Annotated in this window: 49 protein-coding genes (1 of these 49 running past the window's edge); 13 read left to right on the top strand and 36 right to left on the bottom strand. The window is 57.8% G+C overall.

Annotation, left to right across the window (positions count from 1 at the left end):
* Window positions 1-2,389 carry the 3' portion of a TonB-dependent receptor gene (locus IEN85_RS16650; protein ID WP_224772688.1) on the top strand. Its footprint begins 440 nt before the window's first position, so the window shows 2,389 of its 2,829 coding nt (coding positions 441-2,829); the start codon falls outside the window, past its left edge; the stop codon is at window positions 2,387-2,389.
* A gap of 320 nt (window positions 2,390-2,709) precedes the next feature.
* Here IEN85_RS16650 and IEN85_RS16645 read toward each other — a convergent pair whose 3' ends face one another.
* From IEN85_RS16645 to IEN85_RS16635, 3 genes are all read right to left on the bottom strand, one after another.
* The gene (locus IEN85_RS16645; protein ID WP_318186629.1) at window positions 2,710-3,552 is read right to left on the bottom strand and encodes an AraC family transcriptional regulator; all 843 of its coding nucleotides are present in this window, start codon (window positions 3,550-3,552) and stop codon (window positions 2,710-2,712) included.
* Between the two features lie 89 nt (window positions 3,553-3,641).
* Window positions 3,642-4,892 carry a glycoside hydrolase family 27 protein gene (locus IEN85_RS16640; RefSeq protein WP_191618234.1) on the bottom strand — a complete coding sequence of 417 codons (1,251 nt, stop codon included), beginning with the start codon at window positions 4,890-4,892 and terminating at the stop codon, window positions 3,642-3,644.
* Between the two features lie 167 nt (window positions 4,893-5,059).
* Window positions 5,060-6,310: a glycoside hydrolase family 27 protein gene (locus IEN85_RS16635; RefSeq protein WP_191618233.1), complete on the bottom strand. Its 1,251-nt coding sequence runs from the start codon at window positions 6,308-6,310 to the stop codon at window positions 5,060-5,062.
* A 299-nt stretch (window positions 6,311-6,609) separates the two neighbouring features.
* Here IEN85_RS16635 and IEN85_RS16630 point away from each other — a divergent pair, with 299 nt between their 5' ends.
* A complete protein-coding gene (locus IEN85_RS16630; RefSeq protein ID WP_191618232.1) occupies window positions 6,610-7,119 on the top strand; it encodes a hypothetical protein in 510 nt (169 codons plus the stop codon).
* A gap of 149 nt (window positions 7,120-7,268) precedes the next feature.
* Here IEN85_RS16630 and IEN85_RS16625 read toward each other — a convergent pair whose 3' ends face one another.
* The 4 genes from IEN85_RS16625 to IEN85_RS16610 all read right to left on the bottom strand — a co-directional run bounded on the left by IEN85_RS16625 (window position 7,269) and on the right by IEN85_RS16610 (window position 10,188).
* On the bottom strand, window positions 7,269-7,907 hold the full coding sequence (locus IEN85_RS16625) for an NHL repeat-containing protein (protein ID WP_191618231.1): 639 nt from the start codon (window positions 7,905-7,907) through the stop codon (window positions 7,269-7,271).
* Between the two features lie 40 nt (window positions 7,908-7,947).
* Window positions 7,948-8,838 carry a LysR family transcriptional regulator gene (locus IEN85_RS16620; RefSeq protein WP_191618230.1) on the bottom strand — a complete coding sequence of 297 codons (891 nt, stop codon included), beginning with the start codon at window positions 8,836-8,838 and terminating at the stop codon, window positions 7,948-7,950.
* Between the two features lie 17 nt (window positions 8,839-8,855).
* A complete protein-coding gene (locus tag IEN85_RS16615; protein WP_191618229.1) occupies window positions 8,856-9,047 on the bottom strand; it encodes a hypothetical protein in 192 nt (63 codons plus the stop codon).
* Between the two features lie 181 nt (window positions 9,048-9,228).
* Window positions 9,229-10,188 carry a paraquat-inducible protein A gene (locus IEN85_RS16610; RefSeq protein ID WP_191618228.1) on the bottom strand — a complete coding sequence of 320 codons (960 nt, stop codon included), beginning with the start codon at window positions 10,186-10,188 and terminating at the stop codon, window positions 9,229-9,231.
* 127 nt (window positions 10,189-10,315) lie between these two features.
* On the opposite strand from IEN85_RS16610, the gene IEN85_RS16605 reads away from it, so the two are divergent.
* Window positions 10,316-11,659 (top strand): GDSL-type esterase/lipase family protein, encoded by a 1,344-nt coding sequence (locus tag IEN85_RS16605; protein WP_191618227.1) that lies wholly within the window; start codon window positions 10,316-10,318, stop codon window positions 11,657-11,659.
* Between the two features lie 51 nt (window positions 11,660-11,710).
* Here IEN85_RS16605 and IEN85_RS16600 read toward each other — a convergent pair whose 3' ends face one another.
* The 4 genes from IEN85_RS16600 to IEN85_RS16585 all read right to left on the bottom strand — a co-directional run bounded on the left by IEN85_RS16600 (window position 11,711) and on the right by IEN85_RS16585 (window position 16,545).
* Window positions 11,711-12,001, bottom strand: a complete 291-nt coding sequence (locus tag IEN85_RS16600) for a hypothetical protein (RefSeq protein WP_191618226.1) — start codon at window positions 11,999-12,001, stop codon at window positions 11,711-11,713.
* 388 nt (window positions 12,002-12,389) lie between these two features.
* Window positions 12,390-13,340, bottom strand: a complete 951-nt coding sequence (locus IEN85_RS16595) for a polysaccharide deacetylase family protein (protein ID WP_191618225.1) — start codon at window positions 13,338-13,340, stop codon at window positions 12,390-12,392.
* Window positions 13,341-13,440: 100 nt separating this feature from the next.
* On the bottom strand, window positions 13,441-14,415 hold the full coding sequence (locus IEN85_RS16590; protein ID WP_191618224.1) for a nucleoside hydrolase: 975 nt from the start codon (window positions 14,413-14,415) through the stop codon (window positions 13,441-13,443).
* Window positions 14,416-14,433: 18 nt separating this feature from the next.
* Window positions 14,434-16,545: an apiosidase-like domain-containing protein gene (locus IEN85_RS16585; protein ID WP_191618223.1), complete on the bottom strand. Its 2,112-nt coding sequence runs from the start codon at window positions 16,543-16,545 to the stop codon at window positions 14,434-14,436.
* 167 nt (window positions 16,546-16,712) lie between these two features.
* On the opposite strand from IEN85_RS16585, the gene rbsK reads away from it, so the two are divergent.
* Window positions 16,713-17,633: a ribokinase gene (rbsK, locus tag IEN85_RS16580; protein WP_191618222.1), complete on the top strand. Its 921-nt coding sequence runs from the start codon at window positions 16,713-16,715 to the stop codon at window positions 17,631-17,633.
* Window positions 17,634-17,756: 123 nt separating this feature from the next.
* The gene (locus tag IEN85_RS16575) at window positions 17,757-18,824 is read left to right on the top strand and encodes a glycoside hydrolase family 5 protein (protein WP_191618221.1); all 1,068 of its coding nucleotides are present in this window, start codon (window positions 17,757-17,759) and stop codon (window positions 18,822-18,824) included.
* A gap of 86 nt (window positions 18,825-18,910) precedes the next feature.
* Here IEN85_RS16575 and IEN85_RS16570 read toward each other — a convergent pair whose 3' ends face one another.
* The 14 genes from IEN85_RS16570 to rodA all read right to left on the bottom strand — a co-directional run bounded on the left by IEN85_RS16570 (window position 18,911) and on the right by rodA (window position 36,707).
* A complete protein-coding gene (locus IEN85_RS16570; protein ID WP_191618220.1) occupies window positions 18,911-19,519 on the bottom strand; it encodes a TetR/AcrR family transcriptional regulator in 609 nt (202 codons plus the stop codon).
* A complete protein-coding gene (locus IEN85_RS16565; protein ID WP_191618219.1) occupies window positions 19,516-20,937 on the bottom strand; it encodes an efflux transporter outer membrane subunit in 1,422 nt (473 codons plus the stop codon). The genes IEN85_RS16570 and IEN85_RS16565 overlap by 4 nt, the downstream gene beginning before the upstream one ends.
* Window positions 20,930-24,052: an efflux RND transporter permease subunit gene (locus IEN85_RS16560; protein ID WP_191618218.1), complete on the bottom strand. Its 3,123-nt coding sequence runs from the start codon at window positions 24,050-24,052 to the stop codon at window positions 20,930-20,932. The genes IEN85_RS16565 and IEN85_RS16560 overlap by 8 nt, the downstream gene beginning before the upstream one ends.
* 39 nt (window positions 24,053-24,091) lie before the next feature.
* Window positions 24,092-25,225 (bottom strand): efflux RND transporter periplasmic adaptor subunit, encoded by a 1,134-nt coding sequence (locus IEN85_RS16555; protein ID WP_191618217.1) that lies wholly within the window; start codon window positions 25,223-25,225, stop codon window positions 24,092-24,094.
* Between the two features lie 193 nt (window positions 25,226-25,418).
* Window positions 25,419-26,723: an MFS transporter gene (locus tag IEN85_RS16550; protein WP_191618216.1), complete on the bottom strand. Its 1,305-nt coding sequence runs from the start codon at window positions 26,721-26,723 to the stop codon at window positions 25,419-25,421.
* A 25-nt stretch (window positions 26,724-26,748) separates the two neighbouring features.
* Window positions 26,749-27,549 carry a thioredoxin-like domain-containing protein gene (locus IEN85_RS16545; RefSeq protein WP_191618215.1) on the bottom strand — a complete coding sequence of 267 codons (801 nt, stop codon included), beginning with the start codon at window positions 27,547-27,549 and terminating at the stop codon, window positions 26,749-26,751.
* 38 nt (window positions 27,550-27,587) lie between these two features.
* Window positions 27,588-28,115 carry an NADPH-dependent FMN reductase gene (locus IEN85_RS16540; protein ID WP_191618214.1) on the bottom strand — a complete coding sequence of 176 codons (528 nt, stop codon included), beginning with the start codon at window positions 28,113-28,115 and terminating at the stop codon, window positions 27,588-27,590.
* Between the two features lie 65 nt (window positions 28,116-28,180).
* Window positions 28,181-29,224 (bottom strand): LLM class flavin-dependent oxidoreductase, encoded by a 1,044-nt coding sequence (locus IEN85_RS16535; protein WP_191618213.1) that lies wholly within the window; start codon window positions 29,222-29,224, stop codon window positions 28,181-28,183.
* A 182-nt stretch (window positions 29,225-29,406) separates the two neighbouring features.
* Complete coding sequence (gene sigJ / locus IEN85_RS16530; RefSeq protein WP_191618212.1) at window positions 29,407-30,306, bottom strand: RNA polymerase sigma factor SigJ; 900 nt, start codon at window positions 30,304-30,306, stop codon at window positions 29,407-29,409.
* Window positions 30,307-30,308: 2 nt separating this feature from the next.
* Window positions 30,309-30,848, bottom strand: a complete 540-nt coding sequence (locus tag IEN85_RS16525) for a hypothetical protein (protein WP_191618211.1) — start codon at window positions 30,846-30,848, stop codon at window positions 30,309-30,311.
* A gap of 408 nt (window positions 30,849-31,256) precedes the next feature.
* Entirely contained in the window at window positions 31,257-32,681 is a 1,425-nt protein-coding gene (locus IEN85_RS16520; RefSeq protein ID WP_191618210.1) for a PQQ-dependent sugar dehydrogenase, read from the bottom strand.
* Window positions 32,682-32,845: 164 nt separating this feature from the next.
* On the bottom strand, window positions 32,846-33,277 hold the full coding sequence (locus IEN85_RS16515) for a bacteriohemerythrin (RefSeq protein WP_191618209.1): 432 nt from the start codon (window positions 33,275-33,277) through the stop codon (window positions 32,846-32,848).
* A 358-nt stretch (window positions 33,278-33,635) separates the two neighbouring features.
* On the bottom strand, window positions 33,636-35,384 hold the full coding sequence (locus tag IEN85_RS16510; protein WP_191618208.1) for an Rne/Rng family ribonuclease: 1,749 nt from the start codon (window positions 35,382-35,384) through the stop codon (window positions 33,636-33,638).
* Between the two features lie 120 nt (window positions 35,385-35,504).
* Window positions 35,505-36,707, bottom strand: a complete 1,203-nt coding sequence (gene rodA, locus IEN85_RS16505; RefSeq protein ID WP_224772687.1) for a rod shape-determining protein RodA — start codon at window positions 36,705-36,707, stop codon at window positions 35,505-35,507.
* A 154-nt stretch (window positions 36,708-36,861) separates the two neighbouring features.
* Here rodA and IEN85_RS16500 point away from each other — a divergent pair, with 154 nt between their 5' ends.
* The 5 genes from IEN85_RS16500 (at window position 36,862) to IEN85_RS16480 (ending at window position 42,182) form a co-directional block, all read left to right on the top strand.
* Window positions 36,862-37,251 carry an RNA-binding S4 domain-containing protein gene (locus IEN85_RS16500; protein WP_224772686.1) on the top strand — a complete coding sequence of 130 codons (390 nt, stop codon included), beginning with the start codon at window positions 36,862-36,864 and terminating at the stop codon, window positions 37,249-37,251.
* A 174-nt stretch (window positions 37,252-37,425) separates the two neighbouring features.
* Window positions 37,426-37,605: a hypothetical protein gene (locus tag IEN85_RS16495; protein ID WP_191618207.1), complete on the top strand. Its 180-nt coding sequence runs from the start codon at window positions 37,426-37,428 to the stop codon at window positions 37,603-37,605.
* A complete protein-coding gene (locus IEN85_RS16490) occupies window positions 37,584-39,122 on the top strand; it encodes a pyridoxal-phosphate dependent enzyme (RefSeq protein ID WP_191618206.1) in 1,539 nt (512 codons plus the stop codon). The genes IEN85_RS16495 and IEN85_RS16490 overlap by 22 nt, the downstream gene beginning before the upstream one ends.
* A gap of 438 nt (window positions 39,123-39,560) precedes the next feature.
* Window positions 39,561-40,217, top strand: coding sequence for a VPDSG-CTERM sorting domain-containing protein (locus IEN85_RS16485; protein ID WP_191618205.1), 657 nt, complete (start codon window positions 39,561-39,563; stop codon window positions 40,215-40,217).
* Between the two features lie 87 nt (window positions 40,218-40,304).
* Window positions 40,305-42,182, top strand: coding sequence for an asparagine synthase-related protein (locus tag IEN85_RS16480; protein WP_318186628.1), 1,878 nt, complete (start codon window positions 40,305-40,307; stop codon window positions 42,180-42,182).
* A 1-nt stretch (window position 42,183) separates the two neighbouring features.
* Here IEN85_RS16480 and IEN85_RS16475 read toward each other — a convergent pair whose 3' ends face one another.
* The 4 genes from IEN85_RS16475 to IEN85_RS16460 are packed head-to-tail and all read right to left on the bottom strand — an operon-like array spanning window position 42,184 to window position 44,412.
* Window positions 42,184-42,336 carry a hypothetical protein gene (locus IEN85_RS16475; RefSeq protein WP_191618203.1) on the bottom strand — a complete coding sequence of 51 codons (153 nt, stop codon included), beginning with the start codon at window positions 42,334-42,336 and terminating at the stop codon, window positions 42,184-42,186.
* 11 nt (window positions 42,337-42,347) lie between these two features.
* Window positions 42,348-42,620, bottom strand: coding sequence for a PqqD family protein (locus tag IEN85_RS16470; RefSeq protein WP_191618202.1), 273 nt, complete (start codon window positions 42,618-42,620; stop codon window positions 42,348-42,350).
* Window positions 42,621-42,655: 35 nt separating this feature from the next.
* A complete protein-coding gene (locus IEN85_RS16465; protein ID WP_191618201.1) occupies window positions 42,656-43,510 on the bottom strand; it encodes a sulfotransferase domain-containing protein in 855 nt (284 codons plus the stop codon).
* Window positions 43,498-44,412, bottom strand: a complete 915-nt coding sequence (locus tag IEN85_RS16460) for a hypothetical protein (RefSeq protein WP_191618200.1) — start codon at window positions 44,410-44,412, stop codon at window positions 43,498-43,500. Before IEN85_RS16460 ends, IEN85_RS16465 begins: the two co-directional genes overlap by 13 nt.
* Window positions 44,413-44,547: 135 nt before the next feature.
* On the opposite strand from IEN85_RS16460, the gene IEN85_RS25015 reads away from it, so the two are divergent.
* The 3 genes from IEN85_RS25015 (at window position 44,548) to IEN85_RS16445 (ending at window position 48,826) form a co-directional block, all read left to right on the top strand.
* Window positions 44,548-45,072, top strand: a complete 525-nt coding sequence (locus IEN85_RS25015; protein ID WP_425503174.1) for a lasso peptide biosynthesis B2 protein — start codon at window positions 44,548-44,550, stop codon at window positions 45,070-45,072.
* 466 nt (window positions 45,073-45,538) lie between these two features.
* Complete coding sequence (locus tag IEN85_RS16450; protein ID WP_191618197.1) at window positions 45,539-47,515, top strand: nucleoside-diphosphate sugar epimerase/dehydratase; 1,977 nt, start codon at window positions 45,539-45,541, stop codon at window positions 47,513-47,515.
* A 15-nt stretch (window positions 47,516-47,530) separates the two neighbouring features.
* Window positions 47,531-48,826, top strand: a complete 1,296-nt coding sequence (locus IEN85_RS16445; protein ID WP_191618196.1) for a nucleotidyltransferase family protein — start codon at window positions 47,531-47,533, stop codon at window positions 48,824-48,826.
* 204 nt (window positions 48,827-49,030) lie between these two features.
* On the opposite strand, the gene IEN85_RS16440 is transcribed toward IEN85_RS16445, so the two are convergent.
* From IEN85_RS16440 to IEN85_RS16410, 7 genes are all read right to left on the bottom strand, one after another.
* Window positions 49,031-49,969 carry a Wzz/FepE/Etk N-terminal domain-containing protein gene (locus tag IEN85_RS16440; RefSeq protein WP_191618195.1) on the bottom strand — a complete coding sequence of 313 codons (939 nt, stop codon included), beginning with the start codon at window positions 49,967-49,969 and terminating at the stop codon, window positions 49,031-49,033.
* 43 nt (window positions 49,970-50,012) lie between these two features.
* Window positions 50,013-50,384: a four helix bundle protein gene (locus IEN85_RS16435; RefSeq protein WP_191618194.1), complete on the bottom strand. Its 372-nt coding sequence runs from the start codon at window positions 50,382-50,384 to the stop codon at window positions 50,013-50,015.
* A 47-nt stretch (window positions 50,385-50,431) separates the two neighbouring features.
* Window positions 50,432-52,912: an SLBB domain-containing protein gene (locus tag IEN85_RS16430; protein ID WP_191618193.1), complete on the bottom strand. Its 2,481-nt coding sequence runs from the start codon at window positions 52,910-52,912 to the stop codon at window positions 50,432-50,434.
* 308 nt (window positions 52,913-53,220) lie between these two features.
* Window positions 53,221-53,649, bottom strand: a complete 429-nt coding sequence (locus IEN85_RS16425; protein WP_191618192.1) for a TA system VapC family ribonuclease toxin — start codon at window positions 53,647-53,649, stop codon at window positions 53,221-53,223.
* Window positions 53,650-53,655: 6 nt separating this feature from the next.
* Window positions 53,656-53,898: a hypothetical protein gene (locus IEN85_RS16420; protein ID WP_191618191.1), complete on the bottom strand. Its 243-nt coding sequence runs from the start codon at window positions 53,896-53,898 to the stop codon at window positions 53,656-53,658.
* Between the two features lie 188 nt (window positions 53,899-54,086).
* On the bottom strand, window positions 54,087-55,607 hold the full coding sequence (locus tag IEN85_RS16415) for a capsule assembly Wzi family protein (protein ID WP_191618190.1): 1,521 nt from the start codon (window positions 55,605-55,607) through the stop codon (window positions 54,087-54,089).
* Between the two features lie 68 nt (window positions 55,608-55,675).
* The gene (locus IEN85_RS16410; RefSeq protein ID WP_224772532.1) at window positions 55,676-56,818 is read right to left on the bottom strand and encodes an IS110 family RNA-guided transposase; all 1,143 of its coding nucleotides are present in this window, start codon (window positions 56,816-56,818) and stop codon (window positions 55,676-55,678) included.
* Window positions 56,819-56,915 lie beyond the last annotated feature (97 nt).

Here is a 56,915-nt window from a genome sequence, read left to right as displayed (position 1 = left end):
CATTCCCGCTTCCTTGGTGAACCGAGTGAACGTTTATAAAACGCGTTCAGCATCCCAGATCGAACACGGGATCGCGGGTGTGATCGACGTGCGCACGCAGCGCCCCTTCAATTTCGATGGTCAGAAGACGGTGATAGCCGCTCGCGGAATTTACTCCGAGCTCGCGGACGAATTTGACCCCAATGTAAGCGCCCTGTTTTCCAACGTGTGGGAAACGGACGGAGGCAAGTTTGGCGCTTTGTTCAACGTGTCCTTCGCGGAGTCGAATTGGACGGACAAGAGCATAACGTCGGGCGCCATGGTTCCTTTCGTGACTGAAAACCCTCCTGCGGACTTCACCTTCGCACCTCTCGAGCGCCTGTTCACCACGCACCCGTCAGCGGTCGAAAATCCGCTGTGGCAGCCTGGACTCGAGGCGGGCTTGCCCTTCAACGAAGGCGCGACCTTGCCCTTGACCCCTGTGAGCGGAGGGGCTACTCAACAAGTTCCCTATTATCTCACGCGTGATGCGGTCTTCTCGGCTGACTTTTACGGCAAGCGAGAGCGCCCTGCTGCCAATCTCTCCCTGCAGTTCGCTCCGGACGACAATTCGACTTACACATTCGAAGCGTTCTATAACGGTTATCGCGAAAGCTTTAACAACAACCTGATGTTCTCCCTTGCGGACTGGTGGGGTAATCCAGGCGATTTCGAGCTGATTCCCGGAACCAATATCATCAAGGAACGTACGGTTGGAAATCCTTTCGCCTTCATGAGTGGAGACCGTACTGAACAGAAGACCGACAGCTACCTCTACGCTCTCTCCGGCGAGTGGCAGGTAGGAAGCAACCTTTCCCTGACGGCGGACCTTTCGCACCAGAAGAGTGATTTTTCGGTAGACTTCCTTGCTATCCAAACGAACCGTATCCCTCCCAGCATTACAGTAGATTTCAATGCGGGTGGCGGCGTTCCTGCCTTCAGCTTCGGCGACAATCCAGACACTCCTATCGACGAGAGCGACCTCACCGTGGCTGAGCTTTGGAACATCGGTCCCTTCTTCGACAACGCGGACCGTGACGAAGGCGACGCTACCGAATTCAAGATCGACGGCGTTTACGAACTCAACGATGGATTCTTCGAGAATATCGCTTTCGGGCTTCGTTATGACATGCGTGGTGCATCCGAAGCGGACTACCGTGGTGCCGTTTCGGATCTGAACCAGCCGTTGGCTAACTATCCGGAAATGCAGTATATTAATTCCGGATACTATGACGGGCGTACCGATATTCCTGCCTCTGCAATGGTTATCAATGCTGATTACCTGAGCGCCGAAAGAGATACGGTTCGCGGCTTGTACGGTTACCCGACATCTTCCGACATCACAATCGCCAAAAACTTCGAAATTGATGAGAAAACGCTTTCCGCCTACCTCCAGACCGACTTCATGGTCGACTTTGGCGACCAGGCTCTCAGCGGCCAATTTGGAGTTCGCTACGTAGAGGTGGATCGTGATCTCGACTTCATCACCTCGACCGCTTCTACCAGTGGTGATTCATTGCTGCCGAACGCAGTTGTTCTCTACGATATCACTCCGGACCTCCGCCTCAGAGCGAGCTACGGGGAAACGGTACGTTACCCAGGGTTTGGCGCGTTGAATCCAAACATCACCTACGTTGAAGACGTAACGAATATTGGATACGGAACTGCATCCGGCGGTAATCCCAACCTGGCCCCGACCGAGTCGAAAAATTATGACCTCTCGCTCGAGCGCTACTTCGGCGACAAGGGCGCGAACATGGTATACGCCACTGCTTTCAAGCGCGAGATTGATGGCCTTGTAATTGACTTCGTGAATCGCGTCACCTTCGAAGGGTACGACTACATCCTCTCGCAGCCAGACAATGCCTCCAACGGTGAGCTGGATGGGATGGAGTTCGGTTTGGTTTGGTTTCCCGAAAACCTTCCCGATTGGGCTGAAGGATTCGGTATCCAGGCTAGCTATACAACACTGGACTCCATTCAGGATATCCCCATCACCAACGATGCAGGCGAGATTGTTGGTACCGATACGACTCCGTTCTTCGCTGTATCCGATTCCTCTTACAGTGTAGTGCTCGCTTATGAAAAGGAGCGTTTCAGCTCTCGTCTGTCCTATGTTTGGAGAGATGATTTCCTACACCACTACGAGGCTCGTCTGTTCGCAAATCCTCTGGGCGTCTACAACACCGCTCAGCAGAGCTTGGACCTGCAGTTCTCCTACAATGTCTCGGATAACATGGTCTTGACGCTCGACGCGACGAACCTCACGGACGAAGAGTTCCACAGTTACTACGAGTATCCAGATACCCACAACTTCGGGAACTGGCTGATCAGCCGCACCATCTCAGTGGGTGCACGTTACTCTTTCTAGTTTGTATTTTGATCGATACAACACTGTGGCAGGACGCTCGGGGGGGCGTCCTGCCTTTTTTTTGTTCGTCAGCAAAAGCAGTGGAATTGCGTCGGACGGATGGTGGAACGTCCGCTCCGCGGCGGCCCCACCTTGGGATGCCTTTACAGGGCCCGAGGCGACACCCGCTGCGTTTGGCGATTTTTGTCGTAGCGAATTATCGAAGGTAGGGCGGACTGGCCCAGTCCGCCGTGGAGAGCGGATCTTGCGTTGCGGCGGTCTGGGCCAGACCGCCCTACCAGTTGCGACTTGCTTACCGAGCGATCCTCTAAGTTCGTGGTCTAGCGTTTCGCGCTGAGGTTTGCGGCTTCCCGGTGCTTGCTGGGCGTGGTGCCGAATGCTTGCCGGAAGGCGCGGCAGAACACGTTGGAGGAGGAGAAGCCGCTGGCCCTGGCGATGCGCTCCAGGGTGAGGTGGGTTGTCTCCAAGAGGCCCCGGGCGTGTTGTAAGCGAAGCTGCCGCAGCACGGCTCCGGGAGCTTGCTGGTAGCGTTGGGAAAAGGAGCGAATGAAGTGTTCGCGGGAGATGCCGCAGGTGGCGGCCACTTCCTTGAGAGTGATGGGGCTGGTGAAGCGGTTGCGCAGCAGGTGGTAGCCGTACTCTACCGGATCGCTGTGCTGGGTGTCGCTTACCTGCTGGCGGTAGATGGCGGTGAGCAAGCGCGTTACCAGTTCCGATTCGTGGTAGCGGTCGAGGAAGTTGCGGGCGTGGAAGCGGTGGAACAGGTCGTCGAAGAGGGTGCAGGACTCGGTGCCTTCCGGCATGGAGAGCACGGAACCGAAGTCGCGCCGGATACGGTTGAACAGCGGGGTGGCGGTGGCGCTGGGATCGATGGAGAGGTAGCGAAGTCGGTAGGGCCGGCTGGCGGTGGCGGGGTAGCCGTAGCGGGAGTTCTCCCTTTGGGTGAAGGCGATGAGGGTTCCGACCGGGAGGGAGTAGCGACCGGTCTCGTTTTCGAAGAATCCCTCTCCGGAGAGGGTGCGCTGCAGGTTGATGCGGTTAGACTCGGAGCGCTTGGAGTTGTCCCAGTAGTAGCTCGTGTCGTGGCGCGTCTCGTCGGCGCCCCCGTCTACTCTAGCAAAAACGTCTTCCCACATTTGGGGATGACGTATCAAGTTTTGCACCGTTGGCGATGTTTTTGGCAGCCGCCCGCGGCACCGAGGCTTGCCGACAAAGCGAAGTGCCCACGGCCGTCCCACCCGTTGAGTTGTCGCTACTTCTTGCTTAGTCGGAGGGCGACGACGTCGTGACTGCCGATCTTTGCTTTGAGGTTTGTGTCCGTATCGCCGAGGTCCTTGCCGGCCCAGAGATCGCGGATTTCGTAGCGCCCGCTGAAGGCGCGATCCATACGGTGCCATTCAACCTCGACTTCCTGCGTTTCGTCCGAGGTGTTGAGAACCACCACTGCCCAGTCCCCCCCTACGAGCGGTTTGACGAAGGTTTCGTATTTTCCTGGTTCGATGCGGTAGCGCCAGCCGGAGACGCCATCGGGGTCTTGATTGAGGGCGATGATGTCCTTGTTGGTAAGGATTTCCACGATCTCAGGGGTGACGCTGCGCATGTCGTTGCCCGCCATGAGAGGGGAGCAGAGAATGGACCAGAGGGTGAAGTGCGAACGGGCTTCGGCGAGGGTGAGGCCGGGATTGCCGACCTCCAGCATGTCGAGATCGTTCCAGCCGCCGGGACCGGCGAATTGGCCGAGTCCGTCGTATCCAGCCCGGGCTGGATCGAGATTGTGGAAACGGTCGAGGATGACCTTGACGCCGCGGGACCATTCTTGTTCGCAGTCCCAGCAGTCGTAAATGTCGCCGGACATTCTCCAGAGGTGACCGACGTCTTGGGCCCATAGCCAGGGCTTGTTTTGGCCCCATTCGCAGATGGAGAAGACAACGGGCCGTCCGGCGGCGTAAAGAGCGTCGCGCATGGTAGTGTAGGCCTCTTGGGCGTCGCGGGTGCCGGTGGCGCACCAGTCGTACTTGAGGTAGTCGACGCCCCAGGAGGCAAAGGTGCGGGCGTCCTGGTACTCGTGCCCTTGGCTGCCGGGGTAGCCGGCGCAGGTGGTCTTGCCGGCGTCGCCGTAGATGCCGAACTTGAAGCCCATGGCGTGCAGCTTGTCGGCGAGGGCCTTGATGCCGGAAGGAAATTTCTCCGGGTCGGCCACGAGGTTGCCGTCGGCGTCGCGTTCGCGCATCGACCAGCAGTCGTCGATGACGATGTACTCGTAGCCGGCGTCGAGCAAGCCGTTGGCCTTCATGGCCTCGGCGGTGTCGAGCACGAGCTGCTCGTTGATGTTGGACTCGAAGGTGTTCCATGAATTCCAGCCCATGGGCGGGGTGAGGGCGAGACCTTCGAACTTTTGGGCCGTAGCAGTTGTGGCCAAGGCTATGGCGGCGGCGAAGCCGATGAGAAGGGAGCGGAGCGAAGCGAACTTCGGTTTTGTTTTTTGATTGGGCGTATCTTTCATAACTTTGAAGCGGGCTTTTATCATCTTGCAGTTATCTTGGCCTTACTCGTCAGAATTGGGGCTCTGTTTGTAATACGAATTGTAGGATGACGAATCGGGGCCCACAAAAAAACGCCCTCCTTCGTTCGAAGAGGGCGTTGCTTAAAGTTGGGTCGCAGGTCCCCAGCCTACTTCTTGCTGAGGCGCAGGGCGAGCACGTCGTGGCTGGCGATGGTGGCCTTGAGCGGCTGGTGGGTGTCGCCGAGATCCTTGCCGGCCCAGAGGTCGCGGATGCTGTACTCGTCGGGGAAGGTTTGCTCCATGCGGTGCCACTCGACGGTGACGTCTTGGGTTTCCTCGGAGGAGTTGAGCACGGTAACGGCCCAGTCTCCGTCGCTTAGCGGCTTGACCCAGATCTCGTACTTGTCGGGGGCGGTGAAGATGCGCCAGCCGGCCACGCCGTCGGGGTCTTGGTTGAGGGCGATGATTTCCTTGTTGGTGAGGATTTCGATGATCTCTGGAGTAGCGACGCGCATGTCGTTGCCGGCCATCAGCGGCGAAGAGATCATGGCCCAGAGGGTGAAGTGCGAACGGGATTCGGCGAGGGTGAGGCCGGGATTGCCGACTTCGAGCATGTCGGCGTCGTTCCAGCCGCCGGGGCCGGCGTACTGGCCGAGTCCGTCGCGTCCTACGACGGAGGGCTTGGCGTCGTGATAGCCGTCGAGTATGGCCTTGAAGCCGCGGGACCACTTGAATTCGCAGTCCCAGCAGTCGTAGATGTCGCCGGAGATGCGCCAGAGGTGGCCGATATCCTGGGCCCATTCCCAGGGCTTGTTGTCGCCCCATTCGCAGATGGAGAAGACGATGGGACGGCCGGCGGCGTGGAGGGCGTCGCGCATGGTGGTGTAGGCTTCCTTGGCGTCGCGAGTGCCGGTGGCGCACCAGTCGTACTTGAGGTAGTCGACGCCCCAGGCGGCGAAGGTGCGTGCGTCTTGGTACTCGTGGCCTTGGCTGCCCGGGTAGCCGGCGCAGGTGGTCTTGCCAGCGTCGCCGTAGATGCCGAACTTGAAGCCCATGGCGTGGAGCTTGTCGGCGAGGGCTTTGATGCCGGAAGGAAATTTCTCGGGGTCGGCTACGAGGTTTCCGTCGGCGTCGCGCTCGCGCAGGGACCAAGTGTCGTCGATGACGATGTACTGGTAGCCGGCGTCCAGCATGCCGTTGGCCTTCATTTCTTCGGCGGTGTCGATAACGAGCTGCTCGTTGATGTTGGACTCGAAGGTGTTCCAGGAATTCCAGCCCATGGGCGGAGTGAGGGCGAGACCTTCGAACTTTTGCGCTTGGGATGTCGCCGCGAGGGCGGCAGCGGCGGCAATGCCGGTCAAGGCGGAACGGAGCAGCTTGCCGCTGCGGGTGAGCGAATGTTTTAGCGTGTTTTGCATGTCTTGGGTTTTGGGGTTCGCTCAACAGCCATGCAGACTTGGGAACGAGTCAAACGATGGAGGTATAAATGTCACATTATGCACATCGCTTCTCACCTTTTATGCAAATTGCGGCGTTGCAGGGGCCATGGCGTGCGCAATGCAGGAAGACGCTCGGTTGCGCCCTATGGCTGGAATCTTTGGAAAAATTTGCGAGGGCGTTAAGGGGCGATGGGCAAGGGCTTTGGCGGCTTTCACGCTTTTCGAAGAGGCGTCGCTGGCACGCCTTAAGCAACCGTTCCGCCCGGAGGTATCAGATTATGAAAACGAATTGGACACGGAGCGTTTTAAGTTTGGGCACGGCTTTCGCAGCGATGGCGAGCATGGCGTGGGGAGCCGGAAACGACAGGAATTCGATCATCGGGGCCGAAGTGGTGGGGGCGGGCGGATACTCTAAACTGGGCACGATCGTAGGGGTGGCTCGCAGCGATCCAGGCGGTCCCGCCCAACTTTACGTAGTGAAGCGGACCGGATTCTTCGGAGGTCGGGGCGTGATTCCTCTCTCTCACGTGGAGGATGAGATGCCGGTGCCGCGTAAAGATGGTAGCACTGGGTATCGCGTAGAAGTGTCGATCAACAAGGCCACCTTCAACAACATCGCCAACTGGGACAAGGAGGAGGCGCTCTCTTCCTACCTTGAGCGCTTGGATTCGATCCTTGGCACGGTCTACGGGCTGCAGCCTGCGACGCTCGACGGATTTGCCCGAAACCTGGTGGTCGACTACGGTAGCGCGGACCGCGAGTCGCAATCGTCTGTCGCGGGGCTTTGAATACGTTTTTGGTGAGGAGTGGTCTGTGGGAGGCGGCTCGACGCAATTGTTGAGCTTGCTGTGCGGCTCACTCGGAGATTGAGACCTACCTTTGCGGACTACTCCACACGGATCGCGGCTCAAGGCCGCTTCCCGCGTTGGAGGCTGGCTTACACCGTGAAGCGGACGGTTTCGCCAGCGGCTCGGTGGTTCGAGTAGAAGTCGGTGCCGTCGTGCGCGAGGGCGCGGGCAGGGAAGGGTATGAGGGCGACGTCTTCGTAGGTTCCGCTCTCGCGATGGATGCGGCCGAGGAAGTAGTCGCCGTTTTCTTCTTCGGCGGTGTTGGCGACGTAGATGTAGTCGCCGACGATGACTTGGCCGCAGATCCCGCGTGGCGCTTCGTAGATTTTGGTGACGCCGCCGTTGGGGGAGAGGGCGAGGACCTTTTGATTGTACCACTGGCTGACGTGCAGGATCTTGCCGTCCCAGCTCAGCTGCGAGCCAGTGTCGTCGGGGCAGGGTAGCTTGAATACGGTATCGAAGCCGTGGCCGGGCATGAGGCGGCGGATATTGCGAAAGTCTTCCTCGGTCTCGCCGCAGAGCACGCGGAGCTCCTCGCCGACCGAGACCATGCCGAAAGGCGTTCCCGGGGCGTCGATCTCGTATTTGACGGACCAGTCTTCCGTATCGATTTGGTAGATACGCTTGTTGGCGAGGGAGCCAAGCCAGAGTGTTTCCCCGTCCCAGGCGAGGGACTGGGGAAGGTCGGCAGGAGCTTTATAGCGGGCGAGTTCTTTGATCGGATTCATGATGAGTGTGGTTGGTTGGGGGTTGCAAGGGATTCGACGTTTACTTTGGTTTGGAGAGAGGGAGCGACTTTGCGCAGGCCTCGAAGCAAGCTTGGATGGCGCGCTCGTGATAGCGGGAGCCGAGGCAGATGAGGCTGTGCGGAAGCTGGCAGCGGAACCCCTCCCAAGCGATGATTTCGCCGCGGGCGAGTTCGTCGCGCACGAGGGCTTCGCCGATGAGGGAGAGGGCGGCGCTATTCTTGACGAAGCGTAGGCAGGTCCCTTCCTCGTCGATGGTATAGCGTCGCTCGATATTGAGTTCATGGGCTGTCACGATGCGATCCATGAGCTGGTAGTAGCTGCAGTCGGGCGTCTTGAAAACCCATGGGAGCGTTTGCAGGTCGCGCCAGTCGGTGGTTTGCAGCGCGTCCTTGAATTTTGGAGACGCGATGACGAGAATGGCGTTTTCTTGAAACTGGGAGCTGATGATCTTGGGGGAATCGATTTCTCCTTCGTAGAACCCGATGTCGATGTCGCCGTCGAGGATTCCCTTTTTGATATATCCGGAAGAACTGTGCTGGAATTCGAGCTGAAGCTTGGGGCAGGTTTCGGAAAGCGTTTGGGCAATGGTTTCGAGCGGGAGCTCGCCGGAACCGGTGTTGACCCCGATGGTGAGCTTGCCGGAGGGGCTGGACTGGAGGTCTCGGGCGAGCTTGTTGAGGGCGGCGGTTTCCTGGAGGATGGCGTAGGCGCGGCTCAGCAGGGCCTCGCCGTCAGGCGTAATCAGCATGCCTCGGGAACTGCGCTCGAAGAGGGCGATGCCGAGCTCGTCTTCCAGCGCCTTGATGTGGGAACTGACGGAAGGCTGGCTGGAGAACAGCCGCATGGCGGCCTTGGCGAGGGTGCCTTCCTCGGCGACGGCGACGAACGATCTGAGTTGGTAGAGTTCCATGAAGGCGGATTTGCGGACTACTGCTCCTTGTCGGCTGGGTGATTGGTTCTTATGGTGACGATGTTTCCATGAATGAAGAGTTTGAGCCCGGGTTGCGAGTCGCTTTCGGGAAAAGGCGAGATGGCGGGCAGGGACTGGTGCAGCCTGAGGAAGAACTGTTTCAGAGCGTTGAAAAGGCGGGTTCCGTTGGACGATTGTTGTGGTGGCATCGTTCGAGTATGCCACGGTTGCGGTGATCTGGGTAGACGGGCTTTCCGATGCTTGGCTTCGGATCTTCCGAAGGTGGGAGGTTCGTTCCTTAGCAGTTCGTTTTCATGGGACTGGTTTCCTTTGTTTGGGCGAGACGTTTCGACGCCCGCGGAGCGGTCGTCCCACCTGTGCGAGCTGCTGTCACTCCTCGGATTTGCTGAACAAGCGTTTCTCGAGGGCGAAGGAGAAGAGCATTTGCAGGACGAGGGTGGCGCCGAGGAAAAGGGCTCCCCAATTGATTTCCGTGCGCATGATGTGATCGCTCTCAAGGGCGAAAACGACGAGGGCGAGGCCGAAGACGTCCAGCATGCTCCAGCGTTGGGCGAGCTGCGTCCAATAGCTGGGGATGGGATTGTGGGCTTGGGATCTCCAGGCGATAAGGCCAGCGAACCAGACCAGCAAGGGTGTGGCGACGAGGAAGCAAGCGGTGATAAGGGAGGCTAGCCAGGCGCCTTGGGCCCAGAGGGCGGGAATGAGCGTGAGGATGCTGTACTCCCGATTTTTCAGCAGCCAATCCTCGATGCGCAGGAAGGGGAAGGCGAGGGCGGCGACGAGGGTGATGCCTGAGAGGGCGAGGAAGATCCCGCCTTGGCGTCGCTCGGTTCCCGTCTTGGCGGGCGAGTGGGAATTGACCTTGCGAGAGATGAGCTCCCCTGCGGTCATGCTCATGAGGATAGCCGCGATGAAGAAGGTGAGGCCGGGCTGCGGTTGGGCTCCGACGAGGAATTGCTTGGAGGCGAGGGAGAGGATGATGGAGACGAGGAAAACGTCCAGCATGGACCATTTGCCGAGGCGTTCTACCTGGTGGAGCCAGTGGAGGTGACGGGATCGAGTCGGTTCGCTGCCGATGACCCAGAAGAGAGTGCCAAGCTTGGCGAAAGGGAAAAGTATTGAAAATGCAATTACGAGGAGGGACAGGATGTAGAGCCCTTTTTCCCAGAGCAATTCTACGGAATGCATGAGCGTGTAGGCTTCGTTGTCGAGGCCCTTGCGCAAGCGCATGAAGGGGAGGGCGAGGGCTGCAACGTTGCACAGGAGAGAGACGCACAGCAGGGAGCTGATGAGTCGGTTGCGAACGAGTTGCTTTAGGAAGGCTGCCATGGAGGGAGTGGATCGTTGCCATTGATAGCGGGACGTCGGGGAGTCAGGCAAGTTGCGAGTGCTCGCTCATAAGAATTACTAAAAGGGGTGGTTGATCTGCTTCCGGGAGCCGCTAGGTTCTTCTTCCATGAAAGTACCCCACTGCTGCCTCCGTTTCCTCCTTGTGTTGAGTTTTTCCTTCGCCGCCTATGCGGAGACGGAGCGATCGCCCTTTGCGATTCCGGAAACGGACGAGGGCTTGCCGGGGGAGGGAACGATCCGGCGCTACGAGTGGTTCCGGAATTTGTGGGAAGGCCGCCGTTCGGCTTGGGCGAAATCGGCGGAGGCGGATCGCGGCGCGGTGGTATTTTTAGGAGACTCGATCACTCAAGGCTGGGGCGGCGCCTTAGGAGCGGCCTTTCCCGGCATGAAGGTGGCGAATCGGGGTATCAGCGGAGATACTACGCGGGGCGTGTTGATTCGGCTGGAGGAGGACGTGCTCTCGCTCGCCCCAAGCGGAATCGTGCTGTTGATTGGGACCAACGACCTGGACGAAGATGGCACCCCTGAGATTATTGCCGGCAATTTGAAGCTGATTCTGGAAGCGATCGCTGCTTACGATTCCGAGTTGCCGGTGGTCCTTTGCGAGGTATTTCCCAGCCACGCTTCCAAGAACCGTCCAACTGAGCTCATCCAGGAGGTCAACGAGCGGTACCGGAAATTGGTGAAAGGAAACGAGCAGGTTTTGGTATTGGATACCTTTGAGCTTTTCGACGATGGGAGCGGCGACGCGATTCCGGAGCTGTTTCCCGATCTATTGCACTTGAACGAAGCGGGCTACGCCAAGTGGGCGGCGGCGTTGCGTCCGATCCTGGAGGGCTTGGAGCTGTTACCTGTAGAGGAACCCTTTGCTCTCGAGGAAGGATTCGAGTATCTGTTTAACGGATACGACCTGACGGGGTGGGGGTATGAGGTGACCTCGCAAAAAGATATCGCGAGCGCCGCTAAGTGGAAAGCCGCTGACCCTGAGGGCGCGGCGGAGTGGCCGATCGTTGAGGAGCCAGTGGCATTTGACGGGCTCGCAGAGAGTCCTGACGGTCGTTTTGCCGCAGTCAATGGCCGGCTCGTGGTTCGCATCCCCTCCAGCTATCGCAAAATTCAGCAGCTGCACACGACTCGACAGTTTTCCAAGGACTTCGTATTGCGGATGCAGTTTCGGGCGTCGCCCTTTGCGGACAGCGGAGTTTACGTGCGAGGACCGCAGCTGCAGTGTCGAGACTACGCCCTCGCGGGCCCATACGAGGATCTCAAGAACTACAATCCGCAAGGATGGAATGATCTAGAGATCACGGTGCGTGACGGGGTTGCTCGTTGTCTTTGTAACGGCGAAGTGCTCGAAGCGGGTATGCAGGTTCCGGATACGGGATCGATCGGGGTGGAAGGGGACCGTGGTCAAATGGAATACCGGCGGATCAGGCTGAAGGAACTTTAGAGCCTGCAAGGGGAACTGGTTCCGATTGGGGAGGAGGCGGCAGTTCCGAGACTAGATGAAGTACCAAATTCCGATGTAGAGGCCGAGTCCAGCGGCCATGATCGGCCAGTAGTATGATGAGCCTTGTGTGCGGCCGAGCGAAAAGAAGTAGAGAAAGGCGAACACGAAGTTGACGGATGTTGTGATCAGGACTGCGAGTAAGCTGAGCCCTAGGCTGAGCGTGATCGCAAGCTGTACGAGGAAACTCATTACAACGAATGTGATGACGGCGGGCCAATGGTTGTTGCACCGCAGGTTCAATTGGATGCAAAGGGCGAGTAGGAGGGCTTGGAAGTACAGCATGGGATGGGAGTAGATCCTCGCCGGAGTACGAGGCTGGCGCAACAAAGGTGGCTCTAGCTTTTTGAAAATCGACAGCAAATCAAGCTCGGCGGCAACCTTCGAAACGTAGGGCTGCCGCTTGCGGCACGCCGCGTTGCAGGAGGAGCGAGTCGGGACTTGCGGCACGTCGCAAGCGACGGCCCAACAACCAGCAGTGCCTGCTCATTTTTCAGGTAGGCCCTTTTTGACATAGCCCAGTGACGCGTCATGCTTCGAAGGTAGCGCCGAGCTTTAGCCGGCGACCGCACTGCAGGATCTATGAACGTGTCGGCTTAAAGCCTCGGCACTCTGCGGCCGCTGGCTAAAGCTCAGCGCTACGTCGCATGCGACATTCGCCCCGTGACAATCCCTAGTAGGCTTTGTCGAAGAGCTTTTCTTTCACGAGGCGCCAGTCGACGAGTATGATTCCCTCTTCTTCGATGATGGCTTTGGCCTCGTCGCTCATGGACCAGTCGTAGTCAAGCTGACGCCAGCGGGCGCCCCAAAGCGGATGGTTTACGGTGATCGCCTGCATTTCAGCGTGATCGAAGCCGAGGTGCAGCACGAGGAGGTTCAGGCCGGGCTCGAGTTCGCGAAGGTACTGGTTGTAGGAAGTGGCCATTCCCTCTGGAAAGTCGTTGGGGGATGCTCCGTGAATGCTGGTGACTTTGCCGGGCATATCGACGACGGCGGACTTCAGCGCTTGGTTGTCGGAATGAGAGGCGTGATGTTGGTGAAGGCGAACGGGTACGCCGTACTCTTTGCCGAGGCGAAAGTAGAGTTGGGCGATTTCGTCGGTCGCGAGCATGCTGCCCATGTGGCCGTCGAGGTGGGTGAACTCGATGCCGGCTTCACGAGCCGCCTCGATTTGGGAACGGACCTCGGCTTCTATCTCCTGGAGGTCGGCCTTGGCGGCGAAGGTTGCGACGTCGGGATGAAAATGCCCGTGTGCGTCGACGAGGGAAGGCACGGTGTCCGCCCCAAGCATGGGGCCCCACTTAAAGGTTTCCCATTCGGCGGTAAGGGTGATGTGCACGCCGAGATCTGCCTCTGGATTCTTGATTGCGTAGAGGGCAGCTTCCTTGGCCCAGGGGGTGGGCATCATCACGCTCGCGGACGTAACCACGCCTTCTTCCATCGCTTGGAAAGTCGCTACGTTTTCGGAGTGCGCGACGCCAAGGTCGTCCGCGTGAATGATGAGAAGCTTGGCGTCGGCGGGGTAGCCTAGCTGCTCTTGGATGGTGAGGTGTTCGTGGGAAAACAGCGACTTGGCGGCGAGTAGAATGAGTGGGGCAAGTAATATCGGTCGGGGTAGTTTCATGGAACTACCCTCTTTGAAAAAGCGACTTTTGCAAGCGGGGGATCGATAGGGCTATCAGGAAGGGAATCGCCGCGCAAGGCGGCTTCCTACGACGAGAGCCTCAGTTTCCCAGGAGGCGTTTTGTCAGGAAGTCCTGGCAGGCCTCCATGTCTTTCCAGGAGATCGCGACTTTTGCGGTGTAAGGGCCGGCGGGGTCGCGGAGGGTGTATCCATCGTCTGTGACAGAGAAGGTGATTTCTTCGTAGTTGAGCAAGCTGCCATCGTAAGCCATGTAGACCGCGATGTCGTCGAAGAGGGTCGAGGATTGGGTGGCGAAGAACTCGCACTCCATCCACGGAACGCGGGGCGCCCAGACGCAGTAGTTTTCGATGACCGAGCGGAGCAGGTCGTCGTCGGTGGCGCTCCAGATGCGGTGGTAGTTTTCTCCCCCGAGATAAAAGAGGCCACAGGTATCCAGAGGCGTGAGGGTTTTGGATAGCCACTTGGCGGCGATGACGGTGCGGAAGGCATCGGGGTCGACCCGGACGTTGGTTTCGGCCGAGATCTGGGGACTGCCGCCGTATCCGAGATCGAAGCTGCCGTGCATGCCGTAGAAATGACATTTTTCAGCGATTTCGGGTGCTTGCTTTAATGCTGCTGCAAGAGATGGAGGCGGGCCGATAGCGATGACGTTGATGGGACCGTCGGTGGCCTTCACGAAGTCTATGAAGGCTTGGATGCCGTCTTGGTGGACGGTGCCCGGATAGCTTGCCAGATCGTAGTTTTTAACCCAAGGGCCTTGGTGGCGGTGTTGGTCGCCCATGACGCCGTAGTCTTTGCCGAGAGCGATTTCGACGTCGGTGCGATTTGCCGCTTCCAGCACTTTTCCCGTGACCTGCCCGCGGTAGAGAGCTTCGCCGGTTTCGGTGAGCACCATCTTCAGATCGAGCTCAGGAGAGCGCAGGATGTGGGCGAGGGCCCATGTATCATCAATATCACTACCGATGTCGGTGGATAGGATGGTGGGAACGGGCTTGGCAGAGAGGGAAGCGAGGCAGGTCGCTGCAAATGCAATGAGGGTGGCAGTACGTTTCATACAGGGGCAGGTCTTTCGTTATTTTCCAGAAAGGATGAGGAGCCAGTCGTTGGCTGGGGCCTCGTCTCCCGGAGGATCGAAGCGTCCGTCTTCGGGTAGGCTGAAAGGAATGGAATTGCCGTCGCGTGGATTGAACCAGCGAGCAGTTTTAGTCGAAGCGAGGGCTGCGGATTCGATGGCGAGTTCTTGGCCGTTCGGGATGTAGGCCACGATGAGGTCTTTGTCTGCATCGGCTGCAATACTGATGTGTTCCTCTACGGAAACGGGCGGGTCGAGCAACAACTCCGTAGCGGGACGAAGGTCTTGCCAGCGGAAGGATTCGAAGGCCTTTCGCATATGGCCGGCTTGGTAGGATCCAGGATAGTAGATGGCCTCGTTCCAAGGTACGTCAGCGCCGAGCACTGGGTGGAGTCCAGGTCTCCACATTTGCCAGACGCTGTTATGCCCGTAGGTGTGTCCTAGGGCTCCTGCGAGCACGGACCAGTAGCCTGCCCGTCGGCTATGGAAGTCCGTAAAGCGCGGGTTCTCGGTTTTGAAGTCAACGTGAATGTACTCGTAGCACGGCTCGCCATCGAGGGTCGGTTTTGGCGGCGTGAGGGAGAGGTCGCGCTGGATGTATTTGAAATTTGGATTGTGCAGTAAGGCGTGGCTGCTTTGGAACATGTTGAAGTCGAGCCATTCTGCGTCGTGAAAGAACTTCGAGGAGCTGCTCATTCCCGACGGATGGTAGGTGATCAGGTGTCTGCCTCCTGCTGCGGAACGGATACCGCGAGCCATAGCGTGCGTGATTTCGTAATCCTCGGGCTCCTCGGGGGGGCGGTCGCCTCCAAGTATCCAGACGATGGATGCGTCTGCGTACCTTTCGCTCAGGTAGCGACCATATGTTTCAGCGTTTTCAGGGGTGAAGATTTCTGGTCCGACACCCCACTTCAGGTTGAACTTGTCACCCCAAGTAGGGAGCAGTCCGATCACTATGCCGCGTTTGTTGGCGGCGGCGATGATGTTGTCGACGTGTTGGAAATAGGCTTCGTTGGGACGGGTGGGGTCTTGGTCCAAGAGAGGGAGGTCGCCGTTCGCATTGGGAACAGTGAGTCCGGACTGTTCCGCCAGGATGACGGTTTGCACGAGATTGAAGCCTTGGGTTGCGCGAAGGTCGAGGTAGAGTTCGGCTTCCTCCAAGGATAGGCGGTGGAAGAGCTCCCAAGCGGTATCGGCGAGCCAAAAGAAGGGGCGTTCGTTTGTGTCGACGAGGTGTCGCTTGTTTTTGGATACGTGAAGCTGGTTGGGGAGGTAGGGAGCAAGTTTAGCTGTGACCACCACGGGGAAGTGGTCGGACGGGTAGCGTTGGCCGATGAGGTCGCTGTGCACGGCGTTAGACAATAGCTTCGTGCGGGGCGAGGCGAAGATGTAGTCGATACGGCGATCGGCAGGAGCGCTGGGATCGAAGCCGTTGAAGGTTCCTTCGTTTCCGAAGGAGTTGTCGCTAGCGTGCAGGCGACTATCGTTCAGGGATTGGGAAATAAGGCGAATGGGTGGGGACTCAGGGGTGGCGTTGAGGTCGCCCATGAGAAAGTAGTCTTCGGTGGGCGCGACCAGCTCTTTGATGCGATCGAGAAGAAGCTTGGCGCCGTTGAGGCGCGCTGCGGGGACTTCGTGGTCGAAGTGCGTATTGAAAACCCAATACGTGGAACCGGAGGCTCGGTCGCGGAAGTGCCCATAGGTACAGATGCGGCGGTAGTGGGCGCCCCATCCGTAGGAGGGCGATTCGGGCGAATCGGACAGCCAAAAGGTATTCGAAGCGATGACTTCGGTATTGGCAGGCCGGTAGAAGATCGCGCTGAACTCGCCCTCTCGAACACCGTCGTCGCGTCCCACGCCGATGTAAGAGTAGCCCTCCAGCGTTCGTTCGAGGTATTCGATTTGATGGGACAGGCCCTCTTGGATGCCGAGGATGTCGGGGGAAAAGGACTTCACTTGGCTGGCGAGCTGGATCTTGCGTCCGTCCCAGCGGTTGGGGCCGTCGCTTTGCAAATCGAGGCGAATGTTGTAGCTCGCGAGGGTGACTTCCGTGGCACCGACGTTGATTACGCCAAGAATAGAAATCGCAACGAGAAGGGGAAGGTATCTCATATTGTTAGCTTTCCAAGTTTAGCTGGGGGGATGGGGGCAGCGTTCGAGGTTGTCTGGGCTTGAGGCTTGCGTCAATGTGAGAACGGGGCGCGCGTAGGTAAGCGAAAGGTTGAGTTGGGGAAATCTAAGAGCTTTTCCTTCCCGGCCTCGCTCGGTAGTTTATTCTCATGGCTGATATCGTAGTTCTGGGAAGTTTGAACGCAGATCTCGTCGTGAGCGCTGAGCGAGCGCCCGAGGGAGGGGAGACGGTGACAGGCGCCGATTTTGCGGTATTCAATGGCGGCAAGGGGGCTAACCAAGCCTTTGCGGCTGCGCGGCTGGGCGGCGAGGTGGCGATGCTTGGTCGGGTAGGGGACGACGACTATGGGCGCAATCTGAAGGAGGGGCTCGTGACTGTGGGCGCTTCAGTCGAAGGCGTCGCAAGTATTGAAGGAGTCACTACGGGGGTGGCAGCCATTACGGTCGAGGACAGCGGGGAAAATCGGATCGTAGTAGTGCCTGGGGCCAATGGAGCGTATTCGCCAGCCGAGCTGGAAAAGGATGTCGCTTTTTTCGAAGGCGCGAAGCTTGCCCTTTTCCAGCTGGAGACCCCTTTGGAAACGGTTGCCATGGGACTGGACCTTGCCCGGCTGGCAGGCTGCATCACCCTATTGGATCCAGCGCCTGCGAGACGTTTGGAGGATGCGATTTTGAGAAAGGTGGACTACCTGACTCCGAACCTAAGCGAACTTTCGGTCTTGTCGGGAGAATCCTTGGGCGAGGAATCGAGCGAAGCGGAGATCGTGCAGGCGGCCCGCTCGCTCTTGACGTTCGGCGTGGGCAAGGTGCTCGCCAAGCTCGGGGCCCGAGGGGCCGTTTTGGTAGAGGAAAACGGCTACGAGCGCATCTTTGCAGCGAGCGTAAAAGCTGTGGACTCGACGGGCGCGGGAGATTGCTTCAATGGAGCTTTTGCTGCAGCCTTGTCGCGTGGCGTTGTTCCGGTGGAAGCGGCCCGCTTTGCTTGTTCGGCTGCTTCGATGGCGGTGAAGCGGCCGGGGGCCCAGAGCAGTTTTCCCAGCCTAGAGGAGGTGTTGCAAGGCCTTCGCTAAGGCTAAGCCAGCGCTTGCATTCGATTCGCTGGGTGCCTTCCGAACTCTTTTGGATAAGTAAGCAGAGGGTTGCGTGTCGGCCCTTCGTTTTGCTTTCTCGTGCGAAAACGTCCCCTGAATCCTATGAAATCTGCGCTTAGCTTACCCAAACGGTTCGTCTCTTGGACGACTTTCTTAGTTGCCGGCCTGGCTCCTGTTTTCCTTTTTGCGGAAACGACATTCAGCGACGGGCAGGTGGCCTTGGGCGATGTCGCCGCTTTGCCGAAGATTTCGGTCGAAGGGAACCGCTTCGTGGATCCGGATGGGGAAACGGTGATCTTGCGGGGCGTGGCGACGGTGGATCCTGCGGAGCTGGAACGAAGGGGACAGTGGGACCGCTCCTATTTCGAGGCGGCGGCCTCGTGGAACGCGAACGTGGTTCGGGTGGCGGTGCATCCGCTTTGGTGGCGGCAGATGGGCAAGGACTGGTACCTGCAGGCTCTGGACGACGCGGTGCGCTGGAGCGGCGAGCTGGGCATGTACGTGATCATCGATTGGCACACCATCGGGAACCCGCTGACGGAAGTATTCCATCGCGACATCTACGAGACTTCGCGGGGCGAGACCTTTCGCTTCTGGTACACCATCGCCCAGCGCTATGCGGGCAACAGCACGGTGGCCTGCTACGAGCTTTGGAACGAGCCGACCAACCGCGGCGGCAAGATGGGGCGGCTGCCGTGGTCCGAGTACAAGGAGTACATCGAGGAGCTGATTTCCATGATCCGGGCCATCGACGAAACGTCTATTCCCCTGGTGGCCGGCTTCAATTGGGGCTACGACTTGTCGATGGCCAAGAACGACCCGATCGACTTTCCCGGCGTGGCCTATGTTTCCCATCCGTACCCGCAAAAGCGTCCGGCCCCTTGGATAGAGCATTGGGAGCGGGATTGGGGCTTCATGGCGGATCGCTTCCCCATGGTTTGCACGGAATTCGGCTTCATGTCTGAAGATGGACCGGGCGCCCATGTGCCGGTGATTGGGGACGAGGTTTACGGCGAAGCCTTGATCGGTTACTTCGAGGAAAAGGGGATCTCTTGGACCGCTTGGGTTTTCGACTACCGCTGGTCGCCCCAACTGTATTCGGACGAGGACTACACGCCCACGCGGCAAGGGGCATTCTTCAAAAAGAAGATGGAAGAGCTGAATCGGTGACGGGTTCAGCGTGTGGGAGCGTGCTTGTCACGCGATGGGTTACGGTTCGAATCACGGCACAAGGCCGCTTCCCACGGAAGGTTGCTTTACGGGGAGACGATGCTGCGGAGAATAGTGCGCAGGTAGGCGTTGTTTTCCTCGGTTTGCGACTGACGGGTGGTGAGCATGGCTGAGCCTTCGACCATGCATTGCAGGGCGTAGAAGCGTCGGTTCATTTCTTCGTCCGAAATGCTGGTTCCGGATTTCTTGGCGATGAGGGCCATCCACTTTTTGAACTCCTCGCGGTAGGTGGAGTCGGCGCGGGTCAAGGCGGCATGGATGTCGGGGTCGCGGGACGCTTCGGAGCACATCTCGATGAAGAGGATCGGGTTGATCTTGGAGCTCCCTTCTTTTCCCCATTCCTGGATGAGTTCCAAAAGCTTGTTGATATAGGCTTCGGCGGTGTCGGAGTCTTCGGTGAGCGAATGGCGCTGGGAGAGTTGGCGTTCGATGATGGCGAGGATGATGGCGCTCTTGCTCTTGAAGTAGCGGTAGGCGAGGCCTTGGCTGATGCCGGCGGTCTCGGCCACGCGGGCCATGCTGGCGGCGTGGAAGCCGTGCTGGATGAAGCAGGCTTCCGCGGCGTCGAGGATGCGGTTGCGCTGGGCCTCGGCGTGCTCAGGGGATCGGGGACTATCTTTCTCGGAGGATTTCATGACTCTTCATTCCAGCCGCCTCCGAGGGCTTTGTACAAAGCGATGCGGTTGCTTTGCTCGCTGAGGAGAGACTGGACGAGGGATTGTCGGGCACTGTAGAGGGTGCGTTGGGCGTCGAGCAAGGTCAGATAACTGTCGCGGCCCGCTTGGTAGCGTTCCTGGGAGAGGCTTTGCGTTTCGCTGGCGGCCTCCACCAGCTCCTCGACGGCTTGGCGGCGTTGGGCTAGGGTGGAGCTGAGAGCGAGGGCGTCGGATACCTCCTTGAAGCTGGCTTGGATGGTCTTTTCGTAGTCGGCGAGGGTGATATCGCGGGCGAGTGCGGCGGTGTCGCGGTTGGCCTTCAGCCTGCCGGCTTGGAAAATGGGTAGGTTGACTTGCGGCATGAAGCTCCAGACGCCGGTGTTGTCTCCAAATAGTTCCGACAGCTCGCCGCTGGCGCTCCCTACCGAACCCGTCAGCGTGATGCGCGGGAAGAAGGCTGCCCGAGCGGCGGCGAGGTTGGCTTGGGCAGCAGCGAGCTCATGCTCTTTTTGCTGGAGGTCGGGGCGCTGGAAAAGGGTTTCCGAGGGCAGTCCAGCGGGCAGCGGGGCCAATCCGCTGAGCTGCGGATCGAAGCGTTCGGGCAGGAGTTCGGCTTCCAGCGGCCCACCGACCAGCAGGGCGAGGGCGGAGCGGTCTTGGGCGATTTGACCCTCGTAGAAGGCGAGTTCCGCCTTGGCGCTGGCCAGGAGAGTACGGACTTGGCTGAGCTCCAGGTTGGATACGCTGCCGAGCTCGTTGCCGCGGCGTGAGATTTCCAGTTGCTCCTGGTAGCTTTGCAAGGTGGCGGTGGCGATGCGTTGGAGCTCGAGGTCGGCGGAAAGCGTCAGGTAGGCGTTGGCGACCTCGGCTACGAGGCTGAGCTGGACGCTGCGCTGAGCTTGCTCGGTAGCGAAGTATTGCTGGAGGGCGTTTTCGCTAAGGCTTTTGACGCGGCCGAAGAGGTCGATCTCGTACTGGGCCAGACCAAGGTCGGCTTGGTAGCGTTCCACTTCGGTGACCGAGTCGCCGCCGGAGCGGGTCAGGCTGGCGTTGGCGTTGACGGAGGGGAGCCGATCCGATTTTTGGATACGGTAGACGGCCCGGGCTCGATCAACGTTGAGGGTAGCGATTCGCAGGTCGCGGTTATTGGCGATGGCCCGTTCGATCAAGGTTTCGAGACGCGGGTCCACGAAGAAATTGCGCCAGCCGATATCGGTCGCTGCAAGCGTGCCGAAGGCGTTTTCTGCCTGCTCGACTGGCGTTGAGTTTGTTATGCCGGTTGGCCACGAGTCCCCGATGTTGGCATCGGGCTCGGGAATCGGAGTCTGGAGCGAAGCGCAGCCAGCGAGGCTGAAGGCTGCGGCGACGGCAGGTAGGAGAGTGTTAAGCTTACGCATGGCTCTGGTGTCCTTTCTTGCGGATGAAGAGGCGTTCGATCAGGAAAAAGAAGAGGGGGACGAAGAAGATTCCCAGGAAGGTGCCGACCAGCATGCCGCCGAGTACGCCGGTGCCGATGGCTTGCTGGGCCCCGGACCCGGCGCCGCTAGCAATGGCGAGCGGAACGACGCCGAGGCCGAAGGCGAGAGAGGTCATGAGAATCGGGCGCAGACGGTCCTTAACTGCGTGCAAGGTCGCTTCCATAAGCTTCATCCCGTTCTCCAAGTTGATCTTGGCGAACTCGACGATAAGGATGGCGTTCTTGCTGGTCAGACCGACGGTGGTGAGCATGGCGACCTGGAAATAGACGTCGCGCTCGAAGCCGCGTAACATATTTGCCAATACGGCTCCCACGATGCCCAGCGGTGCGGCGAGCAGCACGGCGGTCGGAATGGACCAGCTCTCATAGAGGGCGGCGAGGGCGAGAAATACCATGAGCAGCGAGAGCGCGTACAATAGGGTGGTCTGATTGCCTGCTTGGCGTTCTTGATAGGAGGAAGCGGTCCACTCGATGCCGAAACCGTCGGGCAACTGCTCGACCAGCTTCTCAATTTCCAGCATGGCGTCGCCGGAGCTAGTGCCGCTGGCTCCTTCGCCTTGTATTTGAACGGCAGATACGCCGTTGTAGCGTTCCAACCGTGGCGAACCGTAGTCCCACTCGGTGGTACCGAAAGCGGAGAAAGGAACCATCTCGCCTTGGTTGTTGGGCACGGACCACTTTTCGAAGTCCTCTGGTTGCATCCGGTATTCCGCTTCCGACTGAAGATAGACGCGCTTGACGCGGCCGCGGTCGATGAAGTCGTCGATATAGAGTCCACCCCAGGCCACGCCCAAGGTGGTATTGATGTCTCGTATGGAGAGGCCGTGGGCGGCAGCCTTGGCGTTGTCGATAAGCACCTTCAACTGGGGGGCGTCTTCCAGTCCGTTGGGACGTACGCGGGTAAGCTTCGGGTTTTGGGCGGCGAGGCCGAGTAGTTGGTTGCGAGCGGCGATAAGGGCTTCGTGCCCTTGGCTGCCGTTGTCCTTCAGGTAGAAGGTGAAGCCAGCGGAGTTGCCGAGCTCCGTGATCGGCGGCGGAGCAAAGGCAAAGATGGTGGCGCCTTCGATCTTGCTGAAAGCGGCGTTAGCTCGGTTGGCCAAGGCTTGGGCGCTTTGCTCTGGATTTGGCCGTTCGCTCCAGTCGGTCATGCTGATGAAGGCCATGCCGTTTGCTTGGCCAGAGCCGGCGAAGCTGAAGCCTTGCACCGTAAAGGCGTCGGAGATGACTCCTGCTTCTTCGTTGAGCAAGTAGTCTTCGACCTGTTCGATGACCTCCATGGTGTGTTCTTTGGTCGCGCCTACTGGGCCGATGATTTGGGCGTAGATGGAGCCTTGGTCCTCGTTCGGAAGGAAGCCGGTCGGGAGCTTCAGGAAGAGCAAGACCATGAGGCCGACGATGACGAGGAAGGCGGCGAAGAAGCTCTTGCGAAATCCGATGATGCCTTTGACGACGCTTTGGTAGCGGTCGTTGGCGCGGTCGAAGGTACGGTTGAACCAGCCGAAGAATCCTGTATCCTTAATGTGGTGACCTTTTTGGATCGGCTTCAGCATGGTGGCGCAGAGGGCGGGCGTGAAGACGATGGCGACGATCACGGAAAGGGTCATCGCCGATACGATGGTGATGGAGAACTGCTGGTAGATCACTCCGGTGGCGCCGCCGAGGAAGGCCATTGGCACGAAGACGGCGGAGAGCACGACACCGATGCCTACGAGGGCTCCGGTGATCTGGTCCATCGACTTGCGAGCGGCTTCCTTGGGGCTGAGCCCTTCCTCGCTCATGAGGCGTTCCACGTTTTCCACGACCACGATGGCGTCGTCCACGAGGAGGCCGATGGCGAGGACCATGGCGAACATAGTAAGCATGTTTATCGAAAATCCGAATACAGCCAATACGCCGAAGGTTCCCAGCAATACGACGGGAATGGCGATGGTGGGAATGAGGGTCGCTCGCCAGTTTTGCAGGAAGAGGAACATGACGATGAAGACCAGCACTACGGCCTCCAGCAAGGTAGTTACCACGCCTTGGATGGCCACTTCCACGAAGGGCGTATTGTCGAAGGGGATTTCCGCTTTCAGTCCTTCGGGCAGGAAGGGGGCGATCTCGTCGAGCAGCTCCTTGACCGCTGCTGCGGTTTCGAGGGCGTTGGCTCCGGAGGCGAGGGTGACGGCCATGCCGCCCGCCATTTGCCCGTTGTAGTGCGTTTCCAATCCGTATTGCTCTGAGCCCAGCTCGACGCGGGCGACTTCTCCGAGTCGGAGCAGCGAGCCGTCCGGGTTGCTGCGAATCACGATATCGGAAAATTCCTCGGCGGTTTGCAGGCGGCCTCGCGTGTTGATGGTGAAGTTGATTTGCTGGCCTTCTTCTGCGGGAGCCCCACCGACTTGCCCGATGGATACTTGCTGGTTTTGGCCTTGAACGGCGGATGTGATGTCGGAGACGGAGAGCTGGTAGGAGTGCAGCGTATTGGGATCGAGCCAGATGCGCATGGCGTATTGTCCTCCGAATACACGCGTGCCGCCGACTCCGTCCACGCGAGCGATTTGGTCAGCCACGTTGGCTACCAGGTAGTCGGCGATATCGACGCGGCCCATGCTGCCGTCCTCCGATACGAAACCGATGACCATGAGGAAGCCTTCGCCCGATTTGGATACGGTGACGCCTTGCTGCTGCACTTGACTGGGCAGCAGGGCGGTGGCCGACTGGATCTTGTTCTGCACCTGGACTTGAGCGAGGTCAGGATCCGTACCGGTGGCGAAGGTGGCAGTGATTTGCGAGGCGCCCGAGGAGTCGGAAGTGGCGGAGAGGTAGATGAGTCCGTCGAGGCCGGTGAGGCTTTGCTCGATGATCTGGGTCACGGAATTTTCCACGACCTGAGCGGAGGCTCCCGGGTAGACGGCAGTGATGGCGACCGATGGCGGGGCCACGGTCGGATAGCGGGAGATGGGCAGCTGCGTCATGCTGAGAGCTCCCGCGATCATGATGGAAAGGGCGATCACCCATGAGAAGATGGGTCGGTCTATGAAGAATCGTGCCATGGCTATGGTGCGTTAAAAGATGATTTGGCGAGGCCTTGCTTAGGGCTGGGCGTTTTCTGTGGCGCTGATTTGGACCTTGGATCCGGGGATGGCCTTTTGTAGTCCAACGGTCACTACACGGTCGCCCGCAGAGAGTCCGCTCTCCACCACCCAGCGGTTGCCGACGGCTTGGCCGAGCGTGACCTTGCGCGTTTCCACGGTGCCGTCCTGAGCCACGACTTTTACGGAAGTGCTGCCGTCGAAGGTACGGGCGACCGCCTTTTGCGGCACGAGGATACCGTTCTGGCGCAGGCCCTCGCCTACCCGTCCTCGCAGGTACATGCCCGGGAGGATGAGGTGGTCGGGATTGGGAACCTCCACCCGCAAGGTGAAGCTGCCGGTGCTCGGGTCCACGGTGGTTTCGGAGAAGGCGATTTTTCCCGGATGCTCGTAGGGAGTTCCGTTTTCGAGCAGGATTTGCACGGGCAGGTCGACGGCTTGCAAGTCGCCGCTGGAGAGGGCCCGGCGGAGCTGGATCAGCTCGTTGCTGGACTGGGTGAAGTCGACGTAGACGGGGTCGAGTTGCTGGACGGTGGCGAGGGCGGCGCTCTGGTTAGCGGTGACGAGGGCGCCCTTGGTGACGGCGGAACGTCCGATTTGGCCGCTGATCGGAGAGGTGATGCGGCTGTAGGCGAGAGTGATTCGAGAGCTTTCCAAGCTGGCGGCGGCAAGCTTGGCTTGGGCTTCGGCCTGTTGCAGCTTGGATTGAGAATTGTCGTACTCTTGGGCGCTGATGGCTTTGGCGGCGAACAGTTCGGAGCTGCGCTTGGCTTCGGTGCGGGCCAGGGCGAGGGCGGCCTGGGCGTTTTGCAGGGTGGCCTCGGCGATGTTGGTATTGGCCCGGTACATGGCGTCGTCCAGCTGGTAGAGCGCTTGGCCCGCCTCCACGGTTCCGCCCTCCTGGAAGAGGCGCTCCGCTACGATGCCGTTCACCTGAGGCCGTACTTCGGCCACGAGGTAGGGGACCGCTCGTCCCGGAAGCTCCCGCTGAAGGGTAACCGGCTCAGTCTGGATGGCGGCCACCGTGACGGTGGGAGCCGGACCGGCCTGGGGCGCTGCCTGCTCTTGGCTGCAGCCTACGAGGATTGCGGAAATTAGAAGGATGGGAGCGCTTCGCTGGAATAGAGGTTTCATGGCTTCGTTTTTTTTTGTGAGTGAATGGTCATTCATTTTTCTCTAGTCAACCAAAAATGAACGTTCATTCATTGCAGTTGCACGATTGGGCAGGGGGATGCGACTGCAGGGGTGGGCTGATTCAGTGAGCCGGCGGGGCCCCTGTCTTCAGCTTTGCCGTTGGCGGGGCAAGGCCGCTTTCCACAGGGGAGCTTCAGCCGCTGACTTCGCGGAGTCGCCAGGCGGCGAGGGACGCTCCCACGGAAATGAGTCCGAGCACGCCGATAGTGCCGCTAGGACCGAGGAATTGGGCGAGGAAGCCTAGGCTGCCCATCACCAGCAGGGCGATACCGATGAGCGTGTTGCCGACGGCGACGTATCCTGACTTGTCGCCGCTCACCATGTCGACGAGGTAGGCTTTGCGTCCGAGCCGCACTCCGGCGTAGAAGACGCTGACGACGAAAAAGAGGAAGCCTTGGGCGATGGAGGATTCGAGCCAACGGCTGTCGCCGAAATGCTGTACGACGGCGATGCCGATGCCGAAAATCCCGCAAGCGAGGGAAGCGAGGGACATCGTCATGCGGCTGGAGAGGTCGGCGAAACGTCCCCAGATCGGTCCGCCGATACTGCCGGCGATACCTCCCGCTACGATGAGCCAGCCGAGGGTGCTGGCAGTGTCGTTGCCCTCTTTCGCCATGAGGGCGTAGAAAGGAGGCGCCAAGGCGACGCTTAGCAGGAGAGCCCGCACGATAAGGTAGCGGCGGAAGTCCGGGTCGTCGGTGAGCAAGCCGATGTTTTCGCGAATCGCGGCGATAGGGCTGCGGGCGCCTTCGGTCGCTCCTGGCTCCTCGACGATGCGGGAAAAGCAATAGACGGACAGGAACCAGAGCAGTCCGGCTGCGAGGAGTAGAATGAAAGGCAGCGAATCGCCGCCGTCCTCCAAGGCGAAGGTAAGCCAGAGACCGACGAAGAGTACGAGGGCGCTGGAGAGTCCGGCGCTGTAGCCCATGAGTGTGCCTCTCCGTTTCTTGGATACGGTTTTCCCGATGACGTCTTTGGCGGAAACGGAGCAGATGCCGCGGCCGAGACTGTAGGCGAGCAGAAGAAAGAGGGTGACGTATCCAGCGAGGGTGCTGCCGAGGAAGGGCGTGATGCTTCCGATGAGCAAAAGGCAAAGCCCAGAAAAGGCTGCTCCCGCGAGCCACGCTTCTTTTCGCTTTTCCTTGCGTCTCAAGTATTCGGATACGAAGAGCTGAGGGATGAGAACTCCTGCTTCTCGCAGGGGGACGATGAAGCCTACCAGGCCGATGGGCGCTCCGAGAGAGCTGAAGAGCCAAGGCAACACGAGCCGGGCGCTGCTCAGTTCGTCGGCCAATTTGCTGATGACGTTTGAGGCAAGGTAAGCGAAGTAGTTTCGCGGCAGGTGCTTGCAGGCGGCTTCGGGGATGTCCTTGCAAAGGCGGGTTTCTTCCTCGCCGTTGACGCGGTCGTAGAGTTCTCCCAAGGAATTGCTTGGCATGTCGTCGGTGTGCGGGGTGGCGTTTCTAGCTTCGATCTTCGGGCTGTTCGTTTGCTGGCTTCATCGCTTCGAGCTTGGCGGTATAGTTAAGAAGGTTTTCCAAATGGGTGAGCGGAACGCTTGGTCCAATGTATTCACCGTTTTGATACGAATGGTAGAGAAGCCTGCCGTGGCGGTCGGTGACGACCAAGCAGGGGATGCCGTTTCCGGCGTATCTGGAAACTCTCGAGTTTGACTTTTTGGAGTACTTGACGCCAACCCAAGGCATTTGGTCTTCCTCCATGTAGCGCTGCATCATCTTTTCGCTGGTGTCGCTGCTCACGAAAACGACTTCAAAGTTGTCGTGACCCAAGAGGCGCATGGCTTTGTAGAAGGCCCTCAGTTTCGGGGTGAAGCGGCGACAGGGCCCGCACCAGTGGGCGGAGTAGTAGAAGGCGTAGAATTCCGGTTCGGCTTTGTCTTCGAAAGCGTAGGCTTCGAGCTTGCCGTCCTTGTTGGTCACTAGGCTTTTGACGAGGAACTGGGTGAGCTTGGAGTCGCTGTCTTTCGCCGCGACCGGTGGATCTCCAGCGGCGGCAATTCGCGTCTTGATCCACTCCAGAGCGACTTTCTGGCTCTCCGGCGCGAGTCCGTGATAGTTGATGAACTGGGTTGCCCCCGGCTTTTTTTCCAAGAACACGATGCCGTTGTAGACGCCGATGAGATCGGCTTTGATGGTTTCCCCGTCGAGCGTTTCGAAATCGTACTTTTGGGCTGAGAGCAGGGAAGTTAAGCCGATGGCCAACGAGAGCGCGAGGGCCCGTTGCAGGGAGTTGGGGATTTGCATACGAGGGAGTGTGGGCGATGGAGGGGGGCGAAGCGGGGTCAGCTTGCTGCGAGTTGAGCGGCGGCGTTGCGCAGCAGCTCGAGTTGCATGGAGTCGGTGACCCCTTTCTCGCTGTCGAAGGCGTCGTAGAAGCTGGCGAGGCTGAAGCTAGCCTTCAAGTCGGCCCCCATACGCGGGAAGGTTTCCTTGGCGGTCGCGAGCACGGTGGCGCCGCCGCGTCCGCCGGGGGAGGTGGAGAGCAGCAGCATGGGCTTGCCGGCCCACACTTTGTTTTCGGCGCGGGAAGCCCAGTCGTAGAGATTTTTGAAGGCAGCGCTGTAGGAGCCGTTGTGTTCGGCGAGGGAAACGACGAGAGCGTCGTGCGACTTGATTTCCGCGAGAAATGCCTTTGCGGCGGCTGGGATACCGTTGGCTTCCTCTTCGTCGGAGCTGTAGATGGGAAGGTCATAATCGCTCAGGTCGAGGTCCGTGATGCTTGCGTTTGGGATCAAGCCTGCGGCGTAGCGAGCGAATTGGCGATTGATGGAAGTCGAGCTGGTAGAGGCTCCGAATGAGAGGATTTTCATAACGTTTCGTTCGTTTTGCTGGATTCTGTGGTGTCAGGTTTGGAACTGTTTCGATAGTGCACAGCTTAAGGGGCGGTAGCAAGTTCCTTGCGAATGGCGGGGGCAACTTCAGTGCCGAGCAGTTCGATGGCTTTCATGAGTTTTGCGTGCGGCAAGGAGGCGACTGACATTTGGAAGCTGAATCGATCGATTCCTCCGAGCTCCTGATTTTGGCGTAGTACTTTTTCGACTACGGTTTCTGGAGAGCCTACGTGCAGGGCCCCGGTGGGGCCTAAGAGGGCGTCGAACTGGGAGCGAGTGACGGGAGGCCAACCACGCTCCTTGCCGATGGCGGTGAAGGCTTGAGCGTATCCAGGAAAGAAATCGTCAGCGGCCTCGCTATCGGTTTCAGCGGCGTAGCCAAGGCAGTGCAGACCGACCTTGAGCGTTGCCGGATCGTGTCCGGCATCTTTGCCGGCTTGACGGTAGAGGTCAATGAGCGGACGGAAGCGATGGGGCTCGCCTCCGATGATGGCGACCATGAGCGGCAGTCCTAGTCGTCCGGCGCGGGCGAATGACTGGGGGGTGCCGCCTACCCCGAGCCAAACGGGAAGAGGGGCTTGCAGGGGACGAGGGAATACGCCCTGGCCGGTGAGGGCGGGGCGGTGTTTGCCGTTCCAGTTGACGTAAATGTTGTCGCGAAGTTCGAGAAGCAAGGCGAGCTTCTCGATGAAGAGCTCGTCGTAGTCTTCGAGATCGAGACCGAAAAGGGGAAAGGATTCGATGAAGGATCCCCGTCCCACCACCATCTCGGCCCGGCCTTGCGAGACGAGGTCGAGAGTGGCGAACTGTTGGAAGACGCGTACGGGATCTGCGGCGCTGAGAACGGTAACGGCGCTGGTGAGCGTAATGTTTTGGGTGCGGGCTGCGGCGGCAGATAGAAGTACGGCGGGCGCGGAGTCGAGGTACTCTTCGCGGTGGTGTTCGCCGATCCCGAACACGTCCAGTCCTACTTGGTCGGCGAGCTCGATCTCTTCCAAGAGATCCGCTACGCGTTGGCGAGGGCTCACGGTTTTGCCGGTCTGGGGATCGGCGTCCGTGGCTACGAAGCTGTCTATTCCGATTTGCATTTCGTTGAGGCGTCAAGGCCTACAACGAATGGATGGGGCGGGTTGTTGCGATGCGGGAGGGGCTTGCGCCGCACCGCGGTGCAGGATTACACAGACGCGGCGTGTCGCCTTTCGTCAGGGCTCAAGGTTTGGAACGAGCGACAGCCCTACAGGAGAAGGGGATCCTGCAATGCGGCCGCTTGCTAAAGCACAGCGCTACTTAGGTGGCGGAGCTTGTCGGGGTTGCGCTGCATGTAGAGGGTTTGGATCTTTCCGTCTTGTATTTCGATACTGAATACGGAGGAAAGGAAGCCGTCGGTGTAGACGAGGGCGGCGGGCTGCTGGTTGAGCTGGGTGAAGCGCACGGTGTTTTGTTGGCCGCTTTTTTGGGCTTTGCGGGCGAGGCCGACATGCAGGCGGACGATGAGTTCGCGGCTGCGCAGGGGCTTGCGAACGGCCTTGGCTTTGGCGCCGCCGTCGGAGTAGAGGATGGCGTCGGCGGCGAGGAGTTGCTCGAGGGTTTGGGCGTCGCCTTGGGAGGCGGCTTGCAGGAATGCGGCGAGCAGGCGTTGATGGGAATTTGGGTCGACGGGGGATTTGGCGGGGCGTTGGGAACGGATGGACTTGCGGGCTCGGGAGGCGAGCTGGCGGCAGGTGGCGGGTTCTTTTTGCAGGATGTCGGCGACGGCCTTGAAGGAGTAGTCGAAGACGTCGTGCAGGATGAAGGCGGCGCGTTCGCTAGGGCTGAGCCGTTCCATGGCGTGGAGAAGGGCGAGCGTAATTGAATCGTCGATACTGGCGGCTTCGGCTGGAGTTTCGTCGGTCGTGAGCAGGGGTTCGGGAAGCCAAGGGCCGACGTAGCTTTCGCGGCGTCGCTGGGCGGACTTGAGCCGGTCGAGGGAGAGCCGGCTCGCTACCGTATGCAACCAGGCGAGGGGCTCGCGAATGGTGGAGCGAACCGACTCCGCGAGCCTGTGCCATTTGACCAAGGTTTCTTGGGCGATGTCTTGGGCGTCGGCCCAGCTGCCCAACATTCGGTAGGCGAGGCCTTCCAAATTGGATCGATGGGCCTCGATGGTGGCGTCGTAGGAGTCGGCTGGCATGGTCAAACTTCAAGCGTTACAAGCGAGCAGGATTGATAGTAGCCGGTTGCTCGTTTGACCACGGGAAAAACTTGGGCGGCGGCGATGGCGAGGGCGAGCTCGCTCATGGCTGCGGGGCCAAGTTCCCAGCTTAGCTCGGTGCGGAGGGATTCGCAATCGGGCTGGTTGGCGAGACAGGCGCGGGTGAAGTCGCGGGTTCGCGCTAGCAGTTCGGATAGCTCGCCCTTATCGAAAACGAGGGCTCTGATGAGAGCATCGGAAACTCCGGCTTCCTGAGCCATGCGCACTGCGAGCTGGAGGCAGGGGCCGCAATCGGCGATGCGGTAAGCGGTGAGCTTGGCGGCGAAGTAGACTTCGAGCGGGGCGTGCTCCCGGTGCCCTGCCATGGGGACGAAGCCATTGAAAACCTCGAGTGCCTCGGGGGCGTGTTCGAGCATGGCTTTCATATAGGTGGCGTCGTAGCCGTAGGCGGCCTCGAAGGCTTCTATTTGGCTGAGAGCCGCCTGTTTGGGATCGGTGGTTTGTGTGGTTTCAGTTGTCATCACTGAGGATGACGAGATGGGGAACGCGGATGTGACAGGGAGGGGCCGTTTTTTTGGTTCAGCACCAAAGACCGTGGAAATTGCTGGCTATGTATTCGGTCCAACTGTGGGAAGCGGCCTTGTGCCGCGATTGGGCAGGATCGATCGTGCCACAAGGGCACTTCCCACTGTGAAATCAGGATCCACTCAAAAGGGGATGAACCTTTTTTTGAGGGGAAATTGCATTGCTGCGGACCGGGTAGTGCCGAGCGTTGCGGCACGTTAACCGGTTCCTCCAGGATGAGCAAAATGGAGGGGCGACCTCCGTGTCGTCCGTGCTTCAGCAGTAACTTGAGTCTGCTGCGGGATGGGCAATAAAGCCCGCGCCCTACGGGATCTTGCAATGCGGTCGCGGGCTGAAGCACCGCGCTACGAGCTTGGATCCAAGCGGTAGATGGCGCCGACGCGAGGGGACTGCTGGGTGAGCAGGACGTAGAGGTAGCCGTCGGGGCCGCTGTAGACGTCGCGGATGCGTCCTTGATCTTTGAATACGATTTCGTCGGCCACAACTTTATCGCCCTCGATGGTGAGGCGATGCAGCTCTTGGGAGGCCATGCCGGAGACGAAGAGGTTGTTTTTCCAAGCCGGGAATTTGTCGCCGGTATAGAACTCTGAACCGCAAATGGCGATGGAGGGAGTCCAGTAGTGCTTGGGTTGCTCCATGCCTTCTTTGGCGGTGATGCCGGTGATAGGGCTGCCGTTGTAGTTCATTCCGTAGGTGATGACCGGCCAACCGTAGTTTTTGCCTGGCTGTACGAGGTTGACTTCGTCGCCCCCGCGAGGGCCGTGCTCGACTTCCCAGAGTTGTCCGGTTTCGGGGTGGGTGGCGAGGCCTTGTGGATTGCGGTGTCCGTAAGACCAGATGGTGGGCAAGGCGCCGGGAGTGTTGGCGAAGGGATTGTCGGCGGGTATACGTCCGTCGTCGTGAAGGCGATGGATCTTGCCGTTCGGGCGGTCGAGGTCTTGGGCTTGGTCTTGCTGGCCGCGATCGCCGATGCCGAAGAAGAGGTAGCCGTCTTGGAAGACGATACGAGTGCCGAAGTGGTGACCGCGGCTGGTGTGGAACTTGGGGTCGGCGGAGTAGATTTGCTGATGGTCGGTCCAGGCTCCGTCGACGATGCGGCCGCGGGCGATGGCGGTGTTTCCGGTTTCGCCGCCATCGAGCGACTCCGAGTAGCCGAGGTAGACCCAGCCGTTTTTATCGTAGTCTGGATGGATGCGCACTTCCATAAGCCCGCCTTGGCCTTGGGCCCGCACTGCTGGGATTCCCTCGATGGCGGTACGTTTTCCGTCTTGGAAGTGCCAGAGCGTTCCGTCGCGTTGAGTGACGAGCAGTGAATTGTCGGGGAGGAATTCCATTCCCCAAAGGATGCCGTCGCCTTCGCCGACTTTCTCGAGGGTGAAAGAGTGCTTTTCCGAAGTGAAGATGCCGTTCTTCGGCTTGAAGGCGTCTTCGGGGAGGTCGGCCCGGGCGGCGATTTGGCCTTGCTCGCGAATGTAGATGACGAGGGCGCGGATTTGCTCGTCCGAGAGAGAGTGCTTCCAAGGGATCATCTCCGTGTCGGGAATGCCTTCGGCGATGACGCGGGCGAGGTCGGCGTCGCTGCTGCCGTGGGCCCAGACGTCGTCGACGAGGGAACTGCCTTGTCCGCCGCGCAGGTTTTCGCCGTGGCAGGTGGCGCAGTAGGTCTTGAAGAGTTCGCTGACATCGCCGGAACCGATGCGGTTTTGGGCGTCAAGCGAAGCTGCGAGCGTGGCGAGGGGGAGGAGGAGTAAGGGGGCGTTCAACTTCATTGGTGTAGGCAAGTGAGTGTTGTGAGGTTTCAACCAATTGCCAGACGAATGGCTGGTGGGAACTCATGCAAACTTGTCTAACCGTTGAGCGGGCGGGAGGCTCGAGGGGTATCAGGAGAGAGGGGAACGCTTGGCTGCTCGAGCGTGCCTCTAAGTGGAGGGCGCTAGCGGTTGGCGGCGGAAGAGGAAGCGGTGGTCTTTTCCGGGTGGTCGCGCAGTTTCACGTCGACGCGGCAAATGTGGTTGGAGAGCCAGTTCTCGAGTTTCTCGAAGAGTTGTTGGGCCCATTGCTGGGAATAGCCGTTATGGCGGTAGGCTTCGACGTTCCGGGTGAGGAAGGCCTTGAAGGCGACGTGCTCGGAGCGGTTCTTTTGGGCGACGGGACAGCGCCGCTTGAGCATGCAGGCTTCCTCGTAGCGGAAGTGGTTCTGGATGTAGGTTTCCAGGAAACTGAGCAAATGGTCGACCTCCCTCGTATCGACGTCCGCTTGCTGAGCTATCGTTTCGAGCTTGTTGGCGAAGCGAAAGATCTGCTGGTGCTGTTCGTCGATATGGGGGTCATTGGTAGCGAAATTCTTTCTCCATTCGATAGCCATGAACGTCCTCCGGAACGGATGAAGTCTCGCCTGACCTGGCGTGGCTGGCAATGGGAGGATGGGATTTGGGAGGAAGTATTAGAGGGGGTTGTGGGGGGCGTTAGGGAGAGTTGATACGCGAGGTGCGCAAATAAAACATAACGTTGCGCTTTTTTTGTGTAGCTGGGGTGGTAGGCAGGGCTGCAATGCGGACGGCGTGGAAGCCCGCACCTTGCGGAAGCCTGCAATGCGGACGGCGTGGAAGCCGTCCCTCCAGATTGGGAGCAAAACAGCCCGGCTGCTTTCGCGGCCGGGCTGTTGGATTTGGGGTGGGTAAGGGTTTATCGGGTTGGAATCGCGTGCAAGCACGCTCCTACACTTAGCCGTAGGCGGCGCCGGTCTCGACGTCGATGACGCGGTAGTTCTCGACGTGGAAGTTGGGGTCGGCTCGGAAGGTGAGCTGGGCGTTGTAGTCTTTCTCGAGGCTGATGAGCAGGTCAGCGTCCTCTTCGCGCAGGCGGTCGATGATGGACGGGTTGACCAGGATGCGTAGCTTGATGGGCTTCTCGAGGTCGGGAGTGCGGTTGCGAGCGCGGCGGATGATGCCGGAGAGCTTGCGTTGCAGTTCCACGGAGACGGTGGTGCCGGATTTGACGATGCCCTTGCCGCGGCAGTAGGGGCAGTCGGTGTAGAGGCCGGAGGAGACGGACTCCTGCATGCGCTGGCGGGTCATTTGCATGATGCCGAGCGGCGAGATGGGCAGGATGTGGGTCTTGGCCTTGTCGTGCGACATGGCGTCCCTCATGCGGGAGAGGATGGCGTTGCGGTGGCGGCGCTGCTTCATGTCGATGAAGTCGATGATGATGAGGCCGCCGATGTTGCGCAGGCGAATCTGGCGGGCGACTTCTTCGGCCGCTTCGCAGTTCACCTGGAAGATGGTGTCGTTCTCGTTGCCCTTATTCTTGTGGGAGCCGGTGTTGACGTCGATGGCGATGAGGGCCTCGGTCTCTTCGATGACGATGGCGCCTCCGGAGGGGAGGGGAACCTGTCGCTGGAAGGTTTGCTCGATCTGCTTCTCGATGTTGTAGCGCTCGAAGATGGGGATGGAATCCTGGTAGAGCTGGATCTTGGAGGTGGATCGCTTGGAGATCTGGGCGACGGTCTCGGAGATGCGCTCGTGGTCCTCGGCGTTGTCGATGAGCACGCGGTCGATGTCTTCGGTGAGGAAGTCGCGCACGGTGCGCTCGGCGAGGTCTGGCTCCTTGTAGAGGCAGGCTGGGGCCCGGGCGGAGTCCATTTTCTTTTGGATCTTTTCCCAGGTCTGCAGCAGGATGTGCAGGTCGCGCACGAAGTAGCGGGCCTTTTTGCCTTCGCCGGCGGTGCGCACGATGATGCCCATGCCTTCCGGGATGGTGAGGTCGCGGATGATTTTCTTAAGGCGGGCCCGTTCCTTGTTGTCCTCGATCTTACGGGAGATGCCGCACTGGTCGGAGTTGGGAACGAGTACGATGAAGCGTCCGGGAATGGAAAGGTTGGTAGTGGAGCGAGGCCCCTTGGTGCCGATCGGTCCCTTGGTGATCTGGATGACGATCTCGGTGCCGATGGGGTAGTGGTTGGGGATCTCCTTGAGAGGGATCTTGGCCTGTTTCTTCTTTTTCTTGGAGGAGTTGACGCGGACGACCTCGATGGAGGAGTCGGCTTCCTGGGGCTGGATGTCCCAGTAGTGCAGGAAGGCGTTCTTGGGCATGCCGATGTCGACGAAGGCGGCTTTGAGGCCGGGGTCGAGGTTTTTGATGCGGCCTTTGAAGATGCCGCCGACGATGCGCTGGGCGGAGTGCCGGCGCTCGATGTCGAACTTGTCGAGGATGCCGTCGACGAGGGAGCCGACTCGGATTTCGAGTGGCTCGGAGTTGATGATGAGTTCGCGGTAGGGCTTTTTCTCGCCCTTGAACTTCTCGATGATCTTGGTCATGAGCGGCCGTTTCTTGGCTCGCTGGTTCGCTTCCGCTCTGAGCTTATCCTGGTCGACACGGGTGCCGGTTTGGGGCTTGGGTGGGTTACGAAGCTCTTCGTCTAGTTTGTTGGCTTGGTCTGATGCTTGGTTTTGTGGTGTTTCTTTTTCGCTCATTTGGGCGCGTTTCCTGTGTTTCTGCAGGGGGCGTCCTGAATGGGGAGCGGCGGCGGTTTCTGTTCCTGATTGGATGGTATTTCTCGAAGGCGTTGGGCGCGTCGGCTGTTTAGGGCAGACTTAGAAATCCTTTCGATAGCGATAGACGCTTTGAACCAGTCCCAGGAGGATGCAGCAGCTCACCATGAAGGTGCCTCCATGACTTAAGAAGGGGAGCGGCAATCCTGTGATCGGCATCAGGCCAATAGTCATAGCGATGTTCACGAAGACGTGTACGGAGAACAGGGCGACGACGCCGAGCACCAGCAAGGTACCGAAGCGGTCCTTTGCTTGGCCGGCGATGCGCAGGCTGTTTGCTAGAATTATTCCGAAGAGGCTGATCACGACTGCGCTTCCAATAAAGCCGGCTTCTTCCGCGATGACGGAGAAGATGAAGTCGTTATGGGCTACCGACCGGGGCAGGTAGCCGAGTTGGGCCTGGGAGCCCTGCTTGACGCCTTTGCCAAACAGGCCGCCCGAGGCGACTGAAATGATGGATTGTTCCCGATTCCAGCCGGTGCCACGGGGGTCGGCCTTGTCGGGGTTTACGAAGGTTAAAATGCGGTTGCGTTGGTAGTCTTTGAGGGGGAACCAGGTGGTTTCCTGGTAGCGGCCATTGACGTTTTGAGGGTCGATGCCGTTTTCGTCTAAAAATTTAACGTAGTTGTGGTTATCGATTAAAATGGCTCCCACCAAGGCCACGAAGAGAACGATGGCGGTGGTGAAAAAACGTTTGGAAAGGTTGGAGGCGTAGAGTTGGGCGAACACGAAAATGGGGATGACCAAGGAGGACCCGAGGTCAGGCTGAGCCAAGATCAATAGAAACGGCACCAAAATCGCAAGCGCCATTTTAGCAAGCACTTGGACGGAATCCTTGATGTCGCCGACTTCCGATCGGGTGAGGATGCTGGCGCTGATGACGATGCCCGCCAGCTTGGCGATTTCGACGGGTTGGAAGGTGTAGAATCCGAGGTTGAGCCAACGCTCCGCCCCGTAGCGGGAAACGCCGAGGGGGCTCCACTTGACCATGACGAGCATCACCACTGCCAGCAGCCAGATCCAGTGGCTGTACTTCATGAAGAGGGCGTAGTTGGTCAGGGAGACGCCCGTGTAGAGGCTCATGCCGATGAAGAGCCAAGCGATTTGGCTGAACCACTCGCTGCCGCCGCGCGCGGACTGGGCGCTGTATATGAACAGGATGCCGATGCAGGCGAGCAACAGCATGCAGATCGGATTGATCAGGTCGACCCGTGGATGGTGATGCTTGTTGGACGATGGGAGCAAGGCGGAAGGGAATGGTGAGTAGCGAGGAGATTGCGGTGAATCGGACTGGCGTAGCCGGGTCTGTCCTCTGCGGCTCCGAGATTGGTATTGGGCCGGCGGAAATGGGAAGGAAAAAGAGTGGCGAGGGCGGGGATTTGTTTTCTATCTAAAAGGCTTGGAAGCGAAGGATCTAGAAAAGGTGCGCGTCGATCGCTGGCTTTGGGCGGCGCGAGTGTTCAAGACGCGGGGCGATGCGGCGGAGGCTTGCAAGGGGGGCAAGGTGGAAATCGGCGGCGAAAACGTGAAGCCTTCGCGTCCGGTGCGGGTAGGCGAGACGATCGAGGTCATGAAGGACGGCGTCCTGCGCGAGTACCGCGTGGTCGGGCTCTTGCTCAAGCGGGTGGGAGCCAAGGTGGTGGCCAATTTCGTGGAGGACCTCACGCCGCCGGAGCGTTTGGAGGTGAGGAGGGAGACGCTGGCTCAAACGGTGCTCAAGCGAGCGGCTGGAACGGGCCGGCCGACCAAGCGGGAGCGCCGGGATATGGATCGCCTGTTCGGTGATTGATGACCGCATTGCGATTGGGGCGCTGGGCTGGCGGAAGGTGGCGCGACCGCTCCGCGGGCGCGTGGAGCGAAAGATGACGTCCACGGAACGGACGTCCCACCATCTCGTCAGGTAGTCTACGCCTCTCCCATTTTTGGCATTGGATTTCTGATGGGGCGTTCTAGGTTGCCTCACATGGACGAGGAACCGAAGGAACCGAGCAAGGTTCGTACAATCTATTTGCCGGTCGCGGTAGCGACTGGGTTTTCCGTGGTTTTGTGGTTTGGCATGCCTGAGCTGGGACCGCTTGCGGTTGGGTCGGCTTGGATCGGCACGGTCCTCTTCATGAGCCTATGGGGAGCCTTTTACTCGTGAGCGAAGCGGATTTGGAAGTCTTGTTCAACGAGACTCTGGCGGCTCGCCGCCGGGTTTACGAAGCGGCGGGCGCGACGCCCTTGGAAAAGCTGGAGCTCGGCACCGACGAGGAAGTCTACGTAAAGCGGGAGGATACCTCGCCCATCCACGCCTATAAATGGCGGGGGGCCTACAACCGCATGAAGCTGCTGAGCGATGAAGAGCGGGAGCGGGGCGTCGTTTGCGCCTCGGCTGGCAATCATGCCCAGGGCGTTGCCCTGGCGGCCCGCAAGCTGGGAACGACGGCCACGATCTACATGCCGCGCTCGACTCCGCTGATGAAGCAGGAGGCGGTGAAGTCTATCGGCGGCGCGGCAGTGAAGGTGATTCTGGAAGGGGACGCCTACGATGCGGCCTCCGCTGCGGCCAAGGCTCTGGCTGCGGAAACGGGCCAGACCTTCGTGCACCCCTACGACGACATGGCGGTGATCGCGGGCCAGGGAACCATGGCCGACGAGATCGTGATGGCGGGAGTTGGAGCCTTTGACGTGGTCTACCTTCAGATCGGTGGCGGCGGCATGGCCGCGGGGGTGGCCTGCTGGCTCAAGCGCTACTATCCGGAGATCGAGGTCGTGGGAGTGGAGGGCGTGGATCAGGCGTCGATGGCGGCCGCGGTGAAAAACGGCAGTCCCGTGACGCTCGATTACTTGGACGTTTTTTGCGACGGCACCGCGGTCAAGCGAGCGGGCGATTTGACGAGCCAGTTTTGCGCGAAGCTGATGGACCGATTCGTGACGGTGACGAATGCCGAGGTGTGCGCCGCAGTGCAGCTGCTATGGGAGCGCTTGCGGGCGATCCCGGAACCGGCGGGGGCCATGGGCCTAGCGGCTTGGATGAAGGAGCGGGAGCGCTGTCGCGGCAAGCGAGTGCTGACCATCATGTGCGGCGGCAACATGGACTTCGGGCAGCTGTCCTGGATCGTTCGCCACGCGGGGATCGGCTCGGCTCATCGCAAGTACTATCGCTTTGAGATCGAGGAACGACCGGGCGCTTTGCTTTCGCTTTTGGAGACTTTTCCGGAGGGGGTGAACATCGTGGAGTTTCAGCACGGTGCAGTACAGGGGCGTTCCGCTAAGCCGGTGATCGGGGTAGACGCCATGCCGCAGGTGTTGGCCTTGTTCGAGCAAAGCCTGCAGGGGCTAGGGATTCCCTACGAGGACGCGACCGGCCAGGAAGACGTGGAGTTTCGCATCATCCACTACGATGCCTCGATGCTGGTGAGGCCGCTTTTCATCCGCATCGAGTTTCCGGAGCGCCCGGGAGCCTTGAAGGAGTTCTTGGGCAACAACTGCCAAGATGCCAGTATCGTCTACTTCAATTACAACTACACCGGCGAGCGAGTGGGGCGGGCCCTGATCGGTTTCGACTTCGCCAACGAGGCGGCTCGCTCAGCGTTTTGCGAGGCTGTGCTGGAACGTGACACAGTGCTGCGCTACGCGAAGGAAATCTCGGCGGATGCCCTGAGGCGAATCGTGTAAAGGATTGCCGATCGCGAAAGCGGGATCGTCGATCGGGGGATAGGTCGGCTGAGCTTTAAAAATGCCTTTGTGAGGGTTTCCCTGATAGGGGTTGTTTTGCTGTTAAGTATTTCGTAATCAAGCGATTGTGTTTTTGGTAGGAACGAGGCCTTGCGTTGATCCCTTAGATTGCGAGGGATCTACGCCGCAAAGTGTAAAGAATCCTGAAAAATGGCGGTTAAAGGAATGTAAAAGCCGGTAGTTAACACGCCTTTTACGAAATCGTTGAGCGCTGCTCCTCATGTGCCCTAGAGGAATGGCACAATGGGCCCCTATCACCCCTATCAGGGGGAAGCTGAGAGATAAGTTATTGAAGGTGAGTTGCTTGCTGAGGGAGTTTTTTTGAGCGATTGTTTTCTCATCCAGCAGATCCCACTGCGAAACCCAAACAACATCATCATGAAATCTAAACTATTCATCTCGCTATTTGCGGTCGCGGCCTCGCTTTCGTCCTTCGCGGGTAGTGCATCCGCAATCACCTTAAAGGAAGCGCAGTACCGTCACATCATTTTTCAAAACGAGACGCTGAGTCTCAATGATCTGGAAGCCCGAGGCGTCTTCAATCTCGTCACCGGCGGCAATGGCATCAAGGGCGACAATGACGCCTACAACAGAGACGGTTACAACGTGGGCACGGATGTTTCTGAAGCTATTGTTGGCTTTATCTTCCGCGATTTCGTGGGAGATGCCCAAGTGGCGGTGAACAGAGCTGAATTCAACATTGGGTCTTACCTCAACAACCTCGTTGTTGGCGGTCCGGTGTTCTCCACAACTGGTGACGCAGTCGAGCCGGATCTAGGCTTGTTCGAGATATCCTTCCAGACTTCTGACTTTGCGACTCTCAAAGCTCAGCTTGAGGTCGATATCGAAACGGACGGAATGGTAAGCTGGGTAGTCCGACTGGACGAGACCTACTTGGATCAAAACACTTCGGTGAAACTTGCGACTGCCTACCTCGGAGCGAACGTTGTTCCAGATGCTGGCGCGACCGCTGGCATGCTGGGTCTTTCTATCGCAGGCCTTCTCGTGTTTGCTCGCCGTTCCCGTTTGCGTTAACTCGCCTCTTTACTTTCAAACAAAAAAGCATGCCTTTGAAGGCATGCTTTTTTTGTCGCTCAGCTTGGCTCAGTTGCGGGGTTATTCATGGCTTGCTCACCCGTGATGATAGGCTTTGGGGGAAGCGTTCAGCTCGGGCTATTGCGGAAGCACATGGAACCCGCGCCCGAAATCGAGTTTGATGTGGGGCGTTCTTGGTTTCGAAGCGAAGGTGTGAGCTGCCGTTTTTCAGGAACCTCGACTGGACTCGCCTTTGGGCGTGAGCGTTCAACTTTTGATGTCGATTGGATCGTCGTAGGGGGGGGCAGAATCGATAATCGAAGGGAACTGGAAGAGCTGCTGGTTTGCTCGAAGAGAGAGAAACCAGTCGAGGATTGTGAACTCGTCTGGATGGCCTATCGGAAGTGGGGGGACCTGTTTGCCCACCGGATTTTGGGGGATTTCGCGTTTTGCATTGTCGATCATCTCGAGAACCAGGTTTTGCTGGTGCGGGATGTGGTGGGTGCCAAGAGCTTATTTTACTCGATCGATGGGGAGACGCTGTTGTTTGGGAGCAGCTTTGAAGAGCTCGTCGGTCAAAGGCGCGGCACTTTCGAGCTGGATCCGAGGTGGTTGGCCGCCAGCTCCACGCGCTGTTACGGGCCGAAAAGCTTGGAGCTGACAGCCTGCGTGGGTGTGGCCCAGGTCCCCCCTGCCTCGATCGTCCGTTTTTCGGATGGTCGCGTTCACAAGAGCCGCTATTGGCAGCTCGAGCCGGGGGAAGACTCATCGCTCTCTGATTCTGACTGCCTAGAAGGGTTCCGGGAGCGTTTTCTTAGCTCGGTCAAACTGAGGCTGGGGAGAGCGGATCGGACTGGCTTTGAGTTGAGCGCAGGTTTGGATAGTTCATCAATTGTCGCCGCTGCGATCGCCTGTGGATTTTCTCCGAAACAGGTCCATTCTTACTCTCATGTGTTGTCAGAAAGGAGCTCTGAGAGAGCGGGCGATTACGGTCGGGAATTCGAGCTAGTCGAATCCAACGTTCGCCATTTTGGGATCCCCTCTCCCTGCCAAATTCATCAGGACGGAGGCGGCTTTATCGACTTCCTTTCTGCTTCCAGTAGTGGAATGGGCGGTGGTCTATGGAACCAGTGGGGCGTCTACTCTCGAGCCTTGTACGAAAAAGCAGGCGCGGCGGGCATTCATTGCCTGCTCTCGGGCGCCGGGGGCGACGACCTGGTCAGTACCGCGAATGCCTTGATTTATCGAGACTGGTTCCGAAGCGGCGATTGGATCCGATTTGCGAGGGAGCTAATGCTCGACAGTCGTTTGACAAGTACACGGCAACGATTGGCACGGCTGGCCTCCTCCCTGATGCCTTTGTCCTCTTTCAAGCGACGGTCGAGATCCAATTATTTACTTGGAGGGAATCAATTCTTGTCGGATTCTATCCTGTCCAAAGACATCGTGACCGAGCTGCTGGAGGAGTCTTCAAGCTACTACGCCTCTCTCGACTTCAGTGGCAAGCGGATCTTCGGCGTGAGCGAAGGTTTTCTTGCGAGTGGTCGACTGCCTGGAAGTTGCGAGGTTGCGTCTCGATTTGGAATCGAGGTTCGCTATCCGATGTTGGACCGAACTCTCATGGAATTCTGCATGAAACTCCCCCTCCGCTTGCTGCGAAGGGATGGGTTTGGCAGGTATCCGCTGCGGAAAGCGATGCCTGAACTTCCCAGTCGCATCCGCTGGGGAGAGTTGAAGCAAGTTCCTGCTATTCCTTGGGTCGCGGATTATTTTCGAAGTTCTGGGCGAGAGGTCCGCAATTACGTGCGCGACTTGGAGAAATCTGGGATCGATTTATCTTGGTTAAACCTGACCGAATTTCGTGAGGCGGCACTGGGCCTAGAGGATTTGGACCCTGTCGGACGGTACCGTTTTATGCAGTCGCTCGGTATAAGCGTGATGCTTCGAAGGTATGCTAGGGCCTGAATTAAGACGTAAAAGTCGTATCCTCAGGACCGCCTGGGATGCCTCCGCCCTCGATCTTGATATCATCGAGATCCTCGCAGACGGGACTGGTCCAAGTTTTCTTCGAGGGAGCAGTGGATTCTTCGACTGGGTCTGAGTGGTTGGAATTTGCCATGGTCAGCTTCTTTAAGTTGATGACGCATCGGATGCAAGCAGCCCTTTTTCTTTTAGCATTTCTAGGAATGCGAGGGATTCATGCTCGCATCTGTCTCGCGTGATTTCGTACTCGCCTTGGAGGGTCTCGACTATGGTTGAGAGATCCGCAGGTTGATCGATAAGGGTCCAGATGCGGGCACCTACGGAGTTTAATCTGAAGTAGGCTCCGGTTTTGGGGTCGAGAACGACGGTGTCGTCTTCGAGTTTGCATGAAACGTTTTCCTTCGATCTTTGAAAGTGCATGGGGAGCGGCATCTGCTATTTTGTTGACCCTGTGCTTATCGAGGGTTCCCGAGTGCGTCAAGGTAACCGAGCTTTTGCATTTGGATATGGTGCGCGTCTACAATGCGGCTGACTTGATTGGCGGATAGATGGTTCCTCCAGTCGCCAGATTTCCCACTTCGGAAAAATGCTCTCGAGCTTGGGGGACGTTCGTGGAATCCGACCTCCTCTTCAACCTGTTTCAGTTTCTCGAATCGACAGCGTTCAATCGCGTTAGCGAGAGTTGTCGTCGTGGCGCTTATTTCGAGGTACTCTGTTATATTGGCGAAACACTTGAAAGGTTCGGCCAGCAAGTCTTCGTAGCGGACGATTAAGGGCCTTATCGGTGAGTTTCGCCAGGTTGCAACATGGTTACTCCAACTGCTGATTCTATGCGGGAGCTGATGAGTGAATCGGTCGGTTTGATGGGCTAGGGTGGCGTCGCGGTCGGCTAGCAGATCGATAGTTCTGTCGAAGTCTTCGTGCCCATTGTGGTAGGAGAAGGAAACAGCGACGTCCATTGGGTTTCGCACCAGATAAAGCGCTTTTTGTGTCGCCTCCTGTGGAAGGATCCAGTCTCCGCTCTGGTTGGTCAAGAAAGCGTGATGCGTTTTGAAAAAGAGAGTTCCCTCGGTTTTGGCCGCCAAGTGATTGAAAAAGTCGGGAAGTATCGCCTCTGTTTCATTCAGCCGCATCCAGCTTGTGTCCAATCCCATCACTTTTTCGAGGCGCATTCTCGATGTGGCGCTTGGTATTGACTGGAGTCTGTCAAATTTGGTGTCGCTCCCGGAGGTGCCAAGGGTTGCTAGAAACGTGCGTAACCAAGTATTCCCTGATTTCGGATAGGATGCGATCCAAGTTATCTTTCCCATCGCTCGGTGTCATTCAGGATGTGCGTCGCGAGTTCCTTTAGGGTAGTGCCTTTGGGGCCTCTGTGTGTGGATTTGATGGTCGTAGCGTTTGCAAGCATCACGCTTCTGCTGAAGATATGCCGTTGCTGCGATTCCCCCGTGGCAATTATCTTACGGAATTGGTGCTCCTTTATCGCCGATAGGCCCTCGATGGCGGAGAGCGGACTGAGGATGTCACCCAATCCGTGTTCTCCTGTCAGCAGGTAGATCCCAGCAAGAGGGGTGTCTACCCGCGAAAAACGATCGAAGAGGGGGAAGTGGAGCTTTTCGATGGCTGGCGCGATCCGTTTCAGTCCCTCTGGCTCCAGGCCGAGGAGTTCGATGGAATCTTTCCACAGCTTCGCAGATGGGATGGAGGGGCGGGCGTACGGGCGAGCGTTAGCGTCAAACGAAAGGGCGCAAACGTCGTCGCCCAGAGATTGGAAGCCTAGATCTAGCAAGGCGGTGGCCAAGGTGGATTTTCCGGATCCCGATCTTCCGGCGATCGCAAATGCCTTGTCGTTCCGTGCCACCACGCTTGCGTGGAGCAAAAACAACTCTTCTCTCTGAAACAGCAACGCTGCGATCACGGGGCCGAGGAGTTGAAGGGAAACGATTGATTCGGCGGACTCTGACTTGTCCCTTGGCTGTATCGTTACCTTCTTTCCCTCCGTCACATAATAGTCGGCGCACCCATCGACTTTCAGGAGGAATTCGTCCGAGTTCGCTTCGAATTTCAAACCGTGTTTGGTCGCCTTGCCAAGGTTTTGAGGGCACTTCCCGTAACGAATTTCGATGTCCGGGCTGTCGCTGTCGTTTTGGAGGAGAGGCAGTTGGATCTCGGATTGGATGGTGAGTCCGAACGCTCTGTAGGCGAATGACATAGAGGAATGAAGCACGAAATCTGTTGCCGATGGCCTTAAAACTCTGCAGGCATAAGTCCCTTGGCTGGAGCAGATAGAACTAGTAGGTAAGAGGCTGTTGCATTGCCCATGAGTAGATGAGCCAAGGTCGTATGGATGAAAGTGACTGTTATTTGTTCAAGGCTGGTTCGGTTTCTTTGCAAGAGGAAGTTCGTGAGAAGCGACACAACGTTGGAGGGGATGGAGGTTTGCTTAGCGCTACTAGCGGCCAAGCTGCTTGTTCGTTTTTCGCCAGTTTCACTGCCTTTTTTCGTCCTACGAACCCTTGGGACGGGCCGGTGCGGACTCAGTTTCTATGACCCCCGCTTGACGCGTGGAATAGCCGTAAGAATCGCCCAGGCTTCTGAGTTGCTCCCTTGTCGATTTCTTTGCCTGCATCAAGCCTTGGCGGCCAGTTTCCTGTTTTGGAGGAGATCTCTGCCTCTTTTTGTAGGCATAGGGGTGAGAGAGGATGAAATCGGCAAGGTGCGAGCGCACGCTTGGACCGCATCGCTGGGAAATCCTATCACGGGAGGGAAGGCTTCTGAACTTGGTTTCAAGGAGCTTGCGACCTTTGGTTCTGCTTGTATCCGGATCGAGCCTTATGGGGCTGAGCGGAGAATCGAAGTTGTGCTGCTGTAGTCCTCAGCTCTCTTTGGGGAAGTCTTAGAGGTTCAATTCAGAGGTGGAGGCAGATTCGCCTGCTACGTATCGCCATGCCATTTTTTTTCCAAAAACGGGCCATGCAGTTCGTGGGGCTGGGCTATTCGATCCAAGTCTAGATGCGAAACGGCTACGGTGCGGCTCCTGTGCCACCAGCGATCGCGCTCATGGTTGGGATTGGCTGAGATGAGGAGTAATCATGGTAAGTGTGACCCCCTAAAGGCCTTTATCCTACTCGGATGGGGATGATTTCGACGGGTGTTGTTTTGGGCCTACATCTGCAATCAAAACGAAGCAAATGGCTTGCTTTTTTTTGAATCCCACGTGTGACTGACATTCGTATCTACGTAGAAATCCTCAAGGTTGCGAATCTCGACTCCTCTTTGTCTTTTTAGGCTCGCGATCAAAGATTCGCGTTCTATCCACGCACTGCCTCCTCATGCCGATGAAAACCAATTTCAATATGCGGGTCCATAAGTTGAGTCGTCTAACGCTGCTCAGTGCGATTTATTCGCTCATCTGCGTGGCGAGCCTCACACTCGCGTTTGAGTTCAGGGATGACTTCACGATCTCAGATGCAACGGCAGGCATGCTTTGGGCCACGGTTTTTTGGTTGATTCCCATCAAGCTGGTTTCCCTCTACTTTTTTGGTCAGTATCGTGGTCTGCTGACCTTTTTCCGTTTGCCGGACGTTTACCGGGTGGGAGCTGCTTTCGGTGTCCCAAGCGTATTATTTTTCATCGCTTCGTTCTACACCCAATTCGGCATCCTTCATTCCAAGGCCGCTATCATCCTCGACTATTTTATCTCGGTAAGCCTCCTCTGCGTTTTTCGCACATCCCTCCGTATTTATCGCGAAAAACGTACAGGCGTTCGGGTGTTGTCCGATCCTAGCGACCAGCATCGGGTTGTCATTTATGGAGCGGGTCACACCGGCGCAGCCTTGGCAGCTGATCTGATGGGCAAGCGACATCGTCCCCTCACGCCGGTGGCCTTCATTGACGACGATCCTTTCAAGTGGGACAAGAACGTTCACGGGCTCAAAGTCTACAGCTCGATTTCCAAGGCCTGCGATACCAATATGGGCTGTGGAGCGACCAAGCTGATCGTGGCCATGCCCGCTGCCAGCCCCTCCAAGATTCGGGAGATCACTGAGGAGGCCAGCAAGCTTTCCATGAAGGTGGAGATCGTACCCTCCTGGGAAGACCTGGCTTCAGGTCGCAAGCGAGTGGACAAGCTTCGCCCTGTCAAAATAGACGACCTGCTCGGACGCCGTTCTATCAAACTCCACTCCAAGAAAGTCATTGGTGAGTTGTCTGGGAAGGTGGTTATGGTCACCGGAGCGGGCGGGACCATCGGAGGCGAGCTCTGTCGCCAGATAGCCCAGTGTAATCCCAGCATGGTGTTAATGGTCGAGCGTGCGGAATACCTGCTCTTTCAGACGGAACAGAAGCTGAAGTCTGAGTTCCCCGACGTCGCCTCCCACGCCTTCATTGGTGATATCACGGACGAAGCTCGCATGGACTTTTTGATGGGTGGGTTCCTGCCGGATGTCATCTTCCATGCGGCTGCCCACAAGCATGTTCCCATGATGGAACACCAGCCGGGTGAGGCGATTCGCAACAATACCTTGGGTACTGCCTTGCTCGCCGATCTGGCTATCAAGTACGAGGTGGAGCGTTTTGTATTCATCTCCACCGACAAGGCGGTCAACCCGACCAACGTGATGGGGGTCTCCAAGCGATTGGCGGAGATCTTCCTGCAGTCGTTGCAAGATTCCACTCGCATTCCGCAATTCGTTGCGGTGCGTTTTGGAAACGTGTTAGGCTCTTCAGGCAGCGTGATTCCGACTTTCAAGCGTCAAATCGAAGAAGGCGGTCCGATTACCGTAACGCATCCTGAGATCACTCGTTATTTCATGACGGTTCCGGAAGCTGTTGGCTTGGTGCTCGAGTGCTCGGTCGACGCGGAGGGGGGAGAGATTTTTGTGTTGGATATGGGCGAGCCCATGAAGATTTACGATCTCGCCAAGCAGATGATCAAGTTGAGCGGCTTGCGCGAAGGAGAGGACATCGACATCGTTTTCTCGGGCCTGCGCCCTGGCGAAAAGCTCTACGAGGAGCTGCAGCATGGCCAGGAAACCTTGGAGCTAACGGAAAACAAGAAGGTGTTCCGCTTTACGGGGCGTAAGTCCAACGAGGCAGAGGTCCGAAAATTCCTCAAGGAACTCTCTCCATTGCTCCGCTCCTCTGACTACAATGCCCTGAAGCGCAAGCTGCACAGTTTTGTTCCTGAGTATGTGCCTGATTACTCCGCCCCGACTTGGGCTCCCTCGCATGCGGAAGTAGGTTCGGCGTATCGAAAGGATGGGGCCAGCTTGAACGGCGACAAGCTGGTTTCCTTCAAGGGGAATTCGGCATAGGTCGACTGTTAAGTAGTGGGAGTCGATCGAAGCGAGCTGCCTGCGGAGTTTCGATTTATCGCGCTAACGCTCGGATTTGGTGCGGGGACACGACATGGCCACGGTGGACCGGGGGATTTCGATTTTGGAGGTATCGACGAGGCGAAGCTAAAGGGGCTACTGGCTCGGCACCGCGTGCATGTAGTATTTTGCGCGGCGCTCAAGCGAATGGGGCTGTGGGAACGCCTTTCCCCAAAGTTGCGAGTCGAGTTGGATACAACAGCGCGGCGACTGCAGCTCCGCCAGCTTGCGTTGCTGGCTGAGTTTCTGAGGATCAGCAAAGCCTTGCGACAAGAGGAAGTCGATTTTATCGCTCTCAAAGGCCCGGTGCTGAGCCAATTGCTGTACGGAGACCCTACACAGCGGCATTGTAACGATTTGGATATGCTGGTGCGGTCGAGCGACATTCCTGATGCGATTCGGGTTCTTTCGAGTATAGGCTTCAAGCAGCAGGACCTCCTCGGAATAGCATCCCAACCTCTCAAAGATCCCATTTGGACGCGATTGTATCATGTTCACCTCACTAAGGATGGAATGGGGGTGGAGCTTCACTGGCGGCTTTCGAGAAATGATGTCTTAATCAATACTCCGATCGAGCAACTCTTTGCTTCGAAGCAAAGAGTTGCTGTTTCGGGCGAGGAGGTAAGTACGCTGGGTGAGGGGCACCTGATTGGTTATCTAGCAATGCATGGGGCTTCCCATTGCTGGAACCGATTGAAATGGCTTCTAGATGTGAAACTCATCAGGGAAGCGGGATCTGGCAGGTCCGTAGCTCATGCTGCCTCTTCCTCTTTTTGCGCTGTAGGGCGGGGGGCTGAATTACAATCTCGTGCGAGTGTCACTTCATTGCGGCCACCGGAATTAAGAAGCGAAGATCGTAGACCGCCTTCGCGTGTGGTGGAGCTCGTTCGATCCTTGTTGAAGTCGCTAGAGTGGAGCTTAGGCACCACGAGGGGTGGATCAGATCGGAAGGCCAGCCGTGCTGAAAAATCACCTTTCTTAGCCAGCTCTTTATGTCTGCAGCAGCTATTGGCTGAAGATGAGTATTCAGGAACGTTTTCCAACATGGTGCGCCGCTCCTGGGTGTTGTTGACGCTGCATGGAGGATTTGGAGAAAAGCTGCGGCATATTTCAACCTTGCTCGTTTGGCCGCCCGCCTACGAGAAGGTCAAGTTGCCGCGATCTCTGAGTTTTCTCTATTTAGTTATTGGGCCTGTTTTCTGGGGTCGAGAGCAGCTGAGGCTGCTCGTGCACCGTAGGCGAAATAAGTAAAGGAACCTTTGCTCTGGTGGTTGCAAGGTAGGGCTCGATCTCCGAGCGAGCCTTATTGCTGAATGTGCGAATGCATTCGGTTGAATCGGGAGCAGGATGCTCCCGCCACCATAGGCAGAGTGGCGGGACCTTCTAGGTCGCGTATGAAGTTGGTTAATTCGGGAGCAAGATGCTCCCGCCACTATTGGCTATAAACTTGACCTCTCAGGCTTTGGATTCCTGCCGCTTAGCCGTTTGTACAAAATGCAGTACGAAGCAGAGGAAGAGGCCGAAAAATCCACCTAGCATTCCAGAGGCGACGACGATGAGGGCCCGCTTGGGACGTACCCGTTCTTCTGGGGTGACCGCAGGGTCGATGACCTTGAAGGCGTAGTCCTCCTTCGCGTTGGCCAGCATGGCGTTTTTGGTTTGGCTTTCGATCAGGCCGTAGAGCGACTCCTTAATTTCCAGTACGCGGGTTTCAGTGATCTGTTTGTTTAGATACTCGAGGTTCTTTTCTGCTTCGAGTTTGGCCTGCTCGCGCAGGTGAGCGTTGAGGTGGTCCGCCAGTTGGTTAGTCCATGCGGCTGCCAGCTCCGGATCTTGCAGTTCTACGGCAAGGGTTACGATGCCAGTCTTTTTGTCTTCCGAGACGTTGAGGCACTCCTTGGTGAATCGCTCGTAGGTTTCGAGCTTCGTAGGCCGATTGTCTTCCTGTCTCCGCTCTTTGGATACGGTCCATGACTTCGATTCCTCGTCCCATTCGTCGGCAAATATCGCTTTTTGCGCTGCTTCGCTTTCGATGAAGGGCATGAGGAAATGGCGTGATCTTAAAGTGGCGATCGCAGTCTCTGTGGATCCGCCTCCGCCGATATTGATGCCTGCCATGGACGCCAGGCCTCCGAATTGTCCGGCGAGGGCGGCCAGTCCACCGCCGCCTTGTTCTTCGGAGTTGGGTACCAGGGTGGCTTCGCCGCGATAAATTTCTGGCTGCTTTAGGGCGTAGAAAATACCGAGCACTGCGAAGAGGGGACCAAAGGTCAGCCAAGGCCATTTTCGCTTCCAGACGATATTCCAGAGGTCGATCAAGGAGAGCTCGTCTTCTTCTGGCGGGTAAGGGTATTGTGGATACGGTGGAGGAGTTGGTGGATTCACTTCGTTCATTGCGATTGAAGATTTAAAATTGAGGATTGAAAATTGGTTCTGATCAGTGGTTCGACTGGCCGAGGTAGCGGTCGAATCCGGTGATGGACCTAGATAGTTGCAAGGTGAATTCGCGAATAGAATTGAATTGCTCCTCGGTTACATACGCTTGATCCAACGAAACGTACGATAGTGAGCGTACCTCGCCTGAACTTGCTTTCGAGTAGTTGAGGAACTGCTGGAATTCTTTTGTGGTACGTCTCTCAAACCCTTCGGCTATGTTTGTCATAATAGACACTCCAGCACGCTGGATCTGGTCTTTTAGGCCGAAGTCTTTCGAAAATTCTTCTTGCTTGGTGAGTTTGTAAATAAGGCGGACAAGTTCTCTTGCTTCCTGCCAAATAGGGAGTTCTTCGAAGAATTGGTAAGCTGCCATCAATCTTAAATTTAGAATCTACGATCTTCAATCGACACGCTGTGTCGCTAGAACGAGTTGATGGCGGCGGCGCCGAGGGCGATTTGGTAGAAGATTTGGCTGGTGGTGGTCCAGAGCTTGAGCGGTGCTACGCGGTCTACATCAATCGGCACCACTACCGTATCGCCCGCTTCGATGATGGTTCCTCCCTTGGGGAAGAAACGGGATTTTTGTTCGGTGATGACCTGGCCATTGGCTCTTACGATATAGATTTGTTTCTTGTCGGCCTTTTTGGTGAGTCCGCCAGAAAGATTGATATAGTCGATGTGACTGAGGCCGCCTTGGTAGAGATGGGAGGTGGGATAGTTGACACTGCCGATGATGGTAACGGCTTGGGGTCGTTGCTTGATGATGAGTTCGTCGCCATCGATGACTGTGATATCTTCCAAGCCATCGAGGATGTCGGGAAGGTTGATGACGAGGCGCCCGACTGCTTGAGTGTTTTCCAGTTGGTCGAGGAGGGATTGGGCGGTTTCTACGCCGTCTAAGGAAATGGCGTCGCTTTGGATGGAAGCCGCGGCGATGTCGCTGCTGAGGCGTTCCCGCAGTTTCGCTAGGTTGGCCGCTTCGGTTAGACGCAAGCTCTCACGCAGAAAAATGGCAGATTCAGGATGGGCGAGTCGGGTTAGCCCTCCTGCTCTTTCGATTACTTGAGAAAGGGTTTCGCCGCGCTCTATCACGTAGCTTCCCGGGAAGTTTACTTCACCGCTGATGATCACGGTTTCATGTTCCGTCCATTCGGGAACGCGCTTCACGTTCAATCGGTCGAACTCTTGCAGGGCAATGTCTTGCTGGCCTGCGTTGTCACTTAAGGAGCCAGCAAGGCTTACGGGAATGAGCAGGGAATCGCGGTTGGTCTTGTTGTTGTCTTGGTAGCGGATCAACTCGGCTTGCAGGGTGTAAGCGTCTTCTGTGAAACCGCCGGCCGCGCGTACCAGGTCGGAGACATTCATGGAGCGATCGAGCGGGTATTCACCGGGGTGACGCACGCGCCCCGTGATGCTCACGACCTTTTGCGGATTTTCGCTGGTGCTCTGGGCTTTCAGTCGTGCTACTACCTGGTCGAGGCCATCGCGCTCTTCCTTAGTTCCATCGAAGATCATGATACGGTCTTTAGGCTCTAGCAGCAGGTCGTGTTTGCTGTCTTTTTGCAGGAAGAGTTGTTCGAGGCTGAAAGAGCGTGTGGTGGTGACGCCGGTAACTGGGTTTCTGGATACAACCAAGGCGTAGTCGAGGTCGGCGGTGGGAAGCAGCTGCTCTACGTGGGGAATGATGCTAGAAACCCTTTGCCCTTCGCTCCAGGCATAGTCGCCGGGGCGTTCGACGGCACCCTGCAGGCGAACGAAGTTTTCTACGCGGTCCAGAGCTGAGAAGATGCGGATGATGTCACCGTTTTCCACCAAGCCGGAGCGTTGTCCGCTAGCGCTTAGGTCTATATCGATGAGTTCCTTCAGGCCGCTAGGGGTAATACGCTCGATTTGCGAGATGGAGGGATAGGCCTTGGGGGTGAGCCCACCGGCCATGTCGAAGATTCTTTGTATGCTAGTATCTTCCTTTATTTCGTAGATGGCAGGGCGTCGCACTTCGCCAGCGATGCCGACCAGTGTACCAACTGGCGGTACGAAGATGACGTCACCCGGTTGCAGGCGAGCGTCGGAAGAGGTGTCGCCGTTGAGCAAGAGCTCGTAAAGGTCGAGCGTCGCTACAATTTCGCCCGCCCGCTTGAGCTGGATGTTGCGCAGGGAGCCGATGGGGCGTATCCCGCCGCTCACGAAGAGGGCGTTGGTCATGGTGGAGAGGGAGGAGACGGTGTAGGCACCGGGGCGGTTGACGTCGCCCAACATGAAGATGCGCATGGAGCGGAGTTCGCCGAGACTGACAAAGGCCTCTACTCCGATCATCTGCTCCTTCACTCGCTCGATGATGGTAGTCTTGAGCTCGTTGAAGCTCTGTCCTGCCACCGACATAGGCCCGAGGTCGGGGATTTGCAGTACGCCGTCTCTCGAGACGTAGAGATCGTAGGAGGCGGATTGTTTACCGAAAAATTGGATGCGGACCTGGTCGCCTGGGCCAATAACGTAGTCGACGGGGACGGGGATTTCGGTGACGGGGGCAAAGGTGGTGGGAGAGCCTTCGAAAAGGTCGTAGCCGAATTGCTTGAGCTCAGTTTTTACGACTTTGGCTTCGCTCTTTTCTTCTTCGTCGGCGAGCTTGTCGGCCGCGTCGAATTCCTCCTCTACTTGTTCGTCTCCCTCTTTGGGTTTTGCGTCGTTCTTCTTGACGACCTCTGGCGTTTCCAAGGCTTGGCTTGCATTGCTGCTGGATTGCTGAGCTTGGTACTTGCGCAGCTCGTCCATGGCTTGGGCTCGCAGGGGAGCAGGGAGGGAATTGAGCTTGGCCTGCTGTTCGGCGGAGAGCGTTTGCGCCTGCGAGGCGGTTGCCGCGCAGAAGGCGAGGGCGAGTAAAAGGAGTGGATTGAGCAACTTCATGGGAAAGGGTGAAGGTTAACCGCTAAGATCGCGGAGGACGCAAAGTTTTTTTTACCGCGACGGAGCACTGCGGAGATGGCGTAGCAAAGACGCTAAATTTCGCCAAAGGCTTCTCTTTTTAACCGCGGAGGTCGCTGAGAGCGCGGAGTTTGGAGGTTCTTGATTCAGTTAGACATTGGGAATGAAGTCTCTTTTCTCTGCGAATGTTTCGTCGCCTTGCTTCTCAATTGTCGTGCGGGGCACTTGGTACCGCGTCCTCTAGTGAAGCCCCTCGACCGTGCAGGGGATCGTTGAAGGGCGTTTAAGTATTAAATTTGCGCAAGGGCTGCCTCTCCGCCGTTTACTTGACTTGAATCGATGCGTTGGTCGAGCGTGGCGAGTTTGCCTTGGTATAGGGTGCTGAGGGCCAACAGGTAAAAGTCGGTAATTGCTTTGTGGGTTGCAGTGCCGTTAAGCTGGAACCCTCGAAAGTCGGTGAACGAGATTTTATCGCACCAAAATTGGTGACCGGGGTTGGATTTTAGGATTCGAAGCAGACGAGTGATTTGTTGTGCATTGCCCGCGTTCCCCGGATATTTCGGATTCGATAGGATTCGAATGAATCCATTCTCAGTCAGAGGGCAGGTGGCCCATCCTGAGCTTTGGTTATGCTTGAACCAAGATTTCACTTTCTTGTGGTGGGTATGGTCCTGGTCGACGAGCGCGATCATGACGTTGACGTCTAGGAGATGGACCATGAGAAACTAGAAACAGTCCTCTTCGAGCAGCTCGGCTACGATGTGGTTCGTTACTTTGGTATTTCGCTTTGGAAGGTAGGGTAGGCCCGATTCATCCAGTTTGAACAGGTCGTCGTCGACATTGGCTGAAGGTGAGATTTCCCTCTGCAAGGCCTTGGTGATTATTTCCTTAAGCGTGGTTTTTCGCTTCAGAGCCACGGCCTTGGCTTCCGCTAGTAGTTCGTCGGGAAGTTCGATCGTCGTTTTCATATGGGTGAGTGTATGGGAATATGGGTGGCGGTCAAGTTTTGGGTCGTTCGTTAGTTTGCTCCTGGTCTGAACTGCTGCTCCTTTTGTCTGCTAGAACCATTCAATCGCTCCCCGCGAGCTTAGCGTCCTCGGCGGTTGCTTAATCTTCTATGCGAAATCTGCAGTTTTCAATTTCGGCGACAGTCGAACTAAAAACTTGTGACGATCGACACATGTCCTCCGAGATCGGAATCGCTCTCGCCCGTAACCTGATTCTCTTCGTCGATGTAGTGGATTCCGAAGGTGAGCTTCGGATGGCTAATGGCTGATCGCTGATCGCTGACGAAAGGTAGAAAGGTGAGGTCATTTAGTTCCGCGAACACTTCGATCGAGCTTCCTTCAACTGGATCGATGGTGATGGAGTGAGGGCCGCGGCCGTCGCGGTTGAGGGAGTAGTTGCGGTACTTAGCTCCCCAGAGATTGCCGTTTTCCTGCACGATGAAGCCGCCGATGGAGCGCATGACGCCGTCGCCGTCCATGGCGTGGCCGATGGCTCTTCCCTTGCGGCGGTAGCCGGAGCGGTAGATGCCGTGGTTGTAGGCGGTGTTAAAATCGCGATCAGGGCGCGGATCGCGCCTCAAGTATCCGGCTCGGGTATCGGCCCATTCGAAGTAGGCGCGCCAGGTTGCGTTCGTTGATTCTAGCTCACCCCAGGTTTCGAGGCCGGCCAGCAACATGTTGGCGTCGGGCAGGTAAGTTTCCTCGTCTTCGCCGGTGAGTTGGGCGTACTGGGCGAGGTTCCACCCAGGGATTCTCAAACGATAGTCGATGCCCGCCAATTGGTTGCCGGGCTCGTTCTCGAAAGTGACTCCATTGACGCGATTGTCTTCTCCGATGAGAAGACGCCAGAACGTATCCAAATCTCCAGGACGCCCATCCCCAGCCCATTGAGCGGTGCGGCTGAGTCCGATATCGAGGTTTTCCCAGCCGAAGGGGGTGAAGTCGATGCGCATGCCGAAGAGCCGAGCATCCGATCCAGGCCGCTCGCCTTCGTCGTTGTCGAGCTGCCCCATGAAGGTGGTGAAGGTCCAGGGACCGATCCAACGAAGCCACTTGTTTTCAAAGGCGTCCGGCGATATGCGCGTGAGTGAGAGGGCGGGGACGGGGCGAGCGTTGTTCGAGAGAATGAGCGAACCGTCCCAGCCCGGGCCCCACCAACGGTCGACTTGGTCGATGCCGAAAGACCAGTTGCCCAATGCCATTGCCAGATAGGTCCCGTCGAGTCGGAACTCGTCGCCGTCAAGGGGATTGTCCGCGTAAGTGAGGCTGACGTTCCCTGCGAACCACTCGCTCAGCCAGGACTGCGACAGCGAGGCTTCGAACTGCTCGCGTGGCTGGGAGCCGAAGGACCGGAAAGGGAGCGTATCAGACGCGAGGGAAAGCGAGGTTTTGGTGGGGCGAAAGCCCAACTCGCTTGCTTCCGAGTAGACTGATTCCATCCGAGACAGCGGGAAAGCCATCGATTCGAGATCACCGATTGCCGATTGATGATCGCCGAGGGCGTCTCGTCCGAGGGGCCAGGGCCACGTTAGCACCGCGCTCTCGATGGCCCCGTTGTCGCGCAGTAGCTGCATGTCGTGCCGGCTCGTGATGGAATCCGACTCGATGCGGGGGGAGGCGAATGCGTTAGTGGCGAGGGTGATGGCGAAGAGTGGAAGGAGCTTTTGCATGTGAAGGCTTTTCTTAACCGCGAAGAGCGCGGAGGACGCAAAGTTTTTTTAACCGCTGAGCAACTGTGTCACTGAGCAAGCTGTAAGTTAAGTTTTTTGAACAGGCTTTGTATGTGTATGAGCATCTTCCTCATTCCAGCGACGATGGCGCACTTGTACGGCTTGCCCTTGTCCCTGAGCTTCTGGACGTAAGGTCTTATCACTTCGTTGTGCACCGCAGCAGTTTTGGTCGCCATGTAGAGGCACCGTCTGACTTTGGCTCTACCCTCTTGGATGCGTCTTTTCTTCTTGGTCTTTCCGCTGTCGTCGTTGAAGGGGGCGATTCCAGCCAAGGCGACGATCTGGTTCCTGTTGAGGGACTCGATCTCGCTGAGGTGCGCGAGCAGGGTCCAAGCCGTGACTTCGCCCACGCCGCAGACCGAGAGGGCGATGCCTTGCTGGGAGCGCATCTTCGCGTCGCTTTGGACGAGCTCCCTGATGTCCTCTTCGATCGTCTCAAGCTCGTTCTGCACGATCGCGATCATGCGCTCGATGGATGGGTGGATGAGAGGATCGCTGTTTTGCCGCCGGTTTTTCTCGCGGCTTAGCTGTTCGCTCAGATGGCTTCTGCGGTCGAGCAGGGCGGCGAGCTGCTGGCGTTTTTCGCAGGGAGGCGTTTGGGGTCGTATGTTCTTCTCTTTCGCGAAGTTGCGAATCATGCGCGCGTCGATGGGGTCGGTCTTTGCCTTGACCCCCTCGCTCTTGGCGTAGTGTCGCACTCGAGCCGGGTTGACCCTGGCGAAGGGGAGGCCCTTGGCGAGGAGTTGCTGCATGAGGATTCGCTCGTATCCGCCGGTCGCCTCGAAGACGGCCAAGGGCGTCTTGAAGGTGGCGATGTGGTCGGTCAGCTCGCTAAGGGCGTCTGCTTTGTTGGATACGCTGAAACTTCGCTTGTCGCTGAGCGCTTCAAGTGTATCTTTCGATATGTCGATTGCGATAATGTCGTATTCGGTGGGATTCATGGCTTGTATCTGTCTTGTAGAGGTGAGCTCGCGTCTTTGATGACGGGCTCTTTCAACTGTTTGATATCCAAGCCAGGTCGCTTCGAGGGATCGCTGCTCAGCGCTGAGCTCGCTCAATGAGGGCTCCGGACGCAGATTGATCTCACTCGAAACGCGTTCGGACCGGTGGCCGCCGGTTCGAACGATCCTGGCATCCTCTGAAAATGCCATTTGCAGAGGGCTTTTCGAGCCCTTCCTCCGACGAGTTATGGACTCATTCTCGGAAGGGCTCAAAAAGCTGGAAATCAATGGTGGGGAACCTACAAGG

This window comes from Pelagicoccus enzymogenes, assembly GCF_014803405.1.
In the GTDB taxonomy this organism is placed as follows: Bacteria; Verrucomicrobiota; Verrucomicrobiia; order Opitutales; family Opitutaceae; genus Pelagicoccus; species Pelagicoccus enzymogenes.
This window is presented reverse-complemented; position numbering and strand designations above follow the sequence as displayed.

Bases quoted from the DNA above. Each gene is read 5' to 3' on its own strand.
- IEN85_RS16640 (WP_191618234.1), bottom strand. From the start codon at position 4,892: ATGAAAGATACGCCCAATCAAAAAACAAAACCGAAGTTCGCTTCGCTC.
- IEN85_RS16635 (WP_191618233.1), bottom strand. From the start codon at position 6,310: ATGCAAAACACGCTAAAACATTCGCTCACCCGCAGCGGCAAGCTGCTC.
- IEN85_RS16630 (WP_191618232.1), top strand. From the start codon at position 6,610: ATGAAAACGAATTGGACACGGAGCGTTTTAAGTTTGGGCACGGCTTTC.
- IEN85_RS16625 (WP_191618231.1), bottom strand. From the start codon at position 7,907: ATGAATCCGATCAAAGAACTCGCCCGCTATAAAGCTCCTGCCGACCTT.
- IEN85_RS16620 (WP_191618230.1), bottom strand. From the start codon at position 8,838: ATGGAACTCTACCAACTCAGATCGTTCGTCGCCGTCGCCGAGGAAGGC.
- IEN85_RS16615 (WP_191618229.1), bottom strand. From the start codon at position 9,047: ATGCCACCACAACAATCGTCCAACGGAACCCGCCTTTTCAACGCTCTG.
- IEN85_RS16610 (WP_191618228.1), bottom strand. From the start codon at position 10,188: ATGGCAGCCTTCCTAAAGCAACTCGTTCGCAACCGACTCATCAGCTCC.
- IEN85_RS16605 (WP_191618227.1), top strand. From the start codon at position 10,316: ATGAAAGTACCCCACTGCTGCCTCCGTTTCCTCCTTGTGTTGAGTTTT.
- IEN85_RS16600 (WP_191618226.1), bottom strand. From the start codon at position 12,001: ATGCTGTACTTCCAAGCCCTCCTACTCGCCCTTTGCATCCAATTGAAC.
- IEN85_RS16595 (WP_191618225.1), bottom strand. From the start codon at position 13,340: ATGAAACTACCCCGACCGATATTACTTGCCCCACTCATTCTACTCGCC.
- IEN85_RS16590 (WP_191618224.1), bottom strand. From the start codon at position 14,415: ATGAAACGTACTGCCACCCTCATTGCATTTGCAGCGACCTGCCTCGCT.
- IEN85_RS16585 (WP_191618223.1), bottom strand. From the start codon at position 16,545: ATGAGATACCTTCCCCTTCTCGTTGCGATTTCTATTCTTGGCGTAATC.
- rbsK (WP_191618222.1), top strand. From the start codon at position 16,713: ATGGCTGATATCGTAGTTCTGGGAAGTTTGAACGCAGATCTCGTCGTG.
- IEN85_RS16575 (WP_191618221.1), top strand. From the start codon at position 17,757: ATGAAATCTGCGCTTAGCTTACCCAAACGGTTCGTCTCTTGGACGACT.
- IEN85_RS16570 (WP_191618220.1), bottom strand. From the start codon at position 19,519: ATGAAATCCTCCGAGAAAGATAGTCCCCGATCCCCTGAGCACGCCGAG.
- IEN85_RS16565 (WP_191618219.1), bottom strand. From the start codon at position 20,937: ATGCGTAAGCTTAACACTCTCCTACCTGCCGTCGCCGCAGCCTTCAGC.
- IEN85_RS16560 (WP_191618218.1), bottom strand. From the start codon at position 24,052: ATGGCACGATTCTTCATAGACCGACCCATCTTCTCATGGGTGATCGCC.
- IEN85_RS16555 (WP_191618217.1), bottom strand. From the start codon at position 25,225: ATGAAACCTCTATTCCAGCGAAGCGCTCCCATCCTTCTAATTTCCGCA.
- IEN85_RS16550 (WP_191618216.1), bottom strand. From the start codon at position 26,723: ATGCCAAGCAATTCCTTGGGAGAACTCTACGACCGCGTCAACGGCGAG.
- IEN85_RS16545 (WP_191618215.1), bottom strand. From the start codon at position 27,549: ATGCAAATCCCCAACTCCCTGCAACGGGCCCTCGCGCTCTCGTTGGCC.
- IEN85_RS16540 (WP_191618214.1), bottom strand. From the start codon at position 28,115: ATGAAAATCCTCTCATTCGGAGCCTCTACCAGCTCGACTTCCATCAAT.
- IEN85_RS16535 (WP_191618213.1), bottom strand. From the start codon at position 29,224: ATGCAAATCGGAATAGACAGCTTCGTAGCCACGGACGCCGATCCCCAG.
- sigJ (WP_191618212.1), bottom strand. From the start codon at position 30,306: ATGCCAGCCGACTCCTACGACGCCACCATCGAGGCCCATCGATCCAAT.
- IEN85_RS16525 (WP_191618211.1), bottom strand. From the start codon at position 30,848: ATGACAACTGAAACCACACAAACCACCGATCCCAAACAGGCGGCTCTC.
- IEN85_RS16520 (WP_191618210.1), bottom strand. From the start codon at position 32,681: ATGAAGTTGAACGCCCCCTTACTCCTCCTCCCCCTCGCCACGCTCGCA.
- IEN85_RS16515 (WP_191618209.1), bottom strand. From the start codon at position 33,277: ATGGCTATCGAATGGAGAAAGAATTTCGCTACCAATGACCCCCATATC.
- IEN85_RS16510 (WP_191618208.1), bottom strand. From the start codon at position 35,384: ATGAGCGAAAAAGAAACACCACAAAACCAAGCATCAGACCAAGCCAAC.
- IEN85_RS16495 (WP_191618207.1), top strand. From the start codon at position 37,426: ATGGACGAGGAACCGAAGGAACCGAGCAAGGTTCGTACAATCTATTTG.
- IEN85_RS16490 (WP_191618206.1), top strand. From the start codon at position 37,584: ATGGGGAGCCTTTTACTCGTGAGCGAAGCGGATTTGGAAGTCTTGTTC.
- IEN85_RS16485 (WP_191618205.1), top strand. From the start codon at position 39,561: ATGAAATCTAAACTATTCATCTCGCTATTTGCGGTCGCGGCCTCGCTT.
- IEN85_RS16480 (WP_318186628.1), top strand. From the start codon at position 40,305: ATGGCTTGCTCACCCGTGATGATAGGCTTTGGGGGAAGCGTTCAGCTC.
- IEN85_RS16475 (WP_191618203.1), bottom strand. From the start codon at position 42,336: ATGGCAAATTCCAACCACTCAGACCCAGTCGAAGAATCCACTGCTCCC.
- IEN85_RS16470 (WP_191618202.1), bottom strand. From the start codon at position 42,620: ATGCACTTTCAAAGATCGAAGGAAAACGTTTCATGCAAACTCGAAGAC.
- IEN85_RS16465 (WP_191618201.1), bottom strand. From the start codon at position 43,510: ATGGGAAAGATAACTTGGATCGCATCCTATCCGAAATCAGGGAATACT.
- IEN85_RS16460 (WP_191618200.1), bottom strand. From the start codon at position 44,412: ATGTCATTCGCCTACAGAGCGTTCGGACTCACCATCCAATCCGAGATC.
- IEN85_RS25015 (WP_425503174.1), top strand. From the start codon at position 44,548: ATGAAAGTGACTGTTATTTGTTCAAGGCTGGTTCGGTTTCTTTGCAAG.
- IEN85_RS16450 (WP_191618197.1), top strand. From the start codon at position 45,539: ATGAAAACCAATTTCAATATGCGGGTCCATAAGTTGAGTCGTCTAACG.
- IEN85_RS16440 (WP_191618195.1), bottom strand. From the start codon at position 49,969: ATGAACGAAGTGAATCCACCAACTCCTCCACCGTATCCACAATACCCT.
- IEN85_RS16435 (WP_191618194.1), bottom strand. From the start codon at position 50,384: ATGGCAGCTTACCAATTCTTCGAAGAACTCCCTATTTGGCAGGAAGCA.
- IEN85_RS16430 (WP_191618193.1), bottom strand. From the start codon at position 52,912: ATGAAGTTGCTCAATCCACTCCTTTTACTCGCCCTCGCCTTCTGCGCG.
- IEN85_RS16425 (WP_191618192.1), bottom strand. From the start codon at position 53,649: ATGGTCCATCTCCTAGACGTCAACGTCATGATCGCGCTCGTCGACCAG.
- IEN85_RS16420 (WP_191618191.1), bottom strand. From the start codon at position 53,898: ATGAAAACGACGATCGAACTTCCCGACGAACTACTAGCGGAAGCCAAG.
- IEN85_RS16415 (WP_191618190.1), bottom strand. From the start codon at position 55,607: ATGCAAAAGCTCCTTCCACTCTTCGCCATCACCCTCGCCACTAACGCA.
- IEN85_RS16410 (WP_224772532.1), bottom strand. From the start codon at position 56,818: ATGGCATTTTCAGAGGATGCCAGGATCGTTCGAACCGGCGGCCACCGG.